Raw genomic sequence first — 57,671 nt, 5'->3', positions numbered from 1 at the left:
TTAATCCTTATGGACAAAGCAAGCTTATGAGTGAAAAAGTCCTACAAGATGCTAATATGGCAAATCCTGAATTTAAATACTGCATTTTAAGATACTTCAATGTAGCAGGTGCTTGCATGAGTTATCCTATAGGACAACGCTATCCAAAAGCCACTTTGCTTATCAAGGTTGCTGCTGAAGTAGCTACAGGAAAAAGAGAAAAGCTTTATATTTTTGGCGATGATTATAATACTAAAGATGGCACTTGTATTAGAGATTTTATCCATGTTGATGATATTTCAAGTGCGCATTTAGCTGCTTTAGAATACTTAGAAAACAATGAAAGTAATATTTTCAATGTAGGCTATGGACATGGCTTTAGCGTAAAAGAAGTTATTGAAACTATGAAAAAAGTAAGTGAGGTGGATTTTACAGTAGAACTTGCACCAAAAAGAGCTGGGGATCCTTCTGTGCTTATTTCAAATGCGGATAAAATCAAAACTCTAACCAACTGGAAACCAAAATATGATGATTTAGAATTAATCTGCAAAAGTGCTTATGAGTGGGAAAAGCAGTGTTAAAAAAACTTTTTTTCATACTCAATGCTCATGATAAGAAATTTTTATTTGCTTTGCTAATTTTTTCTATTTTTATAGGATTTATAGAAAGCTTTGCTATTTCTTTAATCATGCCTTTTGTATCGGTAGCGAGTAATTTTGAGCTTTTAGAAAAAAGTTCCTATTTTCAACCTATATATGAGTATTTAAATTTACCAAGTTATAAGATTATTGCTTATTTTGGCTGTATATTAATCGCCTTTTATATTTTTAGAGCCTTTTTAAATGCCTTTTATTTTCATTTGCTTGCGCGTTTTTCTAAAGGGCGTTACCACAGCCTTGCTTGTCGTATTTTTGATAAATACTTACATCTTGAATATGAAAATTTTACTAACAAAAATCAATCAGAACTTTTAAAAACTATTACTCAAGAAGTATTTCATTTAAGCACTTTAATTAGTGCTTTTTTACTTATGCTAAGTGAAAGCTTTGTGGTGTTTTTACTTTATACTTTATTGCTAATTATCAACTATAAAATCACCCTGGCTTTAAGTGCTTTTTTACTTTTAAATGCTTTCATTTTAATCAAAATCCTCTCGCCCTTGGTAAAAAAAGCTTCCATAGCTAGAGAAGAGGCGATGAAAAATTATTTTGAAATTTTAAATGCAAATTTAAACAACCTTAAAATCATCAAACTCAAAACCAAAGAACAAAGTACACAAAAGCTTTATGAAATTCAAAGTGGGCTTTTTGCCAAAGCAAATATTAGCAATGAAAGCATGGCAAGCATTCCTAGAATTTACCTTGAAGGTATAGGTTTTTGTATGCTTTGTTTTATCGTAGTGTATTTAGTTTTAAGATATGAAAGTGATATTTCATCTATCTTAGCAACTATTACTATTTTTGTGGTGGCTCTTTATAGGCTTATGCCAAGTGCTAATCGTATCATCACAAGTTATAATGAAATCACATATTATAAAAACTCTTTAGATATTATTTATAACATGCTCAATGAAAAAGAAGAAAAGCTAGGCGATGAAAGTATTGATTTTAAAGAAAAAATCGTTTTGAAAAATCTTTTCTTTGCTTATAAGGGCAAGAAAAATTTATTTAAAAATTTAAATTTTGAGCTTAAGAAAAATGAAAAAATCGCTTTTATAGGTAAAAGTGGAAGTGGTAAAAGTACTTTAGTTGATCTTATCATAGGACTTTTAAAACCAAGTGATGGAGCTATTTTTGTAGATGGAATTAAGCTTGATGAGAGCAATATAAAAAGTTTTAGAAGTAAAATTGGCTACATACCTCAACAAATTTATCTTTTTAATGATTCTATTGCTAAAAATATTAGCTTTGGAGAAGAAGTAAATGAAGCGCTTTTATACAAAGTGATCAAACAAGCTAATCTTGAAAGCTTTGTAAATTCACTTGAAGATGGAGTGCATACTAAGGTAGGTGATTCAGGTTCGTTTTTAAGTGGAGGGCAAAGACAAAGAATAGCCATAGCAAGAGCGCTTTATCAACAACCCGAAATTTTAGTTTTAGATGAAGCAACTAGTGCTCTTGATCAAGAAAGTGAAGCAAAAATCATGGAAGAAATCTATAAAATTTCAAAAGATAAAACCCTCATCATCATAGCCCATAGGCTCTCAACTATACAAGGTTGTGATAGAGTATTTGAAGTAAAACATGGGCATTTAAAGGAACAAGTATGAAAATCACTTTCATCATAGCTACTTTAAATTCAGGCGGTGCTGAAAGAGTATTAGTCACTTTAGCTAATGAACTTTGTAAAAATCATGAAATAAATATTATTAAATTTCACAAAGAAGACTCTTTTTACAAGCTTGATCCAAAAATCAAACTTTTTACCCTAGAGCAGTTTGACTTTTCCACTCTTTATAATAAAATAGCTTCACGCATTAAAAAATTCAAAGCCTTAAAACAAGCACTTAAAGATCATAAAAGTGATGTTTTTATCTCATTTTTAGATACCACTAACATCGCTTGCATTTGGGCAAATAAAGGCTCCAATACACCTTTAATTATTAGCGAGCATAGCTCTTATACCTATTTAAAATCTAAAATTTGGAAGTTTTTACGCCGTATAAGTTTTCCTCATGCAAATGCTCTAACCGTGCTAAGTAATGATGATAAAAATTATTATGAAAACTTTGTTAAAAAAGTTATCAATATGCCAAATCCTTGTCATTTTAGCCCTATTAAAGAAAATTTAGAAAAAGAAAATAATGTCATTTTCGTAGGCAGACTTGATCATAATAAAAATACTTCTATGTTTTTAAAAGCCATAGCAAAACTAGATACAAATTTACAAAATCAATATAATTTTTTCATAGCAGGCGATGGAGAATTAAGACAAGATTTAGAACAAGAAGCTAAGAATTTAAATATCAAGGTTAATTTTTTAGGTAAAGTTGAAAATATGCAAGAGCTTTATAAAAAAGCAAAAATAATCTGCCTTTGCTCTTTCATAGAAGGCTTGCCAACGGTTTTGCTTGAAAGTTTATATTATCAAGTAGCACGCATTAGCACTAAATACACAAGTGGTCATAAAGATTTAATTGATGATGGAAAAGATGGATTTTTGGTAGATTTAGATGATGAAAAAGCTTTAAGCAAAAAACTCGCCCTTTTAATGCAAGATGAAAATTTAAGAAAAACACTAGCGCTTAATGCACAGCAGCGATGTAAAGATTATGAAGTGGCCAATGTAGCACAAAAATGGCTTGATTTGATCAAAGAAGTAAGGGTTTAACATGAAAAAACTAGCAATTTTTATTTATTCTTTAGGAAGCGGTGGTGCTGAAAGGGTTGTATCTACGCTATTGCCTGTGTTAAATTTAAAATATGAAGTACATTTGATTTTAATGAATGATAAAATATCATATGATATTCCTGAGGTTAATATCCACTACCTTGAAAAATCAAATCCAAGCGAAAGTAATTTAGCTAAATTTTTAAAACTACCCTTGCTAGCTATGAAATACAAAAAGCTTTGCGAAGATTTAAAAATCAATTTACAATTTGTATTATTAAATAGACCTAATTATATTGCATTAATGGCAAAATCCCTAGGACTTAAATCAACCCTTATTATCAATGAATGTACCACTCCAAGTGTGATTTATAAACATAATAATCTAAATTCTTTTATCAATAAATTTCTTATTAAAAAACTTTATAACAAAGCAGATTTAATCTTAGCAAATTCCATAGGAAATAAAGAAGATTTAATACAAAATTTCAATATAGAAGCTAAAAAATGCGATATTTTATACAATGCCATAGATTTAGAAAGTATTATAGAAAAATCTAAAGAAAAAATAGTCTTTAAAGATCCTTTTATATTAAGCGTTGGTAGACTTGATCATGGTAAAAATCATGCTATGCTTATAAGAGCTTATGCAAAGGTTAAAACTGATTTAAAATTAGTCATTTTAGGCGAGGGTATTTTAAAAGATGAGCTTTTAGCTTTAATAGAAACTTTAAATTTGAAAGATAAAGTCTTTTTACTAGGTTTTGATAAAAATCCTTATAAATACATGAGCAAATGTGACTTTTTTGCTTTTGCTTCAAGTTTTGAAGGTTTTTCTAATGTTTTAATCGAATGCCTAGCTTGTAATACTGCCGTACTTTGCACTGATCATAAAAGCGGTGCAAGGGAATTATTTTTAAATGATGAGTTTGGACTTTTGGTAAAAGTAGATGATGAAAAAGCCATGCAAGAAGGCTTAGAAAAAATGTGCAATGATGAAGCATTAAAAGCTTCATATAGACAAAAGGCTTTTTTGCGCGCAAAAGAATTTGATAAAATTAGCATAGCAAAGCAATTATTTGAATTTTTTAACAAGGCATAAAATGAAACTACGACAAAATTTCACTGATAATAATTCTATAAAATATACCTGTATTTTAATCCTTATAGCCTTTGCTTTTAGTGTTTTGTGTAGATTATACTGGGTAGCTTGGGCAAGTGAGTTTTATGAGTTTTTCTTTAATGATCAACTTATGATTACTACTAATGATGGCTATGCGTTTGCAGAAGGTGCAAGGGATATGATAGCAGGTTTTCACCAACCTAATGACTTATCTTATTTTGGAAGCTCACTTTCTACTTTAACTTATTGGCTTTATAGCATTTTACCTTTTAGCTTTGAAAGTATTATTTTATATATGAGTACTTTTTTTGCTTCTTTGATTGTTGTGCCTATTATATTAATCGCAAGAGAGTATAAACTCACTACCTATGGCTTTATAGCAGCCTTACTTGGAAGCATTGCAAATAGTTATTATAACCGCACTATGAGTGGGTATTATGATACTGATATGCTAGTGTTAGTTTTACCAATGCTTATTTTACTTACCTTTATACGCTTAACTATTAATAAAGACATTTTCACCCTACTTTTAAGTCCGGTTTTTATCATGATTTATTTGTGGTGGTATCCATCAAGTTATTCTTTAAATTTTGCCATGATAGGACTTTTTGGTCTTTATACTTTAATATTTCATAAAAAAGAAAAGATTTTTTATCTAGCTATTGCTTTAATGATCATAGCTTTAAGTATGCTAGCATGGCAATATAAACTTGCTTTAATTGTATTGTTATTTGCTATTTTTGCTTTTAAAGAAGAAAAAATTAATTTTTATATGATTTGGGCTTTGATTTTTATTAGCATTTTGATTTTACATTTAAGTGGTGGTTTAGATCCTGTTTTATATCAACTTAAATTTTATGTTTTCAAAGCTTCTGATGTGCAAAATTTAAAAGATGCTGCTTTTATGTATTTTAATGTCAATGAAACCATTATGGAAGTAAATACTATCGATCCTGAAGTGTTTATGCAAAGAATTAGTTCTAGTGTTTTAGTATTTATCCTTTCTTTTATAGGTTTTATCTTGCTTTGCAAAGATCACAAAAGTATGCTTTTGGCTCTACCTATGCTTGCACTAGGTTTTATGGCTTTAAGAGCTGGACTTAGATTTACCATTTATGCAGTTCCTGTGATGGCTTTGGGTTTTGGGTATTTTTTATATGCTTTTTTTAATTTTTTAGAAAAAAAACAAATCAAACTTAGTCTAAGAAATAAAAATATCTTACTCATACTCATTGCATTTTTTAGTATAAGCCCTGCTTTGATGCATATTTATTATTATAAATCCTCTACTGTTTTTACTTCTTATGAAGCTAGTATTTTAAATGATTTAAAAAATAAAGCTCAAAGAGAAGATTATGTCGTTGCTTGGTGGGATTATGGTTATCCAATACGCTATTATAGCGATGTAAAAACCTTGATCGATGGTGGAAAACACCTAGGAAAAGATAATTTTTTCTCATCTTTTGTATTAAGCAAAGAACAAATTCCAGCAGCTAATATGGCAAGACTTAGCGTAGAATACACTGAAAAATCTTTCAAAGAAAACTACCCTGATGTTTTAAAAGCTATGGTTAAAGATTATAACCAAACAAGTGCTAAAGATTTTTTAGAAAGTTTAAATGATAAAGATTTTAAATTTGATACCAATAAAACAAGAGATGTATATATTTATATGCCTTATAGAATGTTGCGTATCATGCCTGTGGTGGCACAATTTGCAAATACAAATCCTGACAATGGAGAGCAAGAAAAAAGTTTATTTTTCTCCCAAGCTAATGCCATAGCTCAAGATAAAACAACAGGTTCTGTTATGCTTGATAATGGAGTAGAAATTATTAATGATTTTAGAGCTTTAAAACTAGAAGGTACAACTATACCTTTAAAAGCTTTTGTAGATATAGAATCCATCACTAATGGTAAATTTTATTACAATGAAATTGATTCAAAGGCTCAAATTTATTTACTCTTTTTAAGAGAATACAAAAGCTTTGTGATTTTAGATGAAAATCTTTATAATAGTGCCTACATACAAATGTTTTTATTAAATCAATACGATCAAGATTTATTTGAACAAGTCACTAATGATGCAAGAGCAAAAATTTATAGGTTAAAAAGATGAAAATAGGAATTTTAACCCATAGTGCAATGAGTGTGTATTATTTTCGTCTTGCACTCATTAAGGCTTTAGAAAAAAATAATCATGAAGTTATAATCATCACTCCAAAAGATGATTTTGCTATTAGGTTACAAGAGCTAGGCTATAAGGTTTGCTTTTATGATTTAGCTAGATCAAGTGTTAATCCTTTAATTGTTTTTAAAAATTTACTTAGTTTAAAAAATACACTCAAAAGTTTAAATTTAGATCTTTTACAAACAAGTGCTCACAAAAGCAATACAACAGGTATTATAGCGGCTAAAATGGCGGGTGTTAAATACACTTTTGGTTTAGTTGAGGGCTTAGGAAGTTTTTATATAGATGATGATTTTAAAAGCAAATTAGTAAGAATGAGCATTAATTTACTTTATAAAATTTCTTTTAAACTTGCTAATGGTTTTATTTTTGTCAATGAAAGCAATGCTTTATTTATGAAAAATTTAGGCTTAAAAGAAGAAAAAATCAAAATCATCAAATCTGTAGGCCTAAATTTAAAACAATTTTTACCTTTAAAAATTAGCACAGAAGAAAAACAAGCTTTTTTAAAAGAACACAATATGCCTGATAAACCCATCATTTTAATGATTTCAAGAGCACTTTGGCATAAAGGAATTAAAGAATTTTATGAAGCAAGCCAAATTTTAAAAGATAAGGCAAATTTTGTTTTAGTGGGTGGAAGAGATGATAATAAATCTTGCGCACCATTAGAATTTTTAAACTCAAATGATGTTTTTTATCTTGGTGCAAGAAGTGATATTGCACATTTATTAAATTTATGCGATATTTTTGTTTTACCAAGTTATAAAGAAGGCTATCCAAGAACGGTTTTAGAAGCACAAGCTTGTAAAAAAGCGTGTGTGGTTAGTGATGCTGAAGGTTGCATTGAAGCAGTGGATAATGCCATAGATGGTTTAATTTGCAAATGCAAAGATAGCAAGGATTTAGCTGAAAAAATCGCAGTTTTACTAGAAGATGAAAAGCTAAAAAATACTTTAGCACAAAATGCTTTTCTTAGAGCGCAAAATTATGATGAAAATATCATAGCTTTGAAATATCTTGACTTTTATAGGGGTTTTATAAATGTATAAAAATGGTTTAAAGCGTGTTTTTGACTTTTTTTTGGCTTTGATTTTATTGATTATTTTTTTACCCTTTATAGTGCTTATAGGTATTGTTTTAAAAATCGTTCAAGGAAGTGTGCTTTTTAAACAAGCAAGACCAGGATTAAATGAAAAAATTTTTTATATTTATAAATTTAAAACTATGAGTGATGAAACCGATGAAAATGGAGAATTACTTCCTGATGAATTACGCTTAAAGCCTTTTGGTAAGCTAGTTAGAAGCTTGAGTTTAGATGAATTACCACAGCTTTTTAATGTATTAAAAGGCGATATGAGCTTCATAGGCCCAAGACCTTTACTTGTAGAATACTTGCCCTTATACAATCAAGAGCAAAAAAAACGCCACGATGTAAGACCAGGCATTACAGGTTGGGCTCAGATTAATGGACGCAATGCTATTTCTTGGGAGCAAAAATTTAAATATGATGTAGAATATGTGCAAAATTGCTCTTTTTTATTTGACCTTAAAATCTTTTTTATGACCATTGTTAAAGTTCTAAAAAGAAGTGGGGTTAATAAAAAAGGAGTAGCTACAACGGATAAATTCAATGGACACAACTAAAAGTATTTATATATATGGTTCTAGTGGGCATGGTTTAGTCTGTGCTGATGTAGCTAGAAATTTAGGATATGAAAAAATCATCTTTTTAGATGATAATAAAGGCTTAAAATATCACTCCGACTTAGAAAAACACGATATGTTTATTGCTATTGGTGCAAACTCTATTAGAGAAAAACTTTTCAAAAAAGCAAAAGATGATGGATTTAGATTAGTTAATTTGATACACAAAAGTGCTATTATTAGCCCAAGTGCTTTTTTAGATGATGAGGGTATTTTGATCATGCCAAATGTCGTAGTTAATGCTAAAGCTAGTATAGCAAAAGGTGTGATTTTAAATACTGCTTGTGTGATTGAGCATGAGTGTTTTGTAGATGAGTTTAGCCATATTAGCGTTGGAGCTAAACTAACAGGAAATGTAAAAATAGGAAAACGTTGTTTTTTAGGAGTTAATTCAAGTGTTATTCCTTGTATAAGTTTAAATGATGATATAACTTTAGGTGCGGGAGCGGTTGTGGTTAAAAACTTAACTTCTAAAGGCATTTATGCTGGAGTTCCTGCTAAGAAAATAAAGGAGGTAAAATGAGATTTTTTCTATCAGCGCCACATATGAGCGGAAAAGAATTAGAATACATACATAAAGCTTTTGAAAGTAATTATATAGCACCTTTGGGTGAGTTTGTTAATGCCTTAGAACAAAGTATTAAAGATTATACAAAAAGCTCTAATGCACTTGCTCTAAATGCAGCCACTGCAGCCATTCATCTAGCTTTAAGAGTTTTGGGCATCAAAGAAGGCGATGTGGTTTTAGCTTCAAGTTTTACTTTTATTGCTTCAGTAGCGCCTATTTCTTACATGAATGCTACGCCTGTATTTATTGATTGTGATGAAACTTATAATTTAGATGTAAATTTATTAAAAAAAGCTATCAAAGAAAGTCCTAAAAAGCCAAAAGCTCTCATTTTAACACACCTTTATGGTAATGCTTCTAAAATGGATGAGATTATCCAAATTTGTAAAGAAAATGAGATTTTTTTAATCGAAGATGCTGCTGAAGCTTTGGGAAGTTTTTACAAAAATAAAGCTTTAGGTACTTTTGGGGATTTTGGAATATATTCTTTCAATGGTAATAAAATCATCACAACAGGTGGTGGTGGCATGCTTGTGAGTGAAAATCATGCTAATCTTGAAAAAGCAAGATTTTATAGTACCCAAGCTAGAGAAAATTGCCTTCATTATGAGCATAAAGAATATGGCTATAATTATAGAATGAGTAATATCTTAGGTGCAATCGGCACTGCTCAAATGGAAGTTTTAGAAGAAAGAGTAAGTAAAAAGCGTGAAATTTATAGCTGGTATAAAGAATTTTTAAGCGGGACTTTTACTTTTTTAGATGAGCTTGAAAATACCAAGTCAAATCGCTGGCTAAGCACTGCTTTACTTGATTTTGATTTAAATAAACTTAATACCTATGAAAAACATTGTATATGTGAAAATAAAAATGTTCAAATTCAAGATAAAATTTTAAAAATCATACAAGTTTTAAAAGATAATAAAATCGAAAGCCGTCCACTTTGGAAACCTATGCATTTGCAAGAACTTTACAAAGGATGCGATGCTTACTTAAATGGTAATAGTGAGTTTTTCTTTAGTAACGGAATTTGCCTTCCAAGTGCAACTACTATGAGTAAAGCTGATGTAGAGGAAGTTTCTACTTTAATCTTAAACACCTTAAAGGACTAAGATGGATTATAAAAGCAAACGCTTAGGTTTTTTCCTAGGCGCTGATATTTTACTTTTTGTTATAAGTATTTATTTGTCTTTTTCTTTACGCTTTAGTGCAGATATCCCAAGTGAATTTTATGAAGGTATGTTTAAAAGTGCTGTGATTTTGATTTTACTTAAAATCATTTTTCTAGCTTTTTTTAGAATTTATCAAGTTGCTTGGAGATTTTTCTCACTTAATGAAGCGCGTAAATTAGTTATTGCTTTAGCTTTGGCTGAGCTTGTATTTTTAGCAATTTATTATTTTTATGATGATTTTTTTAATCCTTTTCCAAGAAGCGTTATAGGAATAGACTTCGTTTTATCTTGTATGTTAATTGGAAGTTTGCGTATAAGCAAAAGAATGATAGTTGATTTTAGAAAGCCAAAATATAATGAAGAACATCCTTGTATAGTAGTTGGTGCTACTTCAAAGGCTTTGCATTTATTAAAAGGAGCTAAAGAAGGGAGCTTAGGACTTTTTCCTGTAGCTGTGGTAGATGAGCGTAAAAATTTAATAGGTACTTATTGTGATAAATTTATAGTTGAAGAAAAAGAAGCAATTAGAAAATATACCGCTGAAGGTATTCATACTGCTATCATTGCTTTAAAACTTGAGCAAGAAGAACTTAAAAAGCTTTTTGATGAGCTTATTGCTTATGGGATTAATGATATAAAACTTTTTTCTTTTACGCAAAATGAAGCAAGAGATATAAGTATCGAAGATTTATTAGCGCGTAAGCCAAAAGATTTAGATAATGCTTGTGTGATTGATTTTATCAAAGATAAAATAGTTTTAGTTAGTGGAGCTGGTGGAACTATAGGAAGTGAGCTTTGTAAACAATGTATTAAATTTGGTGCAAAACACTTAATCATGCTTGATCATAGCGAGTATAATTTATATAAAATCAATGAAGAATTAAGCTTACATAAAGAAAAAATCGAGCCTATTATGATGAGTATATTAGACAAAGAAGCTTTAGAAAAACTTTTACAAGAAAAAAACATAGATTTGATCTTACACGCAGCAGCCTACAAGCACGTGCCTTTGTGTGAGCAAAATCCACATTCAGCTATTTTAAATAACATCATAGGTACTAAAAATTTAATCGATCTTGCAAAAACTTACAAGGTTGCCAAATTTGTTATGATAAGTACTGATAAAGCTGTAAGACCAACTAATATCATGGGTTGTACAAAAAGAATTTGTGAGCTTTATGCGCTAAGTTCAAGTTGTGAAAATTTTGAAGTAGCTTGTGTGCGTTTTGGTAATGTTTTAGGCTCAAGTGGAAGTGTTATACCTAAATTTAAAGCTCAAATTGCAGCTAATGAGCCACTTACTCTTACTCATCCTGATATAGTACGTTATTTTATGCTTGTGGATGAAGCTGTACAACTTGTTTTACAAGCTGCGGCTATTGCAAAAGGTGGGGAGTTATTTGTGCTTGATATGGGCGAGCCTGTTAAAATCATGGATTTAGCTAAAAAAATGCTTTTACTTTCTAATAAAAAGTTAGAAATTAAAATCACTGGACTAAGAAAAGGCGAAAAACTTTATGAAGAACTTTTAATCCATGAAGATGATTTAAAAACTCAATATGAAAGTATATTTGTTACCACTAGTGAAATTAAAGATTTGAAAATTTTAAATCAAGAAATAGAAAGATTACTCCAAAGTACAGATCCTTCAAAAGTTTTAAAGGAAATTGTGCCTGAGTTTAATCATAACAAAAACGGAGAGTGATTAAATTCTAATTTTATTTTTAAATGATATAATACATACTTTTAATTGATTAATAAAAATAAAAACGATACAATTACACTTTTATGTAATTATATCAAGACAAAGGAAAAAAAGTGAAGTTATTAGTAGTTGATGATAGTTCTACCATGAGAAGAATAATCAAAAACACTCTTGTAAGATTAGGTCATAAAGATGTTTTAGAAGCTGAACATGGAGTTGAAGCTTGGGATTTGCTTTCACAAAATGATGACATAAAAATTTTAATTACTGACTGGAATATGCCTGAAATGAACGGCTTAGAATTAGTAAAAAAAGTAAGAGCGGAAGAAAAATACGCTGATATGCCTATTATTATGGTAACCACAGAAGGCGGTAAGGCAGAAGTTATTACAGCTTTAAAAGCAGGTGTAAACAACTATATCGTAAAACCTTTTACACCTCAAGTATTAAAAGAAAAACTTGAAGATGTTTTAGGAACAAACGAAGGCTAATTATAAGTTTTTATGCAAACACATTATTACGAACTTTTTTTTCAAACAGACAAGGAATATTTAGATTTATTCCTTGATCTTATTTTTTCTCTAGATATAGATGCCATAGAAGAAAAAAATGATGGTATTTATATACGATCAGAAGAAGATATAGAACTCATTCAAATAGCCTTACAAAATTTTCATCAAAAATTGTGTGAAAAATTTAACACTAAGATTTATTTTCATTCTACTTTAGAAAAAAAAGAAAATAAAAACTGGATAGAAGAGTATAAAAAGGGCATACAAGCTTTAACTATTGACAATATTCACATTCATACCACTTGGCAAAAACCTATGCAAGATAAAATCAATATCATTATAGATCCTGCCTTAGCTTTTGGCTCAGGACATCATGAAAGCACTTATACTTGTATAGAATTTTTACAAAAATACACAGATAATTCCAAATTTTGCTTAGATGTAGGCTGTGGAAGTGGGATTTTAAGTATCATCATGGCAAAGCTTGGAGCTAAAGTACAAGCTTGTGATACAGATGAGCTAGCCATAGTTGCAAGCAAGGAAAATGCAAAATTAAATCAAGTTAGCTTTGATGATATTTGGGTAGGTTCTATTAATAAAAGCTTACATAAATATGATATAGTTGTGGCAAATATCATTGCTGATATTTTAATCATACTAGAAAAAGATCTTAAAGAAAAAACCAAAGAAGGTGGAATTTTAATCTTATCTGGTATTTTAAACAAATATGAAGAAAGAATTAAAGATAAATTCAAAGATTTGACTTTGTTAGAATGTAAACACAAAGGAGAATGGTTGAGTTTAGCTTACAAAAAGGAAACAAAATAATGAATAAAAAACCAAACGAACCAAAAGATAATCCAAACAATAATAGCTTTTTCAATAAAAACCCTATTTTTATTTTTGCTATTTTTGCCATTGTGATGATTCTTTTATTTAAAGGATTTTCAGATGATGGTAGCATGGGTATTATGGGTGGAGAAAATACCAAAAAAGTTACTTATTCTGAATTAAAAACTTTAATTGAAAATAATCAAATTGCCCAAGTTAATATAGGTCAAACCACTATAAAAGCTGTGTCTAAAGCAGGAAATATGGTATATATTACTAAAAAAGTTCCAAATGATGCTACTTTTGTGCCTTTGCTTGATTCAAAAGGCGTTTCTTATGGAGCTTTTAATGAGAGTAATTGGTTTATAGATATCTTGCTTTCTTGGGTTTTACCGGTATTTATTTTCTTTGGTATATGGATGTTTTTAGCCTCTCGTATGCAAAAAAATATGGGTGGATCCATACTTGGTATAGGAAGCTCTAAAAAACTTGTAAATTCGGAAAAACCAAAAGTTAAATTCAATGATGTTGCAGGTGTCGAGGAAGCAAAAGAAGAAGTTAAAGAAATTGTTGATTTTCTAAAATACCCTGAAAGATACATCAATCTTGGAGCAAAAATTCCAAAAGGACTATTACTTGTAGGCCCTCCAGGTACAGGTAAAACTTTGCTTGCAAAAGCAGTAGCAGGTGAAGCTGATGTACCATTTTTTAGTGTATCAGGCTCATCTTTTATAGAAATGTTTGTAGGTGTTGGAGCTAGCAGAGTTAGAGATTTATTTGAAAATGCTAAAAAAGAAGCTCCAGCTATTGTATTTATAGATGAAATTGATGCCATAGGTAAATCACGTGCAGCAAGTGGCATGATGGGTGGAAATGACGAAAGAGAACAAACCTTAAATCAACTTCTAGCAGAAATGGATGGCTTTGGCACTGAAAGCTCACCAGTAATCGTACTAGCAGCGACAAATCGCCCTGAAGTACTTGATGCAGCATTGCTTAGACCAGGACGTTTTGACAGACAAGTTTTAGTAGATAAGCCTGATTTTAAAGGTAGATGTGATATTTTAAAAGTTCATATGAAAGATGTTAAAATTTCGCCCGAAGTAAAGGTAGAAGATATCGCAAGATTAACAGCAGGACTTGCGGGTGCTGATTTAGCAAATATCATTAATGAAGCAGCTTTACTTGCAGGTAGAGATTCTAAAAAACATGTGGAGCAAAAAGACTTAGTTGAAGCAGTAGAAAGAGCTATAGCAGGACTTGAGAAAAAATCACGTAGAATTAATGATAAAGAGAAAAAAATCGTAACTTATCATGAATGTGGCCATGCTTTAATCGCTGAAACCACAAAAGGTGCTAAAAAAGTAAGTAAAGTTTCTGTTATACCGCGTGGTTTAGCAGCTTTAGGATATACACTCAATACCCCTGAAGAAAATAAATTTTTAATGCAAAAACATGAACTTTTAGCTGAAGTTGATGTGCTTTTAGGTGGGCGTGCAGCTGAAGAAATTTTCATTAAAGAAATTTCAACTGGTGCAAGCAATGACCTTGAACGTGCAACTGACATCATAAAAGCTATGATTTCTATGTATGGCATGAGTGAAATCGCAGGTTTAATGGTGCTTGAAAAACAAAGAAATACTTTCTTAAGTGGTGGACAAACTATCAAAGATTATTCTGATAAAATGGCGCAAGATTTAGATGAGTATATAAAGAAAACCTTAGATGAACGCTACGCGGGTGTAAAAGAAATTTTAAAAACTTATAGCGGTGCTATAGAAGTAATGGTGCAAGCACTCTATGAAGAAGAAACTATTGATGGCGCTAAAGTAAGAGAGATTATTAAAAATTATGAAGAAGAAAACAATCTTCCAACACGCTTAGAAGAAAAAGAGCAAGAAGCTACTAAGGATAACTAATGAAAACAAATTTTATTGCAAAGGCTGGCTGGAATTTACTCATAGTTCTAGCTATAGTTTTTGCAATAGCTCAATTTATATGGGGATTTTCTTGGCTTTTATGGTGTATTTTTATACTTTTTGCTTGTCTTTTTAGAACTAGTAAAGTTAATTATATAGCAGATCCAAATACTATCATAGCTCCCATAGAAGGAAAAATAAAAAGCATTAAAACAAGCTCATATAAAGAGCTTGGCGAATGCATAGAGGTACAAATTATAAACAATATCATTCATCAAGGCAATATCATAGCTCCACTTGATATGGATATAGAAGAAACTAGGCTAAGGCGCGGGCTTTTTTTATGTCCATTTATGAAAAATACAAATTTAATGGGCGAAAGAATGCTATTTTTAGCACGCTCTAAAGGCAAACAATGGGCATTACGTATCATTTTTGGTGCTTTAAATAGAAAAGCTCATATTGATGATTTTGGTCATCATTTAAACCATGGACAAAATATTGGCTTTATGTTTGATGGCAGTGTGAGTTTATTGCTTCCAAAAGATACTAGAATTTGTGTAAATGAAAATGACAAAGTACGTATTGGTGCATTGATAGGGTATTTAAATCCATGAATTTTAAGTTAATTTATATTTTACCTAATCTTTTTACAGCTGCTTCAATATTTTTAGGCATTATTTCAGTAATTGCTTCTATTAATCAAAATTTTGATAAAGCATTAATTTATATCATTTTATCATTAATTTGCGATGGTTTAGATGGGCGCGTTGCAAGAGCTACAAATTCAACTTCTAAATTTGGAGTTGAGTTTGATTCGCTAGCAGATTTAATAGCTTTTGGTGTTGCACCTGCTATGCTTTTTTATATGAGCATAGGTTATGAATATGGTCGTTTTGGTTCCTTAATAGCAGGTTTGTTTGTGGTTTTTGGCGCCATACGCTTAGCAAGATTTAATGTCACCACAGGCACTTATGAGCCTTCAGTTTTTATAGGACTTCCCATACCAACAGCTGCAGTTGTAAGTGCTTTATGGGTTAGTGCTTATTTATATTATGATTTTTTACATGATTTTTCTTTAATGATAGTATGCATTCAAATACTTTTAGCTTTTTTAATGGTAAGTAATATAAGATACCCGAGTTTTAAAAAAATCGATTTAAAACGTGCAAATGTTTTAAAAGTGTTAATCCTTTTGGTAGTCTTATTTTCTATGCTTTACTTGTATTTTTTAGAAAGTGCATTAATCGTTGCAAGTTTATATGTGCTTTATGGAATCGCACGCAGTTTTTTTACCTTAGCACGCAAATTTAAAAAAGATTAAATTTTATTTTCACTTCATTTTTTAATAATATACTTTTTATTATTTTAAAAAAGGAGTTAAAAAATGAATAAGAACAAATTATTCAGACAAATTCACATTTACATTAGCCTATTTTTCTTGCCACTAGCATTTTTATACGCTGTTACTGGTTTTGCTTATATAGCTGGTTTTGATGGAGAAAGTGGAGCTAAAATTCAAAGTCAAAAAGTTCAAGCTATTATCCAAGAAGGTGCTGAAGCTGAATTTTTAATTGATTTTTTAAAGAAAAATAACTTAAAACTTCCTTCGTCTTTAGAACCAAAACTTAACAAAAAAGGTGATGGTATAGAGCTTGGTGCCATAAACTATACTGCAAGTATTGTTAAAGTAGATGAAAATAACTATGAAATTATCACAAAAGAAAGAAGTTTACTTGGAAATATGATTTTACTTCATAAAGACAAAGGTATGTGGTATTTTTCTGTGCTTGGACTAGCTTTTGCGCTTGCTATGATAATTCTTTATATTTCAGGACTTTTAATCACTATCATAGCTATACGCAAAGACAGAGGCAAACAAATCGCAGTTTTAGGCACTGGTTTTGTTATAACTTTAATCATAGCTTATCTTAGTGTATAAATTTAAGGTATATCTTATAAACAATAAGATATACTTTCCCTTTTAATGCGGACAGATGGGTGAGTGGCTGAAACCACACCCCTGCTAAGGGTGCAGATCTTAACGGGTCTCGAGGGTTCAAATCCCTCTCTGTCCGCCACCTTAAAAATTCATTTTCTTTCATATATTTTAATAGTTTTTATTGTTATAATTAATACTATCAAACTTAATAAATCTAAAGGTAAGCTCACATACTATGCAAATTTATGCTTCTATTGATTTGAAATCTTTTTATGCTTCAGCTGAGTGTGTTTTAAGAAATTTAGATCCTTTAACAACTAATCTTATTGTAGCAGATGAATCAAGAACAGATAAAACCATTATACTAGCAGTTTCACCTGCATTAAAAACTTACAATATACCCAGTAGGTTAAGGCTTTTTGAGTTTAAACAAAAAATCCATTCAATCAATCAAGAAAGACTAAAACAAACTCAAAAACACCGCTTTAAAGCTAAAAGTTTTGATACATTAGAACTTGAAAATGATTTTAATTTAGAACTAGACTACATTATTGCTAAGCCTAGAATGGCAACTTATATAGAATTTAGCACAAAAATATACAGCATTTATTTGAAGTATTTTGATGCTAAAGATATTCATATATACTCTATTGATGAAGTTTTTATCGATCTTAGTTCTTATCTTGAAAAATACAAACTTTCAGCTTATGAACTACTTACTAAGATTTTACTTGATATTTTGCATACAAGTAAAATCACTGCAACAGCAGGTATAGGCACAAATTTATACTTAGCTAAAATTGCTATGGATATACTTGCTAAAAGACAAAAAGTAGATGAAAATGGCTTGCTTATAGCCTTTTTAGATGAAAAATTATATAGATATAAATTGTGGCAGCATAAACCTTTAAAAGATTTTTGGCGTATAGGTAAAGGTATTGCCTTAAAACTTGCAGATTTAAACATTCATACTATGGGAGATCTTGCAAGATTTTCTTTAAAACACGAAGCTTTGCTTTATAAACACTTTGGTGTTAATGCTGAATTATTAATCGATCATGCATGGGGCGTTGAAACTTGCACGATGAAAGATATTAAAAACTACAAATCACAAAATCACTCTAAAGTCATGGCTAAAGTTTTGCCTTTTGCATATGATAATAATCAAACAATAAAAGTTTTAAAAGAACTTGTGGATCATTTGGTGCTTGAACTTATTCAAAATAATCTTAAAACAAACCATATCACACTAGATATACAATATGATAAAAGCAATTTAGAAAATTCAAGTTTTTTGGGTTCTTACAAAGGAGCTATCACTAAAGATAGTTATGGAAGAACTATACCTAAAAATGCTCATGGAAGTATAAATTTAGAAAATTTTACCCATTCTTTAAAAATCATCAATAAAAAAGCCTTAGAGCTTTTTTGCAAAATCAGTGATAAAAACTTAAGCATTAGAAAAATCAGCCTAAGTTTAAATAATATCACAGATAAAGCACAAGAAAATTTCCAAGAATTAAATTTATTTAGTGATTTTAATGCAATTTCACAAGAAAAAAATCAACTTGAAAAAGAAGAAAAACTCCAAAAAGCAAGACTTCAAATCATGCAAAAATTTGGTAAAAAGGCTATTTTAAAAGCTTCAAGCTTAGATAATGAAACTAAAGAAATTACTTCTTTAATAGGAGGTCATAATGCATGATGAGTATAAAGATATACTAGATAAAAAATATCAAAAATCAAAACAATTCCCACTAATGTCAAGAGAAAAAAGAGCGGCACAATTTGCTCCATTTTCAGTACTAAATGGTTTTAGTAAAGCGATTTTAAAAACGCAAAAAGATATGGAAAAAGCATTAGAAAATAGCAAATATCAAGAAGAAAGCTAAATTCTTCTTGATAAAATTTTATTTTACATTAGAGTATTTTTCAAACTCTCCGCTTTCATCGATTTCATTACCATAAAGTTTATGTAATTCATAGTAGTATTTTACAAATTCCTTACACTCTTCATCAAGTGGTAAAAATACCTCATCTTCTAAAACACAAAATTCTTCTAAATAATTTTTAGCATCTTCTTTTAGCATATAATGTCTTGCTAGCTTATAATAATTTTGCATAAACACAGCCTTAAAGGCTTCATAAGCTTCCTCATCAAATTTAATGTTTAATTTCTCATTTGCAAAAGATAACACCCCTGATTTAAACAACAATGATAAATGAATCAAACCTTCAGTATAATAAGGCTTAACCTCCTCTACTTTTTGCCAAGCGATCAATCCTATAGCCCTTTTAATAAGCTCATAAAACACTGGAAGCTTTAAATCATCTTCTTCATGCAAAAAGAAATTCACAAGCCCACCCGCAGTAGCTTTAAACTCTTCTATATTTTTAAACACGCCACTTTCATTCATTTTCTTTTCGCTATCATTTGCTACAAAGAAAATATGTCCAAACTCATGACCTATGGTAGAAACTTCATAAATTCTTTTCCATAATTTTTCATTATAAAATAAAATTTCTCTACCATAATCTAAAAATTCTTTTTCAAATACCATAGAAGAAAGCTTCATAAAAGGCTTGGTTTTAGCATTTTCATAAACATAATTTAAAAAAGCAAAGATCTTTTTACCTGCTATATTGCTTACATATTCATCATTTGGCACTACTTGAGCAGAAAAAAGCCCCTTAAGCTCTGCTCCATAAAAAATCATAGGCATGCAAATATAAAGCTGAGTTTTTTCAAGATTAAAATTCACTTCATCAAACAAAGCTTCATCTTCTTCATCTAAATTTGCATACACCATTGCAAAGCTTTCTTTGATTTTATCTTTAAAATCACTCCCATTAAAATCACTCACATCTTCTAAGCGTATATCCCACTCAAGTGCTACTGCATGCGTATAAGAGTCCTCATAGTATTCTAAAGGATGGCCAATTTGCAATGGATATTTTACTTCCATCCACGCAAGCTCTGCTTCTTGCCATTTTTTAACTACTTCATTATTATCTTTTTCACAAAAAGCAAATTTTAATTTTTCTATATAATCAATATAAGCATTTTTTTCATCATCTAACGCACAATTTTTTAGTTTTTCTAAAAGTTTATCAAACTCATATTCAAGCTTTAAAACCTCATTTTCAAAAGCTTTTGCATAAGGTAAAAATCTCCAAAGTGTTCCTATTTTAACTAAAGCCCCATAGCTTCTTTCGCAAATTTCACCATCTTGATTAAGCTGATAAAGCTCATTTTGCTTTAAAAACTCCAAAGCATCACTTAAATTTGGAAATTGTTCTTTTAAGATTTTATTATTTGTATCTAAAATTTGCTTGCTCCAAACAAGCTCAAAAGAATTCATAACTACACCTATATTATGCACACCTTGAACTAAAGCCAAATAAAACTCATCAAGTAAATTTTTACTCTTAATCTCATCGATTAAATCTTGGTGTTCTACTTCATAAAAGGCTCTTACCAAAGAAAAAACTTTATATTTTATTTGAGAAATTTCTTCTTCATTTAAACCTTTTTTCTCAAGTTCTTGGACTAAATTTTCCTCTTTTAAATCCACCAAACGACGCAACATTGCTAAAACATTGCTTTTTTCATTTTCAAGATTAGCTAGTTCTAAAGCTCTATCTATCAAAGGATGACTTTGATTAGTTTGAAGTATATTATAAAGACTATTGATATTTTGTTTCCTATTTTTCACAATTTTTGCTATTTGCTTAAAATCATTCATTTTTTACCTTTCTTTATTTTTAAAACTTAATTATAATGTTTTTTTTAAAACACAAGGAGAATGTATGAAAGATATGGGAGAACCTAAGCTAAGAGTTATAGCTATGCCAAGCAATACAAACCCCGCTGGTAATATCTTTGGTGGTTGGATCATGTCACAAATTGATCTAGCTGGAGCCATTGCCGCAAGGGAGCTTTCTCCGCAAAGAGTAGTAACCGTAGCAGTGGATAAAATCATTTTTAAGGAGCCAATTTTCGTAGGCGATTTGGTATCTTGCTATGCAAAAATAATCAAAGCAGGTAATACCTCTATCACCGTAGCAGTAGAAGTAGTTACTCAAAGAGCTAATGAATATGGCCGTGTGTATTGTATGCATGTAACTTCAGCTGTAGTAACCTATGTGAGCGTAGATAAAGATGGAAATAAATTTCCTATTGATGCGGATTTAAAAAGATTGCACGGCTTTTAATGTGTTTTATTGTATTTTTAAAAAACTTTTTATATCATCACAAAAAACTTTCTAAGGCTTATATATGCGTGGATATAAAATATTTTCTGGTTCAGCAAATGAAGAATTTGCTAAAAAAATCTCAAAATACCTTTCATTGCCTCTAAGCAATGCAGGTGTAAAGCGTTTTAGCGATGGTGAAATTAGCATTCAAATAGATGAAAGCGTGCGTGGTAAAGATGTATTTATCATACAAAGTACTTGTGCTCCAACGAATGATAATCTAATGGAGCTTTTAATCATGACAGATGCTTTGCGTCGCTCAAGTGCAAGCTCTATCACAGCTATCATCCCTTATTTTGGCTATGCCAGACAAGATAGAAAAGCAAGCCCTAGGGTGCCTATTACTGCAAAATTAGTAGCAAATCTTATAGAATCAGCAGGAGTGGATAGAGTAGCTACCATAGACTTACATGCTGGACAAATTCAAGGCTTTTTTGATATACCTGTGGATAATCTTTATGGAAGTATTATTTTTAATGATTATATTAAAAATAAAAACTATAAAAATCCTATCATCGCAAGTCCTGACATAGGTGGTATAGCAAGAGCTAGAAGCGTGGCAAAAGCTTTAGGGCTTGATATAGTTATAGTAGATAAAAGACGCGAAAAAGCTAATGAAAGCGAAGTAATGAATGTCATCGGCGATGTAAAAGATAAAGAAGTGATCTTAGTAGATGATATCATCGATACAGCAGGAACCATAGTAAAAGCTGCTGAAGTATTTAAAAGCAAAGGCGCAAAGTCAGTTATAGCTTGCTGTACTCACCCTGTACTTAGTGGTGTAGCTTATGAAAGAATAGCTAAAGATGCGCTTGATGAGCTAGTAGTAACTGACACTATACCTTTAAAACAACAAATGGATAAAATCAAAGTCCTAAGCGTAGCACCTATTTTTGGAGAGGTAATACGCAGAGTTTATCACAATGAAAGTGTAAATTCTTTATTTGTATAAATTCTTTGCAAGGATAGCCTTGCAAAGAAAATCTAAACTTCAAATAATTTTACAATCTTCCATTAATTAAAATTATGTTTTTGCTATAATTAGCAATTTTTCATCAAGGAGTAATCATGATTAAAAATTTAATCATAAAATTTGGTAGAACTTTGCTAGATATAATAACCATATTAAGTTTTATTACAGCGATTGGTTATTCTATTGCAATAATGTTTACGCAAGATTTTGCAGCAGGCTTGGCAACACTTATTGGGTTTTTTATAGTAATATTTTTAAGCTTTTTTCTAATTTATCTTATCATCGATATAAGAGATGCACTAGTCAAGAATAATCAGCATAAGGATGATTAAACATCTAAAAAATACAAAATAATACTCTATGATTTAAGAGTATTATTTATTTCCTTATTTAAGAATTATATTATCGCCTATAAATCTACTATTTTATAAACAAAATCTACATTTTTTCCCATAATTTTTTATATTAAAAACAACTTAACTAGTAAAAATACAAAAAAACGATATAGTTTTTATGAAAGATTAAATTTGGTGGAGACGAGGGGAATTGAACCCCTGTCCAAAAATAAAACAACCACGGCATCTACATGCTTAGCAAAGGTGAAAATTTCATCTAGCCAAACTCACCTTCCAAAATTTCAAGCTAGACTAAGACTTTAACTTCAATCAAAACTTGTCAAATTTCAATCTACACTATCAAAAATGACCAAATTCTAAGCTAGATAGTATGACTTAAAATTCAGGCTCAACTGAACTTACGCAGCTTTAGCGTAAGCAGGAGCAAATTTAACGTTGTTTGCGTTTAATTTTAATTTGAGCTTTATACGCTTTGCTCAAAGCGACATGCCACCAAGGCCACTCTACTCCTGTCGAAGCCAAGTCGTCCCCGTTATTTAGAAATTTTATCAGGAACATTTGCAATTTGAGGGTTAAATACACTTAAAAAAGAAGCATTTTTTTCATAATCACTGCAATATCTATCAAGCTGCTCACCCACTAAAAACATCCAATCCACAAATTCATCACTAGCAGGCCCGTCAAATTTAGCTGCTTCTTGCATAATTTCCTCACAGAATGTGCAAAAATTTGCAATCTCATCTAAATTTAATCTTTTAGCAGCCCAAACTACATTGTGAATATTTTGTTCTAAGTCTTTTAAAGCTTCTTTGTATTTTGAGCTATCACTGCTTAGCTTTACTATCAAAGGCTCTAAAACATCACAAAGACTTCTAAAAAAATACAAAAAACGCTCGATTTCTTCAAGCTCGTAATCTAACTCTAATTGCTCTAAAATTCCCATAAAAACTTCTATAATCTAAGTTTAAATGTTTATTTTAGCAAATTTTAGATAAAATTAAAATTTCTTACAAAATAAAATGGAAAAAATATGGATAGAATCGTAGAGATTGAAAAATTCTCCCCTGATGAAACTTATGAAACAAGCCTTAGACCTTCAAATTTTGATGGTTACATAGGACAAGAAAACATTAAAAAAAATTTAGAAATTTTCATCAAAGCTGCTAAAAAAAGAAATGAATGTCTAGATCATATCCTTTTTAGTGGGCCTGCAGGACTTGGTAAAACAACTTTAGCAAACATTATCTCATATGAAATGAATGCAAATATCAAAACTACCGCTGCACCCATGATAGAAAAAAGCGGAGATTTAGCTGCGATTTTAACTAATCTTAGCGAGGGAGATATTTTATTTATCGATGAAATTCATCGCTTAAGTCCTGCTATAGAAGAAGTGCTTTACCCTGCTATGGAGGATTTTCGTCTTGATATTATCATCGGTAGTGGCCCCGCTGCACAAACAATCAAAATCGATTTACCTAAATTTACACTCATTGGTGCTACTACAAGAGCAGGTATGCTAAGTAATCCTTTACGCGATCGCTTTGGTATGCAATTTCGCTTGGAATTTTATAAAAATGAAGAGCTTGCTATCATTTTAGAAAAAGCAGCTCTAAAGCTTAATAAAACTTGTGAAAAAAAAGCTTCTTTGGAAATAGCCAAACGCAGTCGCTCAACCCCAAGGATTGCATTAAGATTACTTAAGCGTGTAAGAGACTTTGCTGATGTAAATGATGAAGAAATCATTAGCGAAAAAAGAGCTAAAGAAGCACTTGATTCTTTAGGGGTAAATGAGCTTGGTTTTGACGCGATGGATTTGCGGTATTTAGAGCTTTTAACTGAAGCTAAAAGAAAACCTATAGGACTTTCTAGTATAGCTGCAGCATTAAGTGAGGATGAAAATACCATAGAAGATGTGATAGAGCCATATTTACTAGCAAATGGTTATATAGAAAGAACAGCCAAAGGCCGCATTGCGAGCTTAAAAAGCTTTGATGTTTTAAAATTAAAATACAACAAGGGTTTATTTGATGAAAAGTAGTAATTTTTTCTTGATTAGTTTTATTTTATTTATTTTATTTTGGGTGCTTTTTTTGTTTAAACCTTTTTTGATGAATATAGCCATAGCAAGTTTAATGGCCGTTTCTACTTCTAATGTTAATGTTAAATTCTTAAGTATTTTCAAAGGTAAAAAAGTCGTTGCAGCAGCAGCTACTACTGCTTTTATGTTAGCTTTATTTTTTATCCCTTTTGTATATGCTATTATAGAACTAGCAAAGGCTGCAAAAGGTTTTGATATAAGCTATTTTCACAATACCATAGAATATTTTAAAAATTATTCTTTACACCTACCTGAATCTTTAAGTTTTATAGAACCCAAAATCAAAGAAGCACTAGCAAGTATTGACTTAAATTCTATCTCTAAAAATGTTTTAACCTATCTTTCAAGCGCAACTAAATTTGGCACTAAATTTCTAACTGATATGGTATTAATTTGCGTGTTTTATTTCTTTGCTAATCTTTATGGAGCCCAACTCATTGGCTATATAAAAAGCATAGTACCTATGAAAAAAGAAGAAACTCAAGGCATTTTAAGCGAAGTGAGTAATGTAATGTCTGTGGTGTTTTACTCTATGGTGTTAAATGCTATTTTACAAGGGGTGCTTTTTGCTATCATTACTAAATTTTATGGTTATGATGCGATTTTAATGGGGATATTATTTTGCTTTAGCTCTTTAATCCCTGTGGTAGGTGGGGCCTTAGTTTATATACCTGTTTCTTTATATGAATTTGCAAATAACAATTTAAGCGGTGCTTTAGTGATTTTCATTTATAGCGTGATAATGATATCTTTTATCGCAGATACTTTAGTAAAACCCTATATCATTAAATGGATCAATGAAAAACTTGTTCAAATTCCAACGCAAATTAACGAACTTTTAATTTTCTTTGCGATGATAGCAGGAATTTCAAGTTTTGGCTTTTGGGGTATTATCCTTGGACCTGCTATTTTAACTTTCTTTATTTCTACTTTAAAATTATATGTGATTTTAAAAGAAAAGCATTTTGTATAAAAGCGATTATTTTTCAATAATCGCTAAAATTTCTTCTTCGCTTGTAAGTTTTTTATTATATTTAATCACTAAAAATTTAGAGTTTTTATACACATCTAAAACTCCATTTATACCTTTAATATTATTTAAATCATGTTTTGTTTCTAAAGATAAATAGACGTTTTTAAAATCTGCCGGACTTTGTAAAAACAAAAGTAACACAAACCAAATTACAGACAAAGCTATCAAAATAAAAGCAAGAGTAACTAAACTAAAATGGTGTAAAAAATACCCTCCAACGACACCACCTAAAAAGCTTCCAAAATAGCCAAAAGCATTAAACACACCCAAAGCCGCACCTTTTTCATTTACCTTAGCAAATTTACTCGCACAACTTTGCATAATAGGCTCATGTAAATTAAATCCTATAAAAAACACTACAACACCCACCATAAACACTAAAGCATTATGTGAAAAAGCAAATATAATATAAGCAATGATGAAAAATGCCACACCTAAAAGCAATATTTCTTTGCTTAAGCCTCTTTTTTCTCCTAAAGATCCTGATAAACCCATAGCTAAAAACCCAAGCACCATAGAGCTAACATAAACATGCCATAAATTCTCACTTGGGTAATTAAACTCATGTACTAAAACCAAAGGAATACTTAAAAACGCAATACTCATAAGCATTTTTTGCATACAATTAGTAAGATTCATCAAAGCTAAGTTTTTTTCTTTTAAAAGTTTTTTTAATGGAGTTTTAGTATTTTCATGTACTATTGTATGCTCTTTTGGCACAACGCTAAATAAAAGCACGATACAAATTAAACTCAAAATCGCACTTAAATCAAACAAACTTGAAAGTCCAAATTTAGCACTCATTAAAGGAGAAAGCACTAAAGAAGCTGCAAAAGAAAGTCCTATAAATGAACCCATGATAGCCATAGCCTTACCACGATTTTCTTCATTGATAAAATCACTTATCATAGCAGTAGCTACTGCTCCTATGGCTCCTGCTCCTTGTAAAAGCCTTCCAAACATCATTGTATAAATATCATCAGCATATGAACACACCAAAGAACCTATGATAAACACCACAAGTCCTATTAACATAGTTTTTTTACGCCCTATTTTATCTGAAATAATACCAAAAGGAACTTGCAATGCCATTTGGGTTAGAGCATACACACCTACTAAAAGCCCTACTAAAAACTCATTGGCTCCTTTTAAATTTAAAGCATATAAACTTAAAACCGGTAAAACTATAAACAATCCAAAAAATCTAGTTCCTACAATAAAAGACAAAGGTAAAACGGTTTTTAACATCTTTTCTCCTTATAAAGGATAATTTTACTATGATTTTGATAAACTTTTTTTAAAGTCAAAACAAAAAGAGTAATTTATGAAGAAAAAATTAAAAATCATTCTAGCAACTTCTAACGCACACAAAGTAGAAGAAATCAAAAAATTTTTAACTACTTACGAAATTTATGCCTTAAATGAAATCATCACTCCTTTTGAAATCATCGAAGATGGCACAAGTTTTAAAGAAAATGCTTTGATAAAATCTAAAGCTATTTTTAATGCTTTAGGCAAAAAACAAGATGAATTTATCACCTTAAGTGATGATAGTGGTATAAGCGTAGAGGCTTTAGACAATGCACCAGGGATTTTTTCTGCAAGATACTCTCAAGAAGGCACTGATGAGGCCAATAGAAACAAACTCATCCAATCTTTACATGAAAAAAACTTACATCAAAGCAAAGCTTTTTACACTGCAGCCATAGCCATAAGCTCAAAATATGGACATTTTAGCACGCATGGATATATGCATGGCCTTGCTATTGATACTCCAAGGGGTAATAATGGCTTTGGATATGATCCTTTATTTATCCCAAAAGGTTTTGATAAAACCTTAGGCGAATTAGATGAGCAAGTAAAATTAAAAATTTCACATCGCTCACAAGCACTAATGTTTGCTACTTATATCTTAAGAGCATTAGAAAAAATGGAACATTAATGAAACAATTTATAAAATATATGCTTATTGCTTTTGGTGTTTATGTGATTTGGATTTTACTTTATTATAATTTTGCTTAAGATAATGATAGCTTAAAATAAAACTTGGTAATAAAAAAAGCGAACCAAATAAAAGCAAACTCATAGCCAAAACCGTAAGCAAACCAAAATAAATCGTCGGGATAAAATTACTGCTAATCATCACTAAAAAACCTAGAATAATCGTAACACTAGTATAATAAATCGCACTTCCTATACCCATATGCGAAGCTTTTATAGCCTCTTCTAAGCTTTTATGTTTTAATTCTTCTTTAAAACGATGAATATAATGAATCATATCATCAACCCCTATTCCTATACAAATAGCAGCTATGGTAATACTCATAATATCAAGTGGTATATTTAAAACACCCATTAAACCAAATACTAAAGCTAAAGGTATGAGATTGGCCAAAATTGCCACAAAAGCATAAACAAAACTTCTAAAAATCACCACAAACAAAGCAAAAATCACAAGCACCACAAAGGCTAAAGTGTCAAATTGTGATGAAAAAAGACTTTGAAGCATATTGTTATACAAAGGCATAATACCACTGATTTTAACCTCTACATTATCATTTTGTAAAAGTTCTTTTAGGTCTTTTTCAAGCTGTTTTAAAAAAGCATCGCGTCTTAAATTTGGATCACTATCTAGCATACGCACGCTAAATCGCAACTCATTATTTTCTACACTTACAAAAGGGGTTAAAACTTGCTTTTTAAAATTCTCATCTAAATTTTCATATAAAAACGCTAAGGCAAAATCATCTAAAGCCTTGCCATCATTAATGCTTTTTCCAAGCTCTAGCAAACTTTGCAAGCTAAGCACAGAGCCTACATATTTTTGCTTACTTAAAAACTCATGAACCTTAGCAGCTATTCTTGTTTTTTCACTACTAAAAAAATACCTATCATCTTTGGCTAAATCATCAAATTCTTGTTCAAACTCATCTAAGCTTTCATTTTGTTTTGGACCTTGCTTAAATTTGACAATCACATCTAAAGGCATAGTTCCACCTAGCTCTTTATCTATAATCAACAAACCTTGTTTGATCCTAGAACTATCTTTAAAATAACTCACAAAGCTATTTTCTACTTTAATTTGTAAAATTCCATACAAAGCAAAAGCCACACAAAATAAACTTATGCCATAGATAATTTTTCTATGTTTTAAACTTACATTTGCACAAAAACTTAAAAATTTCAACGAATTTTGATTAAGCTCTTTAAAATTTAAACGTGGCATTAATACCAAAATGCTTGCAAAATAAATATAAGCTAAAATCAAACTCACGCTGATACCAAGACTCATCATAATACCAAGTTTAATAATAGGCTCAATATCTGAAAAAACAAAACTTAAAAACCCAACAACTGTGGTTAAAATAGCAAAAAAGCTAGGACTTGCTTTATCAAGTAAGGTTGAGAGTAAAAGCTTATAAACACTAGCTTTTGGGTGTTTGTGTAAATTTTCTATAAAATGCACGATTAAGTGTATCACAACAGAAACAGTGATAATAAGCACTAAAGCTACATAGTTTGAAGATACCACAGTAATATCAAAGCCCAAAAGCGCGAAAATCCCGCTTGAAGTAAAAAGTGAAATCACACAAATTCCCAAAGCCAAAAACACCAAACGCAAAGAGCCAAAAAACCACCAAAGTGCTATAAATAAAAGTCCTACTAAACTAAGTCCATAAATTTTTAAGTCACTTTTTACATAATTAATCATATCATTAGCAATCATTTCTACACCGCCAAGGTGTAAAAAGTCTCCATTTTGACTATATTTAGATACTATTTTAGTAATTTCTTCTAATCTTTTTGCGCTAAATTCCCTTGAGCTTTCTTGGTGTTTTTTAATCAAGGCTCTAAAATGCTCTTTTTCATTTTCACTTTTTGCATTATCTCTTGAATTAATCAAGTCATTATAAACAAGATCAGGTGCTAGATAAATCAAAATTCCCGTTGTTTTTCCATCTTTTGAGATGATATTATTTTTATAAAAGGGTTGGTTTAAAATTTCTTTTTTAGCCAGATTAATATCCACATCTTGACTAAAAATATTAGGTGTATTTTGGATAAGCTCTTTTAACTCTTTGCCTTTAGAACTTGCAAGCAAAGGCGCATTAGCGATAGAAAATACCTTTTGCACACCATTGATTTTTTCTAAATCAAGAGTTAAGTTTTTTATAGTTTCTAAATTTTCTTTAGTAAAAATATCTTTATTTTTAGGAGCAAAAGCAAGCATTAAAAAATTATCATTACCATAACGCGCTGAAACTTCTCTATATAGTTTCAAACCCTCATCATGCTCTAAAAGCAAGCTTTCAGCACTTGCATCAACACTTAAATTTTTAGCAAAAAAACTAAAAAATATACAAAAGACTAAAGTAATCCCCAAAGTTAGCTTTGGGAAATTAAGAAAGATTTTTAAAATTTTACTTAGCATTATTTAGAAAAATCAACACTAGAAAGCTTTTCAAGCAAGGTTTTAAAATCACCATTTTGCAAGACATCTTTAAATTGTGAGCGATAAGTTTGTATGATACTTATACCAAAAATATCTACATCATAAATTTGCCAATCATTATTTTTATCATAAAATTTAAAGATTACAAAATTTTCTTTGCCATCTACCATCATAGAAGTTTTCAAAAAGACTCTTTTGTTTTTTTCTTCTAAATTAATCACTTTTAATTTTTGAGAATCATACAAAGCAAGCTTATCCGTGAAACTTTTTTTAAGATTTTTTTCAAAGGCTTTGTTAAATTCATTTTTTTCGTTTTCGCTTAATTTTTCATATCTTGTAGAAAGACTAAGCTTAGCCATAAGCTCATAATCAAAAACACCATCAAATAAAGCAAAGATTTTTTCCGCTGCTTTAGCTTTATTGTTTTTATTTTGATCTAAAATTTTTAAACTCTCATCGATCTTTTCTTGCATAGTTTTAGAAATATCTTGCAAATTTAGAGCAAAAGCAAATATTACACTACAAAGCAAAACTATGATTTTTTTCATTTTATCTCCTTATTTGATGAGTTCTTGGCGTCTTTGTTCATACGCATCGCGTATAAAAGTATAATAATCTACACTATTTTGGTAAATATCATCTATTTTTTCATACTCAAAACTTAATTCATTGAGTTTTAATGCAGCATTTACACCCACACCAACCCAAAAATTCTCAATATATCCCTCAGGCACCATAAACCAATTTACAGGTAAAGCTAAAGCATCTCTTACATTATAAGGACCTAAAAGTGGAAGTACTAAATGCGCTCCACTACCCACTCCCCATTTACCCAAAGTCGTTCCAAAATCAGCTTCATAACTTTTTAAAGAAGTTTTGCTCGCACTATCTAACAACCCAAATCCAAAAATCACATTTACACAAAATCTTCCAAATTCCTCACCAGCTTTTCTAAATTCTAAACTTAAAAGATGATTGATAAATCTAAAAGGTGATCTTGTGGTGTCAAAAGCATTTTTCACACCTGTTCTTATAAAGCTTGGAGTAACACTTTTATAAGAAAGCACAACCGGTCTTAAAAAATAAGTATAAAGATCATAATTAAATTTACTCATAGCTTTATTATAGGTATAAAAGCTATCTTTGACTTCTTTTTTTTGATATTCTTGTTCAAAATCTTCAAAGTCATTTGCTAAAATCAAAGTGTTAAAAAATAAACACAAAGTTAGTATGTATTTTAACAAGCTTTTTCCTTTAAATCTTATAAATTGAAATTTCAGATTATACAAAAATTAAAATAAATTTTTACATTAAAATGCTTTTAAAATATTCTTTAAAAAAATTAAAAATTTTTATTTGCTTATGAAATAAGTCTTAGAAAATATGCAAAAAATATAAATTTATTTTTGCTTTTAAAAATAAGCTATAATTTTTTCAAAATTTACTATTAAAAGGATAAAAAATGAAAAAAATTTTTACCCTACTTTTTTTGTGTATTTTTGGCTATAGTGCTGATGTAAATATCGCTGCAGCTGCAAATGTAGCTTATGCTTTTAAAGCCTTACAAAAAGAATTTCAAAAAGAAAACCCTGATATTAGTATCAATGTAAGCTTAGGCGCTAGTGGAAATTTAGTTTCGCAAATCAAAAATGGAGCGCCATTTGATATATTTATGGCTGCAAATATGAAATTTACACAAAGCTTGTATGATGATAATTTTGCTAGTACAAAACCTGTTATTTATGCTCAAGGAGCTTTAGCTTTACTCAGTGTTAGAATGGATTTAAGCAAAGGATTAGACACGCTTAAAGAAGAAAAAGTCAAAATCATCACCATAGCTAATCCCAAAGCTGCTCCTTATGGTCAAGCTAGCATAGAAACTTTACAAAATGCTAAAATTTATGAGCAAACAAAAGCTAAAATCATCGAGGCAAAATCTATAGGAGAAGCACTTACTCAAACACTAAAAGCAGCCGATGTGGGTTTTGTAGCAGCAAGTGCTTTATATGAAGATACGCTAAAATCTTATAAACTCCAAGAAGGAAAAAATTATATTTTAATCGATCCAAAGCTTTATGAACCAATCAATCAAGGCATTGTTATCACTTCTTATGGTAAAGATAATGCCAAAGCTAAGAAATTTTATGATTTTATTTTAAGCAAAAAGGCTAAGGAAATTTTCAAAGCTTATGGCTATAATATCCCATGATTAAAGCTAAAATAAATACTATAAAAAATCATGAAAATATAAACTGGGTAGAATTTCTTATAAAAAAACATAAATTATTTATGCTTGCTTTAGAACTTGATGAAAAAGCAAGCATTGATCAAGAAGTTTTACTAGCTTTTAAAAGTAGCGAGTGCTTGCTTAGTAAAAAAAATTTAGAAAACTCATTTTTAAATACCTTTTATGCAAAAATCATTGATATTTTTCAAGGACAAATCATCACTATCATAAGATTAAAAAATGAAATTTGCACTTTCGAAGCTCAAATTAGTACCCATGAGTTTTTAGAACAAAATTATCAAAAAAATGATTTTGTATTTGCTTATGTACATCCTAGTGCTTTATTTATCAAAGAGTATTTATGTTAAAACTTGACTTTGAAAAAATCTTTAAAAATAAAGGAAAAGAATTTAAACTTAAGGTTAAATTTGAAGTTAAAGAAGGAGATTTTTGTGCTATTTTTGGAAAAAGTGGCAGTGGCAAAACTACGCTTTTGAGAATTTTAGCAGGTTTTGAAAAAGCACAAGGAATTTGCACTTTTAATAATACGATATTTTTTGATGATAAAAACTTTCTAAGCCCACAAAAAAGAAAACTTGGCTTTGTTTTTCAAGATTATGCTTTATTTGAAAATATGAATGTAGAGCAAAACTTACTTTTTGCCAAAAAAGATCTAAAATTTGCTAATGAGCTTTTAGAACTTTTAGATTTAAGCAAACACAAAAAAAGTCATATTTTAGAACTAAGCGGGGGACAAAAACAACGCGTAGCTTTAGCAAGAGCTATTATGCAAAAACCCAAACTTTTACTTTTAGATGAGCCATTTAGTGCCTTAGATAATGAGATAAAACTACACTTGCATGATTATCTTTTAAATATACATAAAACTTATAAAATCACTACTATTTTAATCAGCCATGATGTAAGTGAAGTTTATAAACTAGCTAACAAAGTCATCATTTTAGAAAATGGAGCCATCATCAAAGAAGGCTCGCCTAATGAAGTTTTTTTAAAGACACAAGGCTCGCAAAAATTTGCCATAAAAGCACGCATTTTAAAACTACAAAAACAAGATAGCATATTTATAGCCATACTTGCCATAGGCAATCAAATCAGCCAAGTAGTGCTAAGTCCTTTAGAAGCTAAAGATTTTAAAGAAAATGATGAAGTGCTTTTAAGTCAAAAAGCTTTTGCGCTAAATTTAACTAAGATATAAAAAACAATGCTAAAATAAGATAAATTATTACAAGGTTATAAATGACTTATGGATTTTTTATCTTAAAATTTTACACTAGCTTATGGACAAAATGGAAGATAAGATTATCTTGTGGTTATTTTATAGCCCCTACTGCACCACCTTTTATCCTTTTATAGTTTCATTTTTAAATTAATTTAAAAGGATATAAAATGCATTGGTTAGTATTAGCAATTAGTATAGTTTTTGAAGTGATTGCAACAAGCTCGATGAAGTATGCAAGCATAAGTAAAAATAATCTTTATTTAATCATTTTTGCGGTGTTTTTTTCATTTTCTTTAGTAGGTTTATTTTATGCTTTGAAAAAAATTGATTTAAGCATAGCTTATGCAACTTGGGCAGGTTGTGGTTTGGCATTAGTTAGCGTGGTGGGATTTTTAATCTTTAAAGAAGCAATTACTCTTAATAAAATCATTTTTATTATTTTAATCATCACTGGAGTGGTGGGATTAAAACTTAGTGCTTAAGCCTTTTGGCTAAAGCACATTCATACTTTGTATCATTACTTTTGCTTTACATTCAGCACAGCAATATAGTGTTTTTATCTTAGCCTCATCGCCCATAAATCTTGGCTTCATAATGCTAGCAATTTTTTCAATGGCCTTTTTAGTAGCAAATTCTTTCCCGCACTCTACACAAGCAAAAAGTTCATCTTGAGCTAAAACCATAAAAGAAAAATACTCTTTTTCTAGATCTATCCCACTTCTTTGAAGCATTAAAGTATCTTTTTCAGCACAACTTGCCTCACAATATCCACAGGTAGTACATAAGCTTGCATTAAATTTCAAAGAATTATCCTTAGCATCAGCCACTAAAGCTCCTACATTACAAGCTCCCACACAAGAAAGACATAAGGTACAGGTATCTGTATTGATAGTGATTTTTCCATAGCGTATCCATTCTTTGCTTGGGATATTGCCTAAATTTTCTTCTTTTATAAGCTCTCTTAATCTTATAGCAAAATCTTCTCTTTTTAAAAGCGCAGGATTATAAGATATAAATTTAAGATTTTCTATAAAATGCGCTTGTTTTATAGCCTCTAAAAGTTCTTTTTCATCTTTAGCTAGAAAAATTGCATTTTGTTTAAATTTTCTTTGAAAAATTTCATTCATCAAAGCTATCACTTCTAAAGCACCTTGCGATAAGCCATCACTATAAAAAATCACACTCGCACCACTTGTTTGAAGCATAGCTAAAAAATGTGCTTGATCAAGATAGCTTTCGCCTTTAATCATAAAAGGCATTACATCTTCTTTTAAAGTGATATTTAAATTTTCTATAGACATTTTCTCAGGGATAATTAAAATGATTTTATCTTCATAAAATTTTAAAATTTCATAAAAACTATTGCGTGGCATAGGTGCATAATCAAGCGCCCCACTAGGACAAATCCCCACACAATCACCACAGCTTAAACAATCCACATGGGAAAATTCTAATTTTCTTTGCTCATCATCTTTTAAAATAGCCACACTAGGACAAATTTCAGCACATTTTCCACAATGAATACTTCTTCTTTCATGGTATTGACAAATGCTATCATCATAACTAATATAATTTCTAAATTTATATTTTGGAGAATTAGAATTTAAAAGTTTTATAAGTTCTTCTTGACTTAAAGTAGTTAAATCATAACAACCACTTTGTTGATCAAAACTTTCTTTTTTTACATCATATAAGAAAAAATCACAATCAATCTCTACTTGCTCATCATCTTTTAAAGCTATCACGCAAAGCTCGCCCACGCAACCTAAAACACCCAAACATTGCTCATTGCTTAGTTTTAAAACCTTGTATTCTTGTTTTTTTAAGCTTTCTATAAGCTCATTTTGTTCCTCATTGCTTACAATAATTACATTTTTACCCACTTCTTTGGTGTATTCTAAATCAAGCCCTAAATCATAAACTTTAGATCTAATCTTATATAAAGACTCAATAGTTTTGGCTTTTTTAAGCACATCATCTTGTGAATTTTTAAGGTAAAAATTAATCTCAGGTGCATAAACTTCAGGGTTTAAAAGCTTTGAATTTCCTATAAAAACTTCTTCGTTACAGGCTTTTTGAACTATGCTAATATTATCACTTAAAGGAATTAAATCTTCATTTTCTAAAAATACAAAATCTTTCATAACACTCTCTTTTAAATTTTTTAATCTTAATTATATAAATTTCATTATAAAAAAGTTATAATTTTACTAATTTATTCTTAAGGTTTAAGATGAACAAATTTAGAAATTTTCCACCCATAAACACGCTTATAAATGATGAAAACTTGGCTAGCTACCCTTTGTATTTAAGATCTCATTTTGCAAAAATAGTTGTTTCAAATTGTAAAAAAGAACTAAGTAAAAATGAAAATTTAAATTTTAGCTTACAAGATTTACTAAGTAAAATTGCTCAAAGTATTGATGAGTTTTTAAATATGCAAAGCCAAAGTTTAATCAATGCTACTGGAGTTATCATACACACTAATCTTGGTCGTAGCATTATTGATGAGAGTATTTTTGAAAGAACTAAAGAAATCATCTGCTCTTATTCTAATTTAGAGTTTAACATGCAAAGTGGTAAAAGAGGTTCAAGGTATGACGCACTTAGTGCGAATTTAAAAATATTATTTGATTGTGAAGATTGTTTAGTTGTTAATAATAACGCCTCGGCTGTATTTTTGATCTTAAACACCTTAGCAAAAAATGAGGAAGTTATTACTTCAAGAAGTGAGCTAGTTGAAATTGGGGGAAATTTTAGAATTCCTGAAGTTATGCTAGCAGCTGGGGTTAAGCTAAAAGAAATAGGCACGACTAATAAAACTCATTTATATGATTATGAAAAAGCTATCAATGAAAATACTAAAATGATCTTGAAAACCCACCGCTCTAACTTTGCTTTTAAAGGATTTTTTGAAGAGGTGAGCTTAAGTGAAATTCACGCTTTAACAAAAAAGAAAAAACTCATATCTTATTATGATTTGGGTGCTGGATGGTGTGAAAAGATTAATAAACAACTTAGTAAAAATGAGCCAAGTGTAAAAGAGCTTTTAAAACATTGTGATATTTTAAGTTTTAGCGGCGATAAACTTTTTGGCTCTACTCAAGCAGGCATTATACTTGGAAAGAAAAAATACATTCAACAACTAAAGAAAAATCAACTTCTAAGAATGCTAAGGGTTGATAAAATCACTCTAGCTTTTTTAAATGAAACTACCAAAGCATACTTAGAAAAAGAATATGAAAAAATTCCTACGCTAAAACTTTTAAATGATGATTTAAAAACCATAGAAAAAAAGGCACTCTTTGTCAAAGAAAAAATTCCTATTAAATGTGAGTTGAAAGCTTCTAAAAGTTTAGTAGGTGGTGGATCTATGCCTGATAAAAGCTTAGATACTTTTGTGTTAAGTTTTGATGAAAAAGCTTTGCTTTTACAAGAAAAATTTAGAAAAAAAGGCGTGATCGGCCGTGTTGAAAATGGGCATTTTGTGCTAGATTTTAGAAGTATTTTAGAAAAAGATTTAAATAAAATAATAAGCATTATTAAAGAGGTATTTCATGCATAGTATCATCATAGGCACTGCTGGGCATATTGACCATGGTAAAACTTCGCTTATTAAAGCTTTAAATGGTTTTGAGGGTGATGATTTAAAAGAAGAGCAAGAAAAAGGCATTACGATTAATCTTAGCTTTTCAAATTTAAAAAGTGAAAATTTAAACATTGCTTTTATTGATGTGCCTGGGCATGAAAGTTTGATTAAAACTATGATAAGTGGTGCTTTTGGCTTTAGAGTATGTATGTTTGTCATAGATATAAACGAGGGTTTAAAGGCTCAAAGTATAGAGCATTTAAGGGTTTTGGAATTTTTAGGCGTAAAAGATGTGGTGCTTATTTTGAGTAAGGTTGATTTATGCAAGGATTTAGCACAAAAACAAGTAGAGCTTTTAAAAGAATTAAAAGCCTTTAAAATCAATATCTTAAAAGTTTTTCCAACAAGCATTTATGATGAGCAAAGTATATTAAATTTAAAAAACTATCTACTTAGTTTAAAGCCTAAAGAAAATGATGAAAATTTAATTTTTAGATACTACATTGATAGAGTTTTTTCTCTAAAAGGTATAGGAACGGTAGTAACAGGAAGCTTAAATGAAGGAAAAATCAGCAAAAATGAAAAAATCTTTTGCCTTGAAAATCAAAAAGATATCATTGTAAAAAATATACAAATTCATGAAGAAAATGTTTTAGAAGCAAAAGCTTATAATAGAGTTGCTTTGAGTTTAAATTGTGATTATCATGAGTTAAAAAAAGGCTATGTATTAAGCAAAAAAGGTGTTTTTAAAAGCTTTAAAAGTATCGATGGAGTAGTTTTTAATACAGAGATTAAACACGGGAGTATTTTAGAATTTTGTAGTGGCTCAAAAAAGCTTAATGCAAAAATTAATGTAATCAAAGAATTTGAAGATAAAACTTATATTAGCTTAGAGTTTGATAAAAACTTACCTTTGTGTTTTGATGATAAATTTATCTTGCTTGAAAATGGGCGTATTAAAAGTGGTGGCGTGGTATTAAATGCAGTGAGTGAGCCTTTAAAAAAAGATATAAAAGCTAAGTATCTAGCACTTTTAGAACAAAAAGATTTTAAAAAAGTATTTGAGTTTTTAAAACAAACTCACAAACTTGGCTTTGGCTTACTTTCAAGTTATCAACGCTTTAAACTCACTCATGAGCAAGCCCTAAACCTAGCAAAAAGTTTAGATCATGTTTTTGTCGATGAGCAAGCTTTAAATGTGTATGATTTAAATGCTATGCAAACTTTAAAAGAATTTATTAATTTTATTTTCTCTAAAAATCCTTATGCTTTAATCTCTCCTCATTCTATCGCCTTAAGGCTTAGCTGGGCAAGTGAGAGCTTTTGTGCTTATGTGCTCAAGCAAATGCAAGAAAAATTAGATTTTAAAGATGGCATATGGTTTTTAAAAGGACAAAATTTTGAAAAACTACAAGAAAAGGCTCATTGTGAGCTTTATGAAATTTTAAAAAAAGAAGGTATAAAACCTACCGCACCTTATAATCTTTATGAGTATTTAGAACTTGATAGGAAAAATGGAGATCTTATCTTAAAAAAACTCACTAAAGAAAACAAAGTCAAAAGATTAGCGCATAATCTTTTTATAGAAAAAAATGCTCTTGAAAATCTCATGCAAGAGTTTTTAAAACTTTTACAAAATCATCATTTAGATGTAGCTTTTGTAAAAAATCATTTTCAAATTTCAAGAAAATATGCCATAGCTTATTTAGAATACCTTGATAAAAACTATCCTCAAGTGATAAAAATTGAGGAAAAAAGAATGTTAAAAGCCTAAGTGTTAAAATTTACATTTTATAATGTATAAAAATTTAAAATAAAGGAAAAAAATGAAAAAATCTTTAGCTCTTTTAACTCTTGCTAGCTCTTTATTTGCTGCAAGTAATGAAGAAATTATTAATTTTTTTAAAAAAAATCCAAATTTATCAAATGCAAACATTAGTGTTTCTAGTAGAGAAAAAATTCCTGATACTAACTTTGAAGCTGTGATAGTTAATTTTGAAATTAGTGGTAAAAATTTCCAAGAAATCGTTTTCACTCAAGATAATATCATCACAACTGAAGTAATTGATGTAAAAAAAGGTGAGTTTTACTCTCAAATTTATCAAGCAAAACTTATGGAAAAACAACAAGCTGAATTTTCAAAAAAAGCTCTAGTGGAACTTAAAAAAGAAAAAATGTTTATTTCTTTAGGCGATAAAAATAAACCTTTACTTTATGTATTTAGTGATCCAGAATGTCCATATTGTAGAATGCATTTAGATAAAATAGAAGAAACACTAAAAACCCATCAAGTGAAATTTATCTTAACCCCTATCCATGATACTAGTGCTTTTGAAAAATCTGCATTAATTTATAAAGAAAGTAAAAATGCTAAAGACGATACACAAAAAATTGCCATTATGAAAAAATACTATGATAAAGATATAAAAGATTATAAAAAACCTAGTGAAGCTGAGGTTAAAGCAGTAAGAGAAACTTTTGCAAAATACTCTAAACTTGGTCTTCGTGCCGTACCAACCATAATCGATGTTCAAAAATAATCTTTTCTTACTTGTGCTTGCACTATTTTTAAGTGCTTGCACAGGCCCTATGCAAACTTTTATCCAAACAAACAATGAAGGTATTTTCCTGCATGCTAATAAAAATCAAAGTTTTTCTTTACACATCAACAACCCTTCAAAATTAAACACAAATTTAGAAGCTAAGCTCACTCAAAAATTACAAAATTTAGGATTAATTTTAAATAATGAACAAAGTGATTATAAAATTTACATCAATATAGTGGATTTTAAGAAATTTTCCTATGCGCAAAGACTAATTGCTTCTAATGCGAGATTTTTTTATAATGACTTTGATAAAATAGATGATGTTTTTGAAATGGAAGTAGAAAATTACTATCTTTTACAAGTTAATTTACAAATTAGCTCCAAAAACTCTACTCAAAGCACCTCGCTTTTAGCAAGAACTGCTTATCTTAGCAATATAGACAGAGCCAAAGAGTCTTTAGAGGAAAAAATTGCTAATCAAATAACAAGCTTTTTTTATATGCGTTAAAGATGGCATTTAAGCCATCTTTTTTAAATATAACCATGATCAATCATCGCATCAGCTACTTTTTTAAAGCCTGCTATATTTGAGCCTACTACTAAATTTCCTTCATGATTATAAGCTTTTGCACACTCATATGAATTTTCAAAAATATTTTTCATAATCTTATGCAATTTTGCATCAACTTCCTCAAAACTCCATTGGCACATACTTGCATTTTGTTGCATTTCAAGTTGAGAAGTCGCTACTCCACCTGCATTTGCAGCTTTAGCTGGAGCAAATAAAAAGTCTTTTTGATTTAACATAAAATCAATCGCTTCAAGTGTGCTTGGCATATTAGCCCCCTCTGCTACCATGCGACAACCATTGTGATATAAGATTTTAATATCCTCTAAATTTAACTCATTTTGCGTAGCACTTGGAAAAGCTATATCACAAGGTATACTCCATACTCCATTACAACCTTGTTTATATGCACTTTTTGGAGTAAAAACAGCACCTTTTTTAAGCACTGCATAATCACTCACCCTAGCTCTTTTTACTTCTTTAATTTCTTTTAATAAATCCAAATCTATTCCATCTTTATCATAAACAAATCCATCACTATCGCTTATTGTGATTGCTTTTGCTCCAAGTTGGTGTAATTTTTCTATGGTATAAATTGCCACATTTCCACTACCTGAGACTGCACACTCTTTTCCTTCTAATGCATTGTTATATTTTGCTAGCATTTCTTGAGTAAAATACACACAACCATATCCTGTTGCTTCTGTTCTTGCTAAACTTCCACCCCATGGAATTTTCTTTCCCGTTAAGGTTCCATCAAAATTAGAGCTAATTTTCTTATAAGCTCCAAACATATATCCAATTTCCCTAGCACCAACCCCTATATCACCCGCTGGCACATCAGTGCTTGCACCTATGATTTTTGAAAGTTCAGCCATAAAAGCTTGACAAAAACGCATAATTTCTGCTTCACTTTTACCTTTAGGATCAAAATTTGCTCCACCTTTAGCACCGCCTATCATTAAACCCGTTAAAGAGTTTTTGAAAATTTGTTCAAAACCTAAAAATTTCAAAACATCTAAATTCACACTAGGATGAAATCTAAGTCCACCTTTATAAGGTCCTAAACTAGAGTTAAACTGTACTCTATAGCCAAAATGTGTTTGAGCTTTACCTGCATCATTAATATATACAACTCTAAATATAGTTGTTTTTTCAGGCATTACAATACGCTCTAATATTGCATGATCTTGGTAGGTTTTATTAGATTCAAGTAAAGGTTCTAAAGAATTTAATACCTCAGTTACTGCTTGAAAAAAGATAGGTTGTCTTGGGGAAATTGTTTGAATTTTTTCTAAAGTTTCGTTGATATATTGTTTAGCCATACTCATAAATTGTCCTTTTTATAGTATCTTGCTGCTTGTTTTAGCTAAAAATTTTTTTAGCGCCATTTGCTCCTTTGTTCCTATTTTGTAGTAAATTAGCTTTAAGTATGCACTAATTTCCTTTTGAGAAAGATTTCTTGATTTAGAATAATCTAACAAAATATATTGTGGAATGAAAATTTTACTTTTTGTGAAATTTTTCATCATTTTTTTATAAATAGAAAAATTTTTAACGCAAGAAAAACGTGCAAAAACAAAAGGTAATTTTGTCTTTTCATACCATAATTCACACAAATCAATATAATCTTTTGGATTTTGCAAATAAAGTTTTAAAGCCTTATCACCGATGATAACCTCCCCTTTTTGCTTTAAAACTTTTGCAAGAGCATTAGAAGTTGCAGAACTTGCATCTTCTTTGCTTTGAGAATGTTTTTTCACTAAAACGCTTTTTACCTTTTTGCTTGCACAAATTCCCACATTTAAGGTTTTGTATTTTTTTCTACGACTTTCAATACTTGAAATAATCGCTGCATCAATGCGTCTAAAATACAAATGGCGATTTAGCTTACTAGGAACCCCTTTTTTGTATTCTGTAGTTTGCTTAACATAGCTAGGAAAAGCTGTTTTTTTAAGATAGATATGTAAAGGGAGTAAATTAAGATAATCTATCTTTCCAAAAATCATCTTAGCCTTTCTATGATTAAGTACTAGTATCCTATAAAAAAATATCTTAAATATAAATTAATTTAATTAAAAATATAATCAATACTAAAATTTATATCAAATTTTAACATTTAGTGTAAGAAATTATTTTATTACTTAATTTTATTGGATTGAAAATTATAAATCGAAAAGTCAAACTAAAAGATTGAAAATAAAAATTAAGTTTTATTCAAAAAATTATTTTAAATAAAACTTAATATATAAAAATTATTGTAAACTTGCTAAATATTTTTGATAATCAAATTCTTTTACCAAAGCCACTCCATCTTCAACCGCAGCTTTTGCCACAGCAGCACTAACTACAGCTTTTACCCTGCTATCAAATGGTTTTGGTATCACATAATCTCTGCCAAAGCTAAGCTCTTCTACACCATAAGCTTGTTTTACCTCATCAGTTGCTTCAAGTTTAGCCAAATCAGCCAAAGCTTTTGCAGCTGCTATTTTCATATTTTCGGTGATTTTAGTCGCTTTTACATCTAAAGCTCCTCTAAAAATAAAAGGAAAACCTAAAACATTATTAATTTGATTTGGATAATCACTTCTACCTGTTCCAACTATAGCATCATTTCTAACTCTTTTAACATCTTCAGGCATTACTTCAGGTACAGGATTAGCTAGCGCAAAAATCACAGGATCTTTAGCCATACTTAAAATCATCTCATCATCTAAAATCTTAGGTGCACTCAAACCCAAAAATACATCAGCGCCTTTTAAGGCCTCTCTTAAAGTACTATCTTTAGTATCGCTTACAAATTCTAGTTTGTATTTATTTAAATCATCTCTTTGGGTATTAATCACACCTTTGCTATCTACTAAAACGATATTTTTAACCCCTAAATTTCTATACATTCTAGCACTTGCAATACCCGCTGCACCCGCACCACTTACCACTACTTTAATATCTTCAAATTTTTTACCACTAATTTCCATAGCATTCATTAATCCTGCTGTAGAAATGATTGCAGTTCCGTGTTGATCATCATGCATTACAGGAATTCCAAGATCTTGCAAAGCAGCTTCTATTTCAAAGCATTTTGGTGCTGAAATATCCTCTAAATTGATCCCTCCAAAAGTAGGCGCTATAGCTTTACAAAAAGTAACAATCTCATCTACACTATGAGCGTTGATTTCTAAATCATAAGCATTAACATTAGCAAATTTTTTAAACAAACAAGCCTTTCCTTCCATCACAGGCTTACTTGCACTTGCTCCTATATTGCCAAGCCCCAAAACCGCACTACCATCACTTACTATAGCAACTAAATTAGCTTTGTTAGTGTATTTATAAGCTAAAGTTTCATCTTTTGCTATCTCAACACAAGGTTCAGCAACCCCTGGAGAATAAGCCAAGGATAAATCATGCGCACTATCCATAGGCTTTCTAGCAACAATATCTACTTTACCACCTAAGTGGTATTCTAAAGCCTCTTCTTTTAAATTCATTATTTCCCCTTCATGTAAGTTAGTAAATTTTCTATTCTAAGCTTAGCTTTTTGCACTCCTAAAAATTCTAATACTTCAAAAATACTAGGACTTACCGAGCTTCCAGTGAGTGCAATGCGTATGGCTTGAGCTAGATCTTTTAACTTAAGATTATTTTCTTCTAAGAATTGATTAGTTAATTCTTCAAATTCACAAGCATTTTTTTGCTCATTTAAAACCATAGCGTATTTTTCCAAATAAGTTAAATTTGTTACATTAAGAAATTTGTCTACAGCCTTTTGATCATATTCTTTTGGGTCATTTAGTAACACTTTAGCCCCGCTAATAATATCATGCAGGGTTTTAGCTCTCTCTCTTAACATATCCAGTAAAAATCCTGCTTTTTCATACTGACTTAAATCAAATCCTAAATCTTTTAATTGTCTATTGATTTCTTCAAAAGGTAAAGTTTTAATATAATGAGCATTAAGCCATTCTAGCTTTTTAAAATTATAACAAGAAGCACTTTTATTGATATGATTTGGATCAAAAAGTTCTTGCATACTTTCTAAAGAAAAAATCTCATCATCACCATGACTCCAACCAAGACGCACTAAAAAATTAAGCAAGGCTTGAGGCAAAATTCCCATATTTTTATATTCCATCACATCAGTTGCTCCATGACGCTTAGAAAGTTTTTTACCATCTTCACCATGTATCATAGCCACATGATAAAATTTAGGAATTTTAAAGCCTAGTGCCTCATAAAGAACGATTTGTTTTGGAGTATTTGATAAATGATCATCTCCTCTTATAACATCGCTCACACCCATTAGTGCATCATCAATTACAACGGTTAAATTATAAATTGGGCTACCATCACTTCTTGCGATTACAAAATCATCTAAAATATCTTCAGCCTTAAAACTAACCTCGCCTTTAATACCATCTATAAATTTAATCTCTCCACTTTGTGGTGCTTTTATACGCACTACAGGCTCAATACCACTTGGCGGAGTTCCTTTAAAATCTCTATATCTACCATCATATTTTGGGCGCTCTTTAGCTGCTTCTTGCTTAGCTCTTAACTCATCAAGCTCTTCTTTACTCATATAACAATAATAAGCCTTACCCTCATCTAATAATTTTTGAATGTATTTTTTATAAATATCAAATCTTTGGGATTGATACTCAATCGTCCCATCATAATCAAGTCCGCACCATTTAAATGCTTCTATAATAGCTTGTGTAGCTTCTTGTGAATTTCTTTTTAAATCCGTATCCTCAATACGCAATAAAAATTTACCCTTATTTTTTCTTGCATAAAGATAATTATATAAAGCCGTTCTAAGCCCTCCTATGTGCAAATATCCTGTTGGAGAAGGAGCAAAACGTGTTGTAATTTCTTGCATATTTTTACCTTTTTTAAATTTTTATTGTTATAATGCTATATTTACACTTAAATAAAGGTTTCATATGAGAAAATTTTTAATATCTTGTTGTTTTGCTGCAAATATTTTATATGCTCAAACCATTGGCGGTGTGGCAATGGTAGTAGAAAATCAACCTATTACTCTTTATGATATAGAACAAACCATGAAAGAATTAAAAACCAATGATAAGCAAAAGGCTATAGCATTTTTAGTAGATGATAAAGTTCAACAAAGTGAAGCTAAAAAGCTAGGAATTTATGTAAGCACTTTTGAACTTAATGAAAAATTAGCCCAAATAGCAAAAGGCAATAAAACTGACATCAATGGTTTGCAAGCAAAGATAGAAAAAGATGGTTTAAGTTTTGAAGTTTTTAAAAACAAAGTTAGAAAAGATCTTGAAAGAGAAAAACTTTATAGAAGCATAATGCAAAATGCAAAAATCAATATTGACGATGAAACACTAAAACATTTTTATGAAAGCAATCTTGATAAATTTAGCACTTTTTCAAACATAGACTTAGTTGTTTACAATTCTACCAATCCTGAACTTTTACAACAGCTTGCACAAAACCCTATGTATAAAAATTCTCAGATTAAATCAAAGGCCATTAGTTTAAATGCGGCTAGTTTAGATCCAAGATTACTTGCTTTGTTAAATAATACAAAAATAGGAGAATTTACTCCAGTATTAAATGGTGAAAATGCTTATATAGTGTATTTTGTAAAAGAAAAATATGGCAAAAACCCTATCGAATTTGATTTAATCAAAGACCAAGTTAGTAATGTTTACACTCTAACCCAAAGAGAACAAGCCTTAAAAAATCATCTTGATAAAATAAGAGCAAACGCTCATATAGAGGAATTAAGATAGGTTAAACCTATCTTAAATTAATGTCTTGAAAGATAATTTGTATCATAATTATTATTGATAAAATCTGCATTATCCATCATCGCTAAATGAAAATCTTTGGTTGTTTTTATTCCACCTACAATAAGCTCTTGCAAGGCTATTTTCATTTTAGCTATAGCTGTGTTTCTATCTTCTCCCCAAACAACTAATTTTCCAATCATAGAATCATAATAAGGAGGCACACTATAATCTTGATAACAATGGCTTTCCATTCTAACATTACGTCCTGCTGGAGCTACGTATTTTGTGATTTTACCTGGGCAAGGTAAGAAAGTTTTAGAATCTTCTGCAGTAATTCTACATTCTATAGAATGACCCTTAAGTTTAATTTCTTCTTGTTTTGGTAAAGGATACCCTTCTGCTACTTTAATCATAAGCTCGATAATATCTACCCCACTTACCATTTCACTCACACAATGCTCAACCTGCAAACGCGTATTCATTTCAATAAAATAAAAATCTAAATTTTTATCTACTAAAAACTCAAAAGTTCCCGCACCTTCATAATCAATAGCTTTCGCAGCTTTAACTGCTGTTTCATGAAGTCTTGCTCTTGTTTTTTCATCTAGTAAAATTGCAGGAGATTCTTCTATAAGCTTTTGATGGCGTCTTTGCATAGAGCAATCTCTCTCACCCAAATGTATCACATTACCAAAGCTATCTCCTATGATTTGCACTTCTATATGACGTGGGTTTTGGATATATTTTTCCATATACATAGTGCCATCGCCAAAAGCACTCATAGCTTCACTTTCTGCCGACCAATAGGCTTTTTCTAAATCTTTTTCATCTTCAACTACACGCATACCACGGCCACCACCACCTGCTGCTGCTTTTAAAATCACAGGATAACCTATTTCTTTAGCAAGCTTTTTAGCCGCCTCAACCCCACCTAAAGCTCCATCACTTCCTGGGATTACAGGCACGCCGGCTCTTTGCATTACTTGTTTTGCTTTACTTTTATCACTCATTAGCGCCATAGCAGCTACTGAAGGACCTATAAATTTGATATTATGTTTTGCACAAATTTCAACAAAATTTTGATTTTCACTTAAAAATCCATATCCTGGAAAAATCGCATCAGCTTCGCTAATTTCAGCCGCACTAATAATAGCTGGGATATTTAAATAACTTTCTGAACTTCTAGCATTTCCTATGCAAATACTCGCATCAGCATATTTTAAATACAAAGCGTCTTTATCTGCGGTAGAATACACACAAATTGCTTTTTTTCCCATTTCTTTTACAGTTCTTAAAGCTCTTAATGCAATTTCTCCACGATTTGCTATTAAAACTTTTTTAATTTCCATTTTATAATTTCTCCACCACAAATAAAGGCATACCAAATTCTACAGGCTGACCATCTGCAACTAATACTTCTACTATCCTACAATCATATTCAGCTTCGATTTCATTCATGATTTTCATCGCTTCAATAATTGCTATAGTGCTTCCTTTTTTAATAGTTTGTCCTGCTTTAGCAAAAGGCGCTGCACCTGGGCTTGGAGCTTGATAAAAAGTACCTACCATAGGGCTGTTGATAGTTGGCTTATTAGAAGAGTTTGAGCTTGCTTTGGTTTCATTAACTACATTTACATTAATTGGCTGTGGGGCTGGAGTAACAGGAGCTGGAGCTGGCAATTCACAACACATATCTCTTTCAAGTTCTATTTCAAATCCATCTTGTTCTTTTATTTTAATCTTGCTTATATTTGCTTCTGCAAAAAGTTGCATTAGTTCTTTGATTTCTTCTTTTGTCATATATTCTCCTTAATTTATAAGACTTAATTTATAATTATATATAAAAATACTAAAAATAACTTCAATTATTTATTTTTTACTTTTATTTTAAGATATAATTTAAAAATTCACTTTAATTATAAAGGACAAAAATGGGCTTAAAAGCAGATAATTGGATCAAAAAAATGGCATTAAAACACAATATGATAGAGCCATTTTGCGAAGCAAATATAGGTAAAGGTATAGTTAGTTATGGGCTTTCAAGCTATGGATATGATATAAGAGTTGGAAGAGAATTTAAGATTTTTACTAATGTAAATTCCACTGTTGTAGATCCTAAAAATTTTGTAGAGGAAAATGTAGTAGATTTTGTAGGCGATGTATGTATAGTACCTGCAAATTCTTTCGCACTTGCAAGAACGGTTGAGTATTTTAAAATGCCAAATGATGTTTTGGCTATTTGTCTTGGCAAAAGCACTTATGCAAGATGTGGTATTATAGTAAATGTAACCCCTTTTGAGCCAGGTTTTGAAGGACATATCACTATAGAAATTTCAAACACAACCCCACTACCTGCTAAAATTTATGCTAATGAGGGTATAGCTCAAGTTTTATTTTTACAAGGAGATGAGCCTTGTGATGTAACATATGCTGATAAAAAAGGCAAATACCAAGCCCAAACAGGCATAACTTTACCAAGAATTTTAAAATAATTTTATTTTCAGCCGATATAAAAACTTAGTCAAGTAATAGGAAAATAAATATGTTTAATGGAAAAAGTATTTTAATCACTGGTGGTACAGGAAGTTTTGGAAAAACTTATACTAAAACTTTACTTCAAAAATACAAACCCAAAAAAATCATCATTTATTCAAGAGATGAACTCAAACAATTTGAAATGGCGAGAGAATTTAATGATACTTGCATGCGTTATTTCATAGGTGATGTAAGAGATAAAGAAAGATTAAATATAGCAATGAAAGATGTTGACTTTGTTATCCATGCAGCTGCTATGAAACATGTACCAATTGCAGAATATAATCCAATGGAATGCATAAAAACTAATATCCATGGAGCACAAAATGTAATCGATGCGTGTTTGGAAAATAATGTAGAAAAATGTATCGCTCTTTCAACCGATAAAGCATGCAATCCTATTAATTTATACGGAGCTACAAAGCTTGCAAGCGATAAGCTTTTTGTAGCAGCAAATAACATCGCAGGAAATTCTCATACTAAATTTAGCGTTACAAGATATGGCAATGTAGTAGGCTCAAGAGGATCTGTCATACCATTTTTTAAAAAACTAATCAATGAAGGCGCTAAAGAGCTTCCTATCACAGATGAGAGAATGACAAGATTTTGGATATCCTTAGAAGATGGGGTTAATTTCGTGCTGAATAATTTTGCATATATGCATGGAGGGGAAATTTTCGTGCCAAAAATTCCTTCTATGAAAATCGTTGATTTGGCTAAAACTATGGCTCCTAATTTAGCCCATAAAATCATAGGTATAAGAGCAGGTGAAAAACTACATGAAATTATGATTTCAAGTGATGATAGTCATTTAACTTATGAATTTGAAAATTATTATGCCATCAGCCCAAGTATCCAATTTAATAATATTAATGTTGATTTTAGTATAAATGCAAAAGGACAAAAAGGTAAAAAAGTTTCTAATGGCTTTTCTTATAGCTCAGATAATAACAAAGAATGGATTAGCCAAGAAGAGCTTTTAAATATAATAAATCATACAGAGCTTGAAAAATGATAACTTATTCTCATCAAAATATTGACGAACAAGACATACAAGTAGTTTGTGAGGCTTTAAAAGATGATTTTTTAACCGGCGGAAAAAAGGTTGAAGAATTTGAACAAGCCCTTTGTGAATATGTGGGTGTAAAATATGCTTGCGTGCTAAATTCAGCTACTTCTGCTTTACACCTTGCGTATTTGTCTTTAAATGTAAAAGATAAAATTGTCTTAACAACCCCTATTACCTTTGCTGCAACTGCAAATGCTGCTTTAATGGCAGGTGCTAGGGTTGAGTTTATAGATGTAAAAAGTGATGGAAATATTGATGAGAAAAAACTTGCTTTAAGACTAAGCCAAGATAGCTCTAATATAGGGGCAATTTGTGTGGTTGATTTTGCTGGAAATAGTGTAGAAATGGATGAAATTTTAGCCTTAGCCAAACGACACAACATCCCACTAATTGATGATGCAAGTCATGCTCTAGGTGCTATTTATAAAAATCAAAAAGTAGGTTCTATGGGGGATTTGAGTATATTTTCTTTTCATCCGGTTAAACCTATCACAACCTTTGAGGGTGGTGCGGTTGTTAGCAATGATGAGGAATTAATCTCAAAAATCAAGCTTTTAAGAAGTCATGGCATAGTCAAAAAAAGACTTTGGGATAGCGATATGATTGAACTAGGCTATAATTATCGTTTAAGTGATGTGGCTTGCGCTTTAGGTATAAATCAACTTAAAAAACTTGATAATATGCTAGAAAAAAGAGAAATCATCACAAGTTTTTACGATAAAGAATTTGAAAAAAATCCTTATTTTAGCACTATAAAAATCAAAGATTATAAAAAAAGCTCAAGACATTTATATCCTATTTTGCTTTTCCCTGAGTTTTATTGCCAAAAAGAGATTATTTTTGAAAAATTATTAAATTTAGGCATAGGTGTACAAGTGCATTATAAGCCTACTTATGAGTTTAGTTATTATAAAAACTTATATGGAAATTTATTTTTAGAAAATGCGGATAATTTTTATAAAGCTGAACTTAGCATACCTGCTCATCAAGAAATGAGCTTAAAAGAAGCGCGATTTGTTAAAGATAGTTTATTTAAAATTTTAGAAGAAATCAAGAAAGGTTGTTCAACATGAATGAATCAATCATACAGAGCGGGGGGGGGATGTATGCTTTAGCTAAAAAACTTTTCCCTATATGTAGAAGTATTACAGGGGCTGGCTTTAGACAAAGCTTAAAAATACTTGATGAAGCTATGGGGGGGGGTATATTAAAAATTCACTCTATAGCAAGTGGAAGTAAAGTATTTGACTGGGAAGTACCTGCTGAATGGGAGATAAACGATGCTTATATCATCACTCCAGATGGAGAAAAAATTTGTGATTTTAAGCAAAATAATCTTCATGTGTTAAACTATAGCACAGGCATAGACACAGAGCTTGATCTAGCAAGCCTACAAGAGCATCTTTACTCTATAGAAGAAATACCTGATGCCATACCTTATGTGACAAGCTATTATAAAAGACGTTGGGGTTTTTGTATAAAACACGAAGATAGAGTTAAACTAAAAGAAGGAAAATATAAAGTTTTCATCGATGCAAAACACCATGAAAATGGGGTTTTAAACTATGCTGATTTACTCATACCTAGCACACAAGAAACAAAAGATGAAATTTTAATTTCCACTTACCTTTGTCATCCATCTATGGCAAATAATGAGTTAAGTGGTCCTGTGGTAGCTGCGTTTTTAGCTAAATGGCTTTTAAAACTAAAAGAGAGAAAATATAATTATCGTTTTGTTTTTGCCCCTGAAACTATAGGAAGTATAGTTTATCTTAGTAAACATTTAAAGCATTTACAAAAATACACCAAAGCAGGTTTTGCACTCTCTTGCATAGGCGATGATAATGCTTACTCACTCATTCACACTCCAAGTGAAAATACTCTAGCAGATAAAGTAGCCTTGCATACTTTAAAAGAAAAAAATAATTTTAAAGAATTTAGCTTTTTAAATAGAGGTGGCAACGAAAGACAATTTTGTGCACCCTTAGTAAATTTACCTATTGTAGGGGTCTGTAGGACTAGATTTGGTGATTATAAAGAATACCATACTAGCAAAGATGATTTAAATTTCATTAGCGAAGAAGGATTACAAGGTAGCTTAAAAACTATGCAAGAAATTATCATGAATTTAGAAGTGAATGAAATTTATCAAAATACTGTATTTTGCGAACCCAATTTAGGTAAAAGAGACTTATACCATACTATCAATACTTCTTCAACTAATAGTTGCATTCCAATATCATGTAATTTTTTAGCCTATTGTGATGGTAAAAACGATGTTTTAGATATAGCTTCAAAACTAAACATACAAGCTTATGAATTAAAAGATCTAGTAGAAAAATTAAAATTTCATGGACTAATAAAATGAAATATTTCTTAGAATACAATGATAAAAAATACTCTAATGTTGACTTGATAGAAGCTTTTAAGAAACTTGGCATTGCAAAAGGCGATATTTTATGTGTGCATAGTGAACTTTTTAATTTTGGCACACCCTTGCTTCCTAGAAATGAATTTTTACAAACTATATTAGATTGTTTTTTTGAAGTTATAGGCAAAGAAGGTACTTTAATCATGCCTACATTTACTTATAGTTTTTGCAAAAATGAAGTTTATGATAAATTAAATTCTCCTACAAAAATGGGTGCTTTAAATGAATATTTTCGCAGATGTGGGGGGGGGTAAAACGCACCAATGATCCTATATTTTCATTTGCCGTTAAAGGAGCCAAAGAAGAATTGTTTTTAAAAGATACTACAAGTTGTTTTGGAGAAAATTGTGTGTATGATGTTTTAATAAAAGAAAATGGGAAATTTCTTACTTTTGGTGGCATTGGACACACCATAACCCACCATATTGAGGAAAAATATCAAGTAGATTACAGATATTTTAAAAAATTTCAGGGTTTTATTCTTGATGAAAATGGAGAAAAAACAAAAAAAGAAATCTTATATTTTGTTAGAGATTTAAACAAGCACTCTCTTCCTAATATTAAAAATATTATTAAAATAGCTTTATCATCTTTTAAAAGCGATATGATAAAATTTGCCAATGATAACATAAGTATTTTTATTGCTCAAGAATATGAAAATGCCATAATAAGAGCCTTAAACATGAATAAAAATACACTTATTCTAAAGGATAGTTAAAAAATGGAAAATAAATTTTATGAAATTTTAGAAAATATACTAGAAGTAAAAGTTGATGAAAATTCAAATTTAAGCATGCAAAATTGCAAAAATTGGACTTCTTTAAATCATATTGATATAATCATGAGCTTAGAAGAAGAATTTGAAATCAAATTTAACAAAGATGAATTAAGTCAGCTAAAATCACAAAATGAACTTTTGCAAGCTATCAAATCAAAGGTAAAAAATGAAAAATATTAAAAACTTATTTGAGTTAATAGCTATAAAAAATCCAATTCACGCAAAATATTTAAATAAAATCAGTCTAACAAATGAAGATGAAATAGAATTTGAAAATCTCATTTCATATTATCTTCAAAACAATATTTCTTTACAAGAGCAGTGCGAATGCTATTTAACTATACTTAATGACACTTTAGAAGAAACAAAATATTTCATAGAAAATAACTCATATAGATATAAAAGTTTTGAAGAAGTAAAAGATAAAGTCTATTTTAATGAAACTTATATGAAAAAATACATGATAGGGCTTGCGCTTTCATCTTATATTTGGATTGCTCATATAAAAGTTAGAAAGTATTTTGAAAATTATCTTCAATCAAAAAGCAAACATGATAATTATTTTGAAATAGGCCCAGGACATGGAGAATTTTTTACTAAAGCTGTTAAAAGTTTGAAATTTGATTATTATTTAGGTTTAGATTTATCCCCTACTAGTTGCGAATTGACAAAAAATATGGTGGAAAATCAAGTTAAAAATTTAATTAATAATTGTGAATTTTTATGTAAAGATTTTTTTCAATTTCAATTTCACAAAAAAGCTGATTTAATAGTAATTGGAGAAGTTTTAGAACATGTTGAACAGCCTTTAGAATTTTTAAAAAGAGCAAAAGACTTATTAAGCAATGAAGGTGAAATTTTCGCAACCATACCTATCAACGCACCTGCGATTGATCATATATACTTATTTACACATCCAAATGAAATTTTTGAAATGGCAAAAAAAGCAGATTTAAAAATAAAACAATATGAATGTTTTATGGCAAATGACTATTCTTTAGAAAAAGCTTTGAAATTTAAAAATGCTATAACTATGGCTGTGGTATTTGAAAAATGAATTTAAATTTACCGGTCCACCATATAGGTGTAGCATGTAAATCTTTAGAAAAAGAAAGAAAAATATTTGAAAAGCTAGGTTTTGTTAAAGAAGCTGAATTTATAGACGAACAACAAGGGGTAAAAGGAGAATTTATCATTCCAAAAAATAACTTATTCCCCCAATATCGCTTTGAACTTTTGTCAAATTTAAATGAAAAAGGCGTTTTAGATAGCTATTTGAAAAATAAAACTAAAATGTATCATATAGCTTATGAAAGCAAAAATATAGAGCAAGATTTATCTTTGCTTTTAAATGATGGTTTGTTAGTCGTTGACATAATGAAAGCAAGTTATTTTGCAAAACTTTGCTTTGTGATGATGAGTAATAATTTATTAATAGAATTAGTAGAGCTAAAATGAATCTTTTTTCACCAAATTTAAAAAGAAATGATCTTATAAAACTTAGCAAGGAAAATCATTATAAAAAAATTACTATTAATGTTTTTAGAAATCACTCTTTTGAAGTGATTTCAAGCATACTAAATGCATTTTTAGCCTTTAGTAAATTAAAGGCTGAATTTAACATAAGCTCTTATGATGATAGTTTAAGTTATGATAATTTTCAAAAAGCAGATTTAAACATCATATTTATAGATTTAAACAATTATAAAAAAAATGTAGATGATTTTATCAAAGAAAAAATACAAGAGCTATCAAGCATTAGCAACGCTCCTATCATCACACTTTTACTTGGTAATACAAGCTTAAAAGAATATAGTATTTGCAAAATACTAAAGCCCTTTTTAGATGAAAATCTCATCATAGATGATAGTAATTTTGAAATAAATGCAAGCAGACTTAGTAATAAAGCTTGTGTAAAATTAGCCCAATTTCTAGGACTAAAAATCCTACCTAGCTTCTTGCAACCAACTTTAAAAGCAATCATCATAGATCTTGATAATACCTTATACCAAGGAATTTTAGGCGAAGATGGCATTGAAAATCTTACTTTATCTAGCAATCATAAAGCCTTACAAAGTGAGCTTTTAAATTTAAAAAATCAAGGTTTTTTACTCGCCATCGCTTCAAAAAATGAAGAAGAAGATGTAAAAAAACTTTTTTCACAAAGAAAAGACTTTTTATTACAACTTGATGATTTTAGTATGATCAGGGCTAATTGGAAAAGTAAAGACGAAAATATTAAAGAAATTGTAAATTTTTTTAATATAGCTTTTGATAGTGTGCTATTTATTGATGATAATATAGCCGAAATTGAAAATGTATCACACCTTCATATTAATACCTTGCTAGCTGATGAAAATAGTGCTTATAGTTTAAAGCTCTATCCTAGACTTTTAAAAACAAGCTTTAGCAAAGAAGATGAGTTAAGAAGTGCTGATATTAAAGCAAATTTACAAAGACAAGAACTTAGCAAGCTTAGCCCTAAAGAGTATTTTGAAAAATTACAGATTTGTTTGAAATTTCATATCAACCACGCAGATGAACTTGAAAGAATTTCACAACTACTTAATAAAACTAATCAATTTATATCAAATTACTCAAGATTAAGCTTAAAAGAGTGTGAAGAATTTATGCAAAAACATGCTATTTTGACTATAAGCATGAATGATAAATTAAGCGATAGTGGTATTATAGCAATTTTTTTAGCTTATAAAGATGAAACAAATTTAATCATAAAAGATCTTTGCATAAGTTGTAGAGCCTTAGGAAGAAAGCTTGAAAAAATTATGCTATATAAGGCTATAGAGTTATTACACGTGCATTTTAATACAAAAGAATGTATTTTATACTTTCAAAAGGGCGAAAGAAATATGCCATTTTTAGAATTTTTATATAGTTTAAATGCAAATATAAAAGAAAATTTTGCTCTAATCCAAAAAGAAATGATAAATTACGAAGGACTTATAATTGAAAGCTAGTTTTAATAAAGCCAAAATAGCAGGCATAAGCGTTTGTGTGCCTAATAAATGCATAAATATAGATGATTGCTTAGAAGATGTTTTTCAAAATGATACCAAAATGCTAAAAAGAATGAAAAAAATTTCAGGCATACAAAAAAGATTTATCACTGATGAAAATATTAGCACAACAGATTTAGCCTATGAAGCAAGTATAAATTTATTTAAAATGCTTGATTTTGATAAAAATGAACTTGATATGGTGATTTTTGTTACTCAAACACCTGATTTTTTTATGCCATCATGTGCAAACTATCTTCACAAACGATTAAATTTAAAGCCTCAAACCATAGCTTTTGATATAAATCAAGCGTGTTCGGGGTATTTATATGGCTTATTTATAGCTTTTTCTTTTTTAGAAAATCAAAATGCAAAAAATATTTTATTAATTTGTGGTGATACTTTAAGCAAAACCATAAACCCTTTAAATGCAAATTTAGCTCCAATCTTTGGCGATGGAGTAAGTGCAACAATCATAAGCAGTGCAAATGAAAAATCGTTTTTTAAGCTTTATTCTAATGGAGAAGGTTTTGACAAACTCATCATACCCAATAGAGCTTTTGCTAAACTTGATGAGAGTAAAAGCTCCAATAAAGAAATATTTCAAACCAATAAGCATAGGAGCTTAGATAATCTTTACATGGATGGGGCTGAAATTTTTAACCAAGCACTTAATCTTGAGAGCCAAAGCATAAAAGAAATGCTTGATTTTTGTGAAAAAAGTAAAGATGAGGTAGATTATTTTTTATTGCATCAATCCAATCAATTTTTAGTTGATTCTATTATAAATGATTTGGGTATTGATAGCTCTAAAGCACCAAATTTTTTGATGTCAAAATATGCTAATTTGAGTGCTTGCTCTTTACCTGCTTTACTTTGTGAAATACAAAAAAATGATTTTAGTGCCATTTTAAGTGCTTTTGGTGCTGGATATGCTTGGGGGAGTGCTTATATAAATTTTGATAAAAACTTTAAAACTGATACAATTTCAATTTACAAAGGAGAAAAAAATGACTAAAGAAGAATTATTAGAAGCTATTAGCGAAGCTATGCATATGGATGAAACACTAAAAGAAGATATGATTTTAGATGATATTGATGAATGGGATAGCTTAGCTTTTGTATCTATCATGGTATTATTTAAAAACTCACTTGGCAAGCAAATTAGCGGTGATGATCTTAAAAAATGTGAAAAAGTAAGCGATCTTTTAGCTTTAGCTGGTGTTTAAGGTAAAAAACCTTAAACAATCTCTAAAACAAATTTATCATTTTTATCTTTAAAGGTAAAAACTTTATTTTTACAAGGATAAGATATACTATCTTCTTTTATACTAAATGTTTTATCTTTTAATTTTTCAAGCATAATAGGTAATTCTTTATTAAATAAAGTCTTATCAGGAATTCCACACCCATGAGTTAAATCTTTAATAAATTTACCATCTATATCTTTTTCATCTATTAGATGAAAATCTACTTCATAATTTAAGGCTTTTAAAATTTCTATCATAGAAATTTTATATTCAGCTGAGGTTAAATCATCTTTAGCACTATGATAACTTATATAAATGATATTTTTATTCTTTTGACTTTGAAGTGTTAAATGCGAAGGATTAGCTAAAGTTCTTATTAAATAATTTTCATCAGCAAAATAATAAGGTGAGTTTGGATCTTTGCGCGTCCAATAGGTTTTTACAAAAGGAGAGTTTAAAATATTATTATCTTCAAAAATAAATTCACTTTGCCCC

The 57,671-nt window shown here is 29.9% G+C and carries 57 protein-coding genes, 1 tRNA gene, 1 other RNA gene and 1 pseudogene (1 of these 60 running past the window's edge); 45 read left to right on the top strand and 15 right to left on the bottom strand.

Annotated elements, in window-relative coordinates; all coding sequences use genetic code 11:
* From galE to L8X40_RS02540, 19 genes are all read left to right on the top strand, one after another.
* Positions 1 to 560 carry the 3' portion of a UDP-glucose 4-epimerase GalE gene (gene galE / locus L8X40_RS02630; protein WP_263667225.1) on the top strand. It extends 427 nt beyond the left edge of the window, so 560 of the gene's 987 nt are visible here — the last part of the coding sequence; its start codon lies off the left edge, out of view; the stop codon is at positions 558 to 560.
* The gene (locus tag L8X40_RS02625; RefSeq protein ID WP_263667224.1) at positions 554 to 2,248 is read left to right on the top strand and encodes an ABC transporter ATP-binding protein; all 1,695 of its coding nucleotides are present in this window, start codon (positions 554 to 556) and stop codon (positions 2,246 to 2,248) included. The genes galE and L8X40_RS02625 overlap by 7 nt, the downstream gene beginning before the upstream one ends.
* The gene (locus L8X40_RS02620) at positions 2,245 to 3,309 is read left to right on the top strand and encodes a glycosyltransferase (RefSeq protein ID WP_263667223.1); all 1,065 of its coding nucleotides are present in this window, start codon (positions 2,245 to 2,247) and stop codon (positions 3,307 to 3,309) included. Before L8X40_RS02625 ends, L8X40_RS02620 begins: the two co-directional genes overlap by 4 nt.
* Position 3,310: 1 nt before the next feature.
* On the top strand, positions 3,311 to 4,411 hold the full coding sequence (locus L8X40_RS02615) for a glycosyltransferase (protein WP_087699239.1): 1,101 nt from the start codon (positions 3,311 to 3,313) through the stop codon (positions 4,409 to 4,411).
* A gap of 1 nt (position 4,412) precedes the next feature.
* Positions 4,413 to 6,551 carry an STT3 domain-containing protein gene (locus tag L8X40_RS02610; RefSeq protein ID WP_263667221.1) on the top strand — a complete coding sequence of 713 codons (2,139 nt, stop codon included), beginning with the start codon at positions 4,413 to 4,415 and terminating at the stop codon, positions 6,549 to 6,551.
* Entirely contained in the window at positions 6,548 to 7,675 is a 1,128-nt protein-coding gene (gene pglA / locus L8X40_RS02605) for a N,N'-diacetylbacillosaminyl-diphospho-undecaprenol alpha-1,3-N-acetylgalactosaminyltransferase (protein WP_263667220.1), read from the top strand. The genes L8X40_RS02610 and pglA overlap by 4 nt, the downstream gene beginning before the upstream one ends.
* Positions 7,668 to 8,270: an undecaprenyl phosphate N,N'-diacetylbacillosamine 1-phosphate transferase gene (pglC, locus tag L8X40_RS02600; RefSeq protein ID WP_220567224.1), complete on the top strand. Its 603-nt coding sequence runs from the start codon at positions 7,668 to 7,670 to the stop codon at positions 8,268 to 8,270. The genes pglA and pglC overlap by 8 nt, the downstream gene beginning before the upstream one ends.
* A complete protein-coding gene (gene pglD / locus L8X40_RS02595) occupies positions 8,257 to 8,853 on the top strand; it encodes a UDP-N-acetylbacillosamine N-acetyltransferase (RefSeq protein WP_263667219.1) in 597 nt (198 codons plus the stop codon). The genes pglC and pglD overlap by 14 nt, the downstream gene beginning before the upstream one ends.
* A complete protein-coding gene (pglE, locus tag L8X40_RS02590) occupies positions 8,850 to 10,010 on the top strand; it encodes a UDP-N-acetylbacillosamine transaminase (RefSeq protein WP_087699233.1) in 1,161 nt (386 codons plus the stop codon). Before pglD ends, pglE begins: the two co-directional genes overlap by 4 nt.
* A gap of 1 nt (position 10,011) precedes the next feature.
* Complete coding sequence (pglF, locus tag L8X40_RS02585; protein ID WP_214135950.1) at positions 10,012 to 11,775, top strand: UDP-N-acetylglucosamine 4,6-dehydratase (configuration-retaining); 1,764 nt, start codon at positions 10,012 to 10,014, stop codon at positions 11,773 to 11,775.
* A 113-nt stretch (positions 11,776 to 11,888) separates the two neighbouring features.
* Positions 11,889 to 12,266 (top strand): chemotaxis response regulator CheY, encoded by a 378-nt coding sequence (locus tag L8X40_RS02580; RefSeq protein WP_039619063.1) that lies wholly within the window; start codon positions 11,889 to 11,891, stop codon positions 12,264 to 12,266.
* A 12-nt stretch (positions 12,267 to 12,278) separates the two neighbouring features.
* Positions 12,279 to 13,115, top strand: coding sequence for a 50S ribosomal protein L11 methyltransferase (locus tag L8X40_RS02575; protein WP_214100190.1), 837 nt, complete (start codon positions 12,279 to 12,281; stop codon positions 13,113 to 13,115).
* A complete protein-coding gene (ftsH, locus tag L8X40_RS02570) occupies positions 13,115 to 15,037 on the top strand; it encodes an ATP-dependent zinc metalloprotease FtsH (protein WP_263667217.1) in 1,923 nt (640 codons plus the stop codon). Before L8X40_RS02575 ends, ftsH begins: the two co-directional genes overlap by 1 nt.
* Positions 15,037 to 15,654 (top strand): phosphatidylserine decarboxylase, encoded by a 618-nt coding sequence (locus L8X40_RS02565; protein ID WP_263667215.1) that lies wholly within the window; start codon positions 15,037 to 15,039, stop codon positions 15,652 to 15,654. Before ftsH ends, L8X40_RS02565 begins: the two co-directional genes overlap by 1 nt.
* Positions 15,651 to 16,361 carry a CDP-diacylglycerol--serine O-phosphatidyltransferase gene (gene pssA, locus L8X40_RS02560; protein WP_214100193.1) on the top strand — a complete coding sequence of 237 codons (711 nt, stop codon included), beginning with the start codon at positions 15,651 to 15,653 and terminating at the stop codon, positions 16,359 to 16,361. The genes L8X40_RS02565 and pssA overlap by 4 nt, the downstream gene beginning before the upstream one ends.
* Positions 16,362 to 16,424: 63 nt before the next feature.
* Positions 16,425 to 16,979, top strand: coding sequence for a PepSY-associated TM helix domain-containing protein (locus L8X40_RS02555; protein ID WP_214100194.1), 555 nt, complete (start codon positions 16,425 to 16,427; stop codon positions 16,977 to 16,979).
* A 49-nt stretch (positions 16,980 to 17,028) separates the two neighbouring features.
* Positions 17,029 to 17,118 (top strand) — tRNA-Ser (locus L8X40_RS02550).
* A 96-nt stretch (positions 17,119 to 17,214) separates the two neighbouring features.
* A complete protein-coding gene (locus tag L8X40_RS02545) occupies positions 17,215 to 18,684 on the top strand; it encodes a DNA methylase (RefSeq protein WP_263667214.1) in 1,470 nt (489 codons plus the stop codon).
* Positions 18,677 to 18,871, top strand: a complete 195-nt coding sequence (locus L8X40_RS02540; RefSeq protein WP_087699221.1) for a hypothetical protein — start codon at positions 18,677 to 18,679, stop codon at positions 18,869 to 18,871. Before L8X40_RS02545 ends, L8X40_RS02540 begins: the two co-directional genes overlap by 8 nt.
* An 18-nt stretch (positions 18,872 to 18,889) precedes the next feature.
* On the opposite strand, the gene ciaB is transcribed toward L8X40_RS02540, so the two are convergent.
* A complete protein-coding gene (ciaB, locus tag L8X40_RS02535) occupies positions 18,890 to 20,725 on the bottom strand; it encodes an invasion protein CiaB (RefSeq protein WP_263667213.1) in 1,836 nt (611 codons plus the stop codon).
* Between the two features lie 64 nt (positions 20,726 to 20,789).
* On the opposite strand from ciaB, the gene L8X40_RS02530 reads away from it, so the two are divergent.
* From L8X40_RS02530 to L8X40_RS02520, 3 genes are all read left to right on the top strand, one after another.
* Positions 20,790 to 21,194, top strand: a complete 405-nt coding sequence (locus L8X40_RS02530; protein ID WP_012661971.1) for an acyl-CoA thioesterase — start codon at positions 20,790 to 20,792, stop codon at positions 21,192 to 21,194.
* A gap of 64 nt (positions 21,195 to 21,258) precedes the next feature.
* On the top strand, positions 21,259 to 22,188 hold the full coding sequence (locus L8X40_RS02525) for a ribose-phosphate pyrophosphokinase (protein ID WP_039619082.1): 930 nt from the start codon (positions 21,259 to 21,261) through the stop codon (positions 22,186 to 22,188).
* Positions 22,189 to 22,304: 116 nt separating this feature from the next.
* Positions 22,305 to 22,541 (top strand): hypothetical protein, encoded by a 237-nt coding sequence (locus tag L8X40_RS02520; RefSeq protein ID WP_087699218.1) that lies wholly within the window; start codon positions 22,305 to 22,307, stop codon positions 22,539 to 22,541.
* A gap of 196 nt (positions 22,542 to 22,737) precedes the next feature.
* Here the strand turns inward: L8X40_RS02520 and ssrA are convergent.
* Both ssrA and L8X40_RS02510 read right to left on the bottom strand, forming a co-directional pair.
* Positions 22,738 to 23,096: a transfer-messenger RNA gene (gene ssrA, locus L8X40_RS02515) on the bottom strand.
* Between the two features lies 1 nt (position 23,097).
* Positions 23,098 to 23,508 carry a hypothetical protein gene (locus tag L8X40_RS02510; RefSeq protein WP_039619086.1) on the bottom strand — a complete coding sequence of 137 codons (411 nt, stop codon included), beginning with the start codon at positions 23,506 to 23,508 and terminating at the stop codon, positions 23,098 to 23,100.
* 87 nt (positions 23,509 to 23,595) lie between these two features.
* Between L8X40_RS02510 and ruvB the strand changes: the two genes are divergently transcribed.
* Together ruvB and L8X40_RS02500 are read left to right on the top strand one after the other, a co-directional pair.
* Positions 23,596 to 24,606 carry a Holliday junction branch migration DNA helicase RuvB gene (ruvB, locus tag L8X40_RS02505; protein WP_039619088.1) on the top strand — a complete coding sequence of 337 codons (1,011 nt, stop codon included), beginning with the start codon at positions 23,596 to 23,598 and terminating at the stop codon, positions 24,604 to 24,606.
* Entirely contained in the window at positions 24,596 to 25,639 is a 1,044-nt protein-coding gene (locus tag L8X40_RS02500) for an AI-2E family transporter (RefSeq protein ID WP_214135943.1), read from the top strand. Before ruvB ends, L8X40_RS02500 begins: the two co-directional genes overlap by 11 nt.
* A gap of 6 nt (positions 25,640 to 25,645) precedes the next feature.
* Here the strand turns inward: L8X40_RS02500 and L8X40_RS02495 are convergent, their stop codons facing one another.
* A complete protein-coding gene (locus L8X40_RS02495; protein ID WP_214135942.1) occupies positions 25,646 to 26,947 on the bottom strand; it encodes an MFS transporter in 1,302 nt (433 codons plus the stop codon).
* A 76-nt stretch (positions 26,948 to 27,023) separates the two neighbouring features.
* Between L8X40_RS02495 and rdgB the strand changes: the two genes are divergently transcribed.
* The gene (rdgB, locus tag L8X40_RS02490; RefSeq protein ID WP_214100198.1) at positions 27,024 to 27,641 is read left to right on the top strand and encodes an RdgB/HAM1 family non-canonical purine NTP pyrophosphatase; all 618 of its coding nucleotides are present in this window, start codon (positions 27,024 to 27,026) and stop codon (positions 27,639 to 27,641) included.
* A gap of 24 nt (positions 27,642 to 27,665) precedes the next feature.
* Here rdgB and L8X40_RS02485 read toward each other — a convergent pair whose 3' ends face one another.
* Genes L8X40_RS02485 through L8X40_RS02475 form a run of 3 tightly spaced genes read right to left on the bottom strand, consistent with a single transcriptional unit; the run spans position 27,666 to position 31,396 of the window.
* Positions 27,666 to 30,131, bottom strand: a complete 2,466-nt coding sequence (locus L8X40_RS02485) for an efflux RND transporter permease subunit (RefSeq protein ID WP_214135941.1) — start codon at positions 30,129 to 30,131, stop codon at positions 27,666 to 27,668.
* Positions 30,131 to 30,700 carry an ABC transporter substrate-binding protein gene (locus tag L8X40_RS02480; RefSeq protein ID WP_214100200.1) on the bottom strand — a complete coding sequence of 190 codons (570 nt, stop codon included), beginning with the start codon at positions 30,698 to 30,700 and terminating at the stop codon, positions 30,131 to 30,133. The genes L8X40_RS02485 and L8X40_RS02480 overlap by 1 nt, the downstream gene beginning before the upstream one ends.
* A 9-nt stretch (positions 30,701 to 30,709) precedes the next feature.
* The gene (locus L8X40_RS02475) at positions 30,710 to 31,396 is read right to left on the bottom strand and encodes a VacJ family lipoprotein (protein ID WP_087700468.1); all 687 of its coding nucleotides are present in this window, start codon (positions 31,394 to 31,396) and stop codon (positions 30,710 to 30,712) included.
* Positions 31,397 to 31,614: 218 nt separating this feature from the next.
* Here L8X40_RS02475 and modA point away from each other — a divergent pair, with 218 nt between their 5' ends.
* From modA to L8X40_RS02455, 4 genes are all read left to right on the top strand, one after another.
* Entirely contained in the window at positions 31,615 to 32,361 is a 747-nt protein-coding gene (gene modA, locus L8X40_RS02470; RefSeq protein WP_263667211.1) for a molybdate ABC transporter substrate-binding protein, read from the top strand.
* Positions 32,358 to 32,747 (top strand): hypothetical protein, encoded by a 390-nt coding sequence (locus L8X40_RS02465; RefSeq protein WP_261545139.1) that lies wholly within the window; start codon positions 32,358 to 32,360, stop codon positions 32,745 to 32,747. Before modA ends, L8X40_RS02465 begins: the two co-directional genes overlap by 4 nt.
* On the top strand, positions 32,741 to 33,595 hold the full coding sequence (locus L8X40_RS02460; protein ID WP_214125743.1) for an ABC transporter ATP-binding protein: 855 nt from the start codon (positions 32,741 to 32,743) through the stop codon (positions 33,593 to 33,595). The genes L8X40_RS02465 and L8X40_RS02460 overlap by 7 nt, the downstream gene beginning before the upstream one ends.
* A 191-nt stretch (positions 33,596 to 33,786) precedes the next feature.
* A complete protein-coding gene (locus L8X40_RS02455; RefSeq protein WP_263667210.1) occupies positions 33,787 to 34,101 on the top strand; it encodes a DMT family transporter in 315 nt (104 codons plus the stop codon).
* A gap of 9 nt (positions 34,102 to 34,110) precedes the next feature.
* Here L8X40_RS02455 and L8X40_RS02450 read toward each other — a convergent pair whose 3' ends face one another.
* Complete coding sequence (locus tag L8X40_RS02450) at positions 34,111 to 35,763, bottom strand: 4Fe-4S dicluster domain-containing protein (protein ID WP_214125739.1); 1,653 nt, start codon at positions 35,761 to 35,763, stop codon at positions 34,111 to 34,113.
* An 89-nt stretch (positions 35,764 to 35,852) separates the two neighbouring features.
* Here L8X40_RS02450 and selA point away from each other — a divergent pair, with 89 nt between their 5' ends.
* The 4 genes from selA to L8X40_RS02430 are packed head-to-tail and all read left to right on the top strand — an operon-like array spanning position 35,853 to position 40,262.
* Positions 35,853 to 37,184 (top strand): L-seryl-tRNA(Sec) selenium transferase, encoded by a 1,332-nt coding sequence (gene selA / locus L8X40_RS02445; RefSeq protein WP_263667209.1) that lies wholly within the window; start codon positions 35,853 to 35,855, stop codon positions 37,182 to 37,184.
* Positions 37,177 to 38,982: a selenocysteine-specific translation elongation factor gene (gene selB, locus L8X40_RS02440; protein ID WP_214125737.1), complete on the top strand. Its 1,806-nt coding sequence runs from the start codon at positions 37,177 to 37,179 to the stop codon at positions 38,980 to 38,982. The genes selA and selB overlap by 8 nt, the downstream gene beginning before the upstream one ends.
* A 52-nt stretch (positions 38,983 to 39,034) precedes the next feature.
* A complete protein-coding gene (locus L8X40_RS02435; protein WP_214125733.1) occupies positions 39,035 to 39,748 on the top strand; it encodes a thioredoxin fold domain-containing protein in 714 nt (237 codons plus the stop codon).
* A complete protein-coding gene (locus L8X40_RS02430) occupies positions 39,735 to 40,262 on the top strand; it encodes a hypothetical protein (protein WP_214125731.1) in 528 nt (175 codons plus the stop codon). Before L8X40_RS02435 ends, L8X40_RS02430 begins: the two co-directional genes overlap by 14 nt.
* 23 nt (positions 40,263 to 40,285) lie before the next feature.
* Here L8X40_RS02430 and gdhA read toward each other — a convergent pair whose 3' ends face one another.
* From gdhA to gltX, 4 genes are all read right to left on the bottom strand, one after another.
* The gene (gene gdhA, locus L8X40_RS02425; protein ID WP_087700478.1) at positions 40,286 to 41,653 is read right to left on the bottom strand and encodes an NADP-specific glutamate dehydrogenase; all 1,368 of its coding nucleotides are present in this window, start codon (positions 41,651 to 41,653) and stop codon (positions 40,286 to 40,288) included.
* Between the two features lie 12 nt (positions 41,654 to 41,665).
* The gene (locus tag L8X40_RS02420; RefSeq protein WP_087700479.1) at positions 41,666 to 42,331 is read right to left on the bottom strand and encodes an MqnA/MqnD/SBP family protein; all 666 of its coding nucleotides are present in this window, start codon (positions 42,329 to 42,331) and stop codon (positions 41,666 to 41,668) included.
* 246 nt (positions 42,332 to 42,577) lie between these two features.
* Complete coding sequence (locus L8X40_RS02415; RefSeq protein ID WP_214125729.1) at positions 42,578 to 43,813, bottom strand: malic enzyme-like NAD(P)-binding protein; 1,236 nt, start codon at positions 43,811 to 43,813, stop codon at positions 42,578 to 42,580.
* Positions 43,813 to 45,204, bottom strand: coding sequence for a glutamate--tRNA ligase (gene gltX, locus L8X40_RS02410; protein WP_039642190.1), 1,392 nt, complete (start codon positions 45,202 to 45,204; stop codon positions 43,813 to 43,815). Before gltX ends, L8X40_RS02415 begins: the two co-directional genes overlap by 1 nt.
* A 64-nt stretch (positions 45,205 to 45,268) precedes the next feature.
* Here gltX and L8X40_RS02405 point away from each other — a divergent pair, with 64 nt between their 5' ends.
* A complete protein-coding gene (locus L8X40_RS02405; protein ID WP_214135934.1) occupies positions 45,269 to 46,096 on the top strand; it encodes a peptidylprolyl isomerase in 828 nt (275 codons plus the stop codon).
* A gap of 17 nt (positions 46,097 to 46,113) precedes the next feature.
* On the opposite strand, the gene L8X40_RS02400 is transcribed toward L8X40_RS02405, so the two are convergent.
* Both L8X40_RS02400 and accB read right to left on the bottom strand, forming a co-directional pair.
* Positions 46,114 to 47,445: an acetyl-CoA carboxylase biotin carboxylase subunit gene (locus L8X40_RS02400; protein WP_039619123.1), complete on the bottom strand. Its 1,332-nt coding sequence runs from the start codon at positions 47,443 to 47,445 to the stop codon at positions 46,114 to 46,116.
* Between the two features lies 1 nt (position 47,446).
* The gene (gene accB / locus L8X40_RS02395) at positions 47,447 to 47,896 is read right to left on the bottom strand and encodes an acetyl-CoA carboxylase biotin carboxyl carrier protein (RefSeq protein ID WP_214100210.1); all 450 of its coding nucleotides are present in this window, start codon (positions 47,894 to 47,896) and stop codon (positions 47,447 to 47,449) included.
* Between the two features lie 131 nt (positions 47,897 to 48,027).
* Here accB and dcd point away from each other — a divergent pair, with 131 nt between their 5' ends.
* The 11 genes and pseudogenes from dcd to L8X40_RS02340 all read left to right on the top strand — a co-directional run bounded on the left by dcd (position 48,028) and on the right by L8X40_RS02340 (position 57,155).
* Positions 48,028 to 48,588, top strand: a complete 561-nt coding sequence (gene dcd / locus L8X40_RS02390) for a dCTP deaminase (protein WP_214135933.1) — start codon at positions 48,028 to 48,030, stop codon at positions 48,586 to 48,588.
* A gap of 50 nt (positions 48,589 to 48,638) precedes the next feature.
* A complete protein-coding gene (gene pseB / locus L8X40_RS02385) occupies positions 48,639 to 49,646 on the top strand; it encodes a UDP-N-acetylglucosamine 4,6-dehydratase (inverting) (RefSeq protein WP_214100211.1) in 1,008 nt (335 codons plus the stop codon).
* Positions 49,643 to 50,773, top strand: coding sequence for a UDP-4-amino-4,6-dideoxy-N-acetyl-beta-L-altrosamine transaminase (gene pseC / locus L8X40_RS02380; RefSeq protein ID WP_214135932.1), 1,131 nt, complete (start codon positions 49,643 to 49,645; stop codon positions 50,771 to 50,773). Before pseB ends, pseC begins: the two co-directional genes overlap by 4 nt.
* Positions 50,770 to 52,068, top strand: coding sequence for a DUF4910 domain-containing protein (locus L8X40_RS02375; RefSeq protein WP_263667206.1), 1,299 nt, complete (start codon positions 50,770 to 50,772; stop codon positions 52,066 to 52,068). The genes pseC and L8X40_RS02375 overlap by 4 nt, the downstream gene beginning before the upstream one ends.
* Positions 52,065 to 52,849 (top strand): annotated as a pseudogene (locus L8X40_RS02370) (AAC(3) family N-acetyltransferase). Before L8X40_RS02375 ends, L8X40_RS02370 begins: the two are co-directional and overlap by 4 nt.
* A gap of 3 nt (positions 52,850 to 52,852) precedes the next feature.
* The gene (locus L8X40_RS02365; RefSeq protein ID WP_214100214.1) at positions 52,853 to 53,089 is read left to right on the top strand and encodes an acyl carrier protein; all 237 of its coding nucleotides are present in this window, start codon (positions 52,853 to 52,855) and stop codon (positions 53,087 to 53,089) included.
* Positions 53,076 to 53,966, top strand: coding sequence for a class I SAM-dependent methyltransferase (locus tag L8X40_RS02360; protein WP_214100215.1), 891 nt, complete (start codon positions 53,076 to 53,078; stop codon positions 53,964 to 53,966). Before L8X40_RS02365 ends, L8X40_RS02360 begins: the two co-directional genes overlap by 14 nt.
* On the top strand, positions 53,963 to 54,367 hold the full coding sequence (locus L8X40_RS02355; RefSeq protein ID WP_214135929.1) for a VOC family protein: 405 nt from the start codon (positions 53,963 to 53,965) through the stop codon (positions 54,365 to 54,367). The genes L8X40_RS02360 and L8X40_RS02355 overlap by 4 nt, the downstream gene beginning before the upstream one ends.
* A complete protein-coding gene (locus tag L8X40_RS02350) occupies positions 54,364 to 55,887 on the top strand; it encodes an HAD-IIIC family phosphatase (RefSeq protein WP_214135928.1) in 1,524 nt (507 codons plus the stop codon). The genes L8X40_RS02355 and L8X40_RS02350 overlap by 4 nt, the downstream gene beginning before the upstream one ends.
* The gene (locus L8X40_RS02345) at positions 55,877 to 56,944 is read left to right on the top strand and encodes a beta-ketoacyl-ACP synthase III (protein WP_214135927.1); all 1,068 of its coding nucleotides are present in this window, start codon (positions 55,877 to 55,879) and stop codon (positions 56,942 to 56,944) included. The genes L8X40_RS02350 and L8X40_RS02345 overlap by 11 nt, the downstream gene beginning before the upstream one ends.
* Positions 56,937 to 57,155: an acyl carrier protein gene (locus L8X40_RS02340; protein ID WP_214100219.1), complete on the top strand. Its 219-nt coding sequence runs from the start codon at positions 56,937 to 56,939 to the stop codon at positions 57,153 to 57,155. Before L8X40_RS02345 ends, L8X40_RS02340 begins: the two co-directional genes overlap by 8 nt.
* A gap of 11 nt (positions 57,156 to 57,166) precedes the next feature.
* On the opposite strand, the gene L8X40_RS02335 is transcribed toward L8X40_RS02340, so the two are convergent.
* Positions 57,167 to 57,671 (bottom strand): DUF2920 family protein (locus tag L8X40_RS02335; protein ID WP_263667205.1); only part of this gene is annotated, 505 nt, incomplete at its 5' end.

It is taken from the genome of Campylobacter sp. CNRCH_2013_0855 (genome assembly GCF_025773025.1).
GTDB lineage: Bacteria > Campylobacterota > Campylobacteria > Campylobacterales > Campylobacteraceae > Campylobacter_D > Campylobacter_D jejuni_C.
This window is presented reverse-complemented; position numbering and strand designations above follow the sequence as displayed.

What these genes read in the sequence shown, in the direction of transcription:
- L8X40_RS02510 (WP_039619086.1), bottom strand. Translation starts at nt 23,508, where the DNA reads ATGGGAATTTTAGAGCAATTAGAGTTAGATTACGAGCTTGAAGAAATC.
- L8X40_RS02525 (WP_039619082.1), top strand. Translation starts at nt 21,259, where the DNA reads ATGCGTGGATATAAAATATTTTCTGGTTCAGCAAATGAAGAATTTGCT.
- L8X40_RS02540 (WP_087699221.1), top strand. Translation starts at nt 18,677, where the DNA reads ATGCATGATGAGTATAAAGATATACTAGATAAAAAATATCAAAAATCA.
- rdgB (WP_214100198.1), top strand. Translation starts at nt 27,024, where the DNA reads ATGAAGAAAAAATTAAAAATCATTCTAGCAACTTCTAACGCACACAAA.
- ciaB (WP_263667213.1), bottom strand. Translation starts at nt 20,725, where the DNA reads ATGAATGATTTTAAGCAAATAGCAAAAATTGTGAAAAATAGGAAACAA.
- L8X40_RS02420 (WP_087700479.1), bottom strand. Translation starts at nt 42,331, where the DNA reads ATGATTTTTGGAAAGATAGATTATCTTAATTTACTCCCTTTACATATC.
- L8X40_RS02400 (WP_039619123.1), bottom strand. Translation starts at nt 47,445, where the DNA reads ATGGAAATTAAAAAAGTTTTAATAGCAAATCGTGGAGAAATTGCATTA.
- L8X40_RS02575 (WP_214100190.1), top strand. Translation starts at nt 12,279, where the DNA reads ATGCAAACACATTATTACGAACTTTTTTTTCAAACAGACAAGGAATAT.
- pglC (WP_220567224.1), top strand. Translation starts at nt 7,668, where the DNA reads ATGTATAAAAATGGTTTAAAGCGTGTTTTTGACTTTTTTTTGGCTTTG.
- L8X40_RS02480 (WP_214100200.1), bottom strand. Translation starts at nt 30,700, where the DNA reads ATGAAAAAAATCATAGTTTTGCTTTGTAGTGTAATATTTGCTTTTGCT.
- pglF (WP_214135950.1), top strand. Translation starts at nt 10,012, where the DNA reads ATGGATTATAAAAGCAAACGCTTAGGTTTTTTCCTAGGCGCTGATATT.
- dcd (WP_214135933.1), top strand. Translation starts at nt 48,028, where the DNA reads ATGGGCTTAAAAGCAGATAATTGGATCAAAAAAATGGCATTAAAACAC.
- L8X40_RS02565 (WP_263667215.1), top strand. Translation starts at nt 15,037, where the DNA reads ATGAAAACAAATTTTATTGCAAAGGCTGGCTGGAATTTACTCATAGTT.
- L8X40_RS02610 (WP_263667221.1), top strand. Translation starts at nt 4,413, where the DNA reads ATGAAACTACGACAAAATTTCACTGATAATAATTCTATAAAATATACC.
- ftsH (WP_263667217.1), top strand. Translation starts at nt 13,115, where the DNA reads ATGAATAAAAAACCAAACGAACCAAAAGATAATCCAAACAATAATAGC.
- L8X40_RS02485 (WP_214135941.1), bottom strand. Translation starts at nt 30,131, where the DNA reads ATGCTAAGTAAAATTTTAAAAATCTTTCTTAATTTCCCAAAGCTAACT.
- selB (WP_214125737.1), top strand. Translation starts at nt 37,177, where the DNA reads ATGCATAGTATCATCATAGGCACTGCTGGGCATATTGACCATGGTAAA.
- gltX (WP_039642190.1), bottom strand. Translation starts at nt 45,204, where the DNA reads ATGCAAGAAATTACAACACGTTTTGCTCCTTCTCCAACAGGATATTTG.
- gdhA (WP_087700478.1), bottom strand. Translation starts at nt 41,653, where the DNA reads ATGAGTATGGCTAAACAATATATCAACGAAACTTTAGAAAAAATTCAA.
- L8X40_RS02415 (WP_214125729.1), bottom strand. Translation starts at nt 43,813, where the DNA reads ATGAATTTAAAAGAAGAGGCTTTAGAATACCACTTAGGTGGTAAAGTA.
- accB (WP_214100210.1), bottom strand. Translation starts at nt 47,896, where the DNA reads ATGACAAAAGAAGAAATCAAAGAACTAATGCAACTTTTTGCAGAAGCA.
- L8X40_RS02495 (WP_214135942.1), bottom strand. Translation starts at nt 26,947, where the DNA reads ATGTTAAAAACCGTTTTACCTTTGTCTTTTATTGTAGGAACTAGATTT.
- L8X40_RS02465 (WP_261545139.1), top strand. Translation starts at nt 32,358, where the DNA reads ATGATTAAAGCTAAAATAAATACTATAAAAAATCATGAAAATATAAAC.
- L8X40_RS02620 (WP_263667223.1), top strand. Translation starts at nt 2,245, where the DNA reads ATGAAAATCACTTTCATCATAGCTACTTTAAATTCAGGCGGTGCTGAA.
- L8X40_RS02355 (WP_214135929.1), top strand. Translation starts at nt 53,963, where the DNA reads ATGAATTTAAATTTACCGGTCCACCATATAGGTGTAGCATGTAAATCT.
- L8X40_RS02555 (WP_214100194.1), top strand. Translation starts at nt 16,425, where the DNA reads ATGAATAAGAACAAATTATTCAGACAAATTCACATTTACATTAGCCTA.
- L8X40_RS02460 (WP_214125743.1), top strand. Translation starts at nt 32,741, where the DNA reads ATGTTAAAACTTGACTTTGAAAAAATCTTTAAAAATAAAGGAAAAGAA.
- L8X40_RS02430 (WP_214125731.1), top strand. Translation starts at nt 39,735, where the DNA reads ATGTTCAAAAATAATCTTTTCTTACTTGTGCTTGCACTATTTTTAAGT.
- L8X40_RS02450 (WP_214125739.1), bottom strand. Translation starts at nt 35,763, where the DNA reads ATGAAAGATTTTGTATTTTTAGAAAATGAAGATTTAATTCCTTTAAGT.
- pseB (WP_214100211.1), top strand. Translation starts at nt 48,639, where the DNA reads ATGTTTAATGGAAAAAGTATTTTAATCACTGGTGGTACAGGAAGTTTT.
- L8X40_RS02360 (WP_214100215.1), top strand. Translation starts at nt 53,076, where the DNA reads ATGAAAAATATTAAAAACTTATTTGAGTTAATAGCTATAAAAAATCCA.
- L8X40_RS02350 (WP_214135928.1), top strand. Translation starts at nt 54,364, where the DNA reads ATGAATCTTTTTTCACCAAATTTAAAAAGAAATGATCTTATAAAACTT.
- L8X40_RS02545 (WP_263667214.1), top strand. Translation starts at nt 17,215, where the DNA reads ATGCAAATTTATGCTTCTATTGATTTGAAATCTTTTTATGCTTCAGCT.
- L8X40_RS02530 (WP_012661971.1), top strand. Translation starts at nt 20,790, where the DNA reads ATGAAAGATATGGGAGAACCTAAGCTAAGAGTTATAGCTATGCCAAGC.
- modA (WP_263667211.1), top strand. Translation starts at nt 31,615, where the DNA reads ATGAAAAAAATTTTTACCCTACTTTTTTTGTGTATTTTTGGCTATAGT.
- pglE (WP_087699233.1), top strand. Translation starts at nt 8,850, where the DNA reads ATGAGATTTTTTCTATCAGCGCCACATATGAGCGGAAAAGAATTAGAA.
- pseC (WP_214135932.1), top strand. Translation starts at nt 49,643, where the DNA reads ATGATAACTTATTCTCATCAAAATATTGACGAACAAGACATACAAGTA.
- L8X40_RS02500 (WP_214135943.1), top strand. Translation starts at nt 24,596, where the DNA reads ATGAAAAGTAGTAATTTTTTCTTGATTAGTTTTATTTTATTTATTTTA.
- pglD (WP_263667219.1), top strand. Translation starts at nt 8,257, where the DNA reads ATGGACACAACTAAAAGTATTTATATATATGGTTCTAGTGGGCATGGT.
- L8X40_RS02375 (WP_263667206.1), top strand. Translation starts at nt 50,770, where the DNA reads ATGAATGAATCAATCATACAGAGCGGGGGGGGGATGTATGCTTTAGCT.
- pssA (WP_214100193.1), top strand. Translation starts at nt 15,651, where the DNA reads ATGAATTTTAAGTTAATTTATATTTTACCTAATCTTTTTACAGCTGCT.
- L8X40_RS02615 (WP_087699239.1), top strand. Translation starts at nt 3,311, where the DNA reads ATGAAAAAACTAGCAATTTTTATTTATTCTTTAGGAAGCGGTGGTGCT.
- L8X40_RS02435 (WP_214125733.1), top strand. Translation starts at nt 39,035, where the DNA reads ATGAAAAAATCTTTAGCTCTTTTAACTCTTGCTAGCTCTTTATTTGCT.
- pglA (WP_263667220.1), top strand. Translation starts at nt 6,548, where the DNA reads ATGAAAATAGGAATTTTAACCCATAGTGCAATGAGTGTGTATTATTTT.
- ruvB (WP_039619088.1), top strand. Translation starts at nt 23,596, where the DNA reads ATGGATAGAATCGTAGAGATTGAAAAATTCTCCCCTGATGAAACTTAT.
- L8X40_RS02340 (WP_214100219.1), top strand. Translation starts at nt 56,937, where the DNA reads ATGACTAAAGAAGAATTATTAGAAGCTATTAGCGAAGCTATGCATATG.
- L8X40_RS02405 (WP_214135934.1), top strand. Translation starts at nt 45,269, where the DNA reads ATGAGAAAATTTTTAATATCTTGTTGTTTTGCTGCAAATATTTTATAT.
- L8X40_RS02455 (WP_263667210.1), top strand. Translation starts at nt 33,787, where the DNA reads ATGCATTGGTTAGTATTAGCAATTAGTATAGTTTTTGAAGTGATTGCA.
- L8X40_RS02520 (WP_087699218.1), top strand. Translation starts at nt 22,305, where the DNA reads ATGATTAAAAATTTAATCATAAAATTTGGTAGAACTTTGCTAGATATA.
- L8X40_RS02365 (WP_214100214.1), top strand. Translation starts at nt 52,853, where the DNA reads ATGGAAAATAAATTTTATGAAATTTTAGAAAATATACTAGAAGTAAAA.
- selA (WP_263667209.1), top strand. Translation starts at nt 35,853, where the DNA reads ATGAACAAATTTAGAAATTTTCCACCCATAAACACGCTTATAAATGAT.